Here is a 50,188-nt window from a genome sequence, read left to right on the forward strand (position 1 = left end):
GGATATGCTGTTAGCGAAAAAACGCGCTGGTGATCGCCGTACCTGGCTGGAAAGCAAAGGTAACATGGCCGATTTGGCTGAACTGTAAGCACTTGTGAGCAAGGAGAAGTCAGAATGACGACGGAAGTTACAGAAACCCGCCCACTGAGTCGCTTTACCGAAGAGGCCTACCTTAATTACTCCATGTACGTAATTATGGACAGGGCATTGCCAAATATTGGCGATGGTCTTAAGCCGGTACAGCGACGCATTGTTTACGCAATGTCAGAGCTGGGTTTGTCTGCATTAGCAAAATATAAAAAATCGGCTCGTACCGTGGGTGATGTGCTGGGTAAGTTTCACCCGCATGGTGACAGCGCCTGTTATGAAGCAATGGTATTAATGGCGCAGCCCTTTACCTATCGTCACCCTCTGGTCGATGGTCAGGGTAACTGGGGTTCGCCGGATGACCCTAAATCTTTCGCGGCCATGCGTTATACCGAAGCCCGGTTGTCTAAGTTCAGCGAAGTACTGCTGAGTGAGCTGGGTCAGGGCACGGTTGACTGGATACCGAACTTCGACGGCACCATGAAAGAACCACAGGTTCTGCCCGCGCGGTTACCCCATATTTTGTTGAATGGCGTTACCGGCATTGCAGTTGGCATGGCGACGGATATTCCTCCGCACAATGCCCGTGAAGTAGCAAATGCTTGTGCGATGTTACTGGAAAAGCCCGGCAGCCAGCTTGAAGATATAATGGAAGTGTTGAAGGGCCCGGATTATCCGACAGATGCAGAAATCATTACGCCGTCGGAAGACATCGTCAAACTGTATGAAACCGGGCGTGGCAGCATTAAAATGCGAGCTTGTTACAGCGTTGAAGACGGCGAAATTGTTATTACGGCGCTGCCACACCAGGCCTCAGGTGCAAGAGTTTTAGAGCAAATAGCGCATCAGATGCAGGCGAAAAAACTTCCTCTGGTGTCTGACTTGCGGGATGAGTCTGACCACGAGAACCCGACCCGGTTGGTTGTGGTTCCTCGTTCAAACCGGGTCGATACCGAACAGTTAATGAACCACTTGTTTGCTACCACCGATTTAGAAAAGCAGTATCGGGTTAATCTGAATATTCTCGGTTTAGACGGCCGGCCAAAAGTGAAGCCTTTGGTGGGCATTTTGAAGGAGTGGCTGGAATTCCGTCAGACCACTGTTACCCGCCGTTTGCAGCATCGTTTAGATAAAGTGCTGGCGCGTTTGCATATTCTGGAAGGTTTGTTGATTGCGTATCTCAATATTGATGAAGTTATTGAGATTATTCGTACAGAAGACAAGCCGAAAGAAGAGCTGATGAGCCGTTTTGCGCTCACCGATAAGCAAGCTGAAGCGATTCTTGAATTGAAGTTACGCCACTTAGCCAAATTGGAAGAAATGAAGCTGACTGGCGAACAAGATGAATTGAATAAAGAACGAGAAAAGCTTGAAACCTTGCTGGGTTCTGATCGTCGGTTGAAAACTTTGATTAAGAAAGAGTTGCTGGCGGATGCTGAGAATTATGGCGATGAACGTCGTTCACCTATTGTTGAACGCTCTGAAGCAAAAGCGCTAAGCGAACGGGACTTAACCCCTGCTGAAGCTGTCACTGTCGTGCTTTCGAAGAAGGGTTGGGTACGTACAGCCAAAGGCCATGATATAGAAGGCGATAAGCTCAGTTATAAATCCGGAGACAGCTATCTTGCTTCGGCTGAGGGTAAGAGTAATCAGCCGGTGGTGTTCCTGGATACTTCAGGGAAAAGCTTTTCTTGTGAAGCTCACTTGTTGCCATCAGCGAGAAGTCAGGGTGAACCTCTGACCGGACGTTTTAGCCTGGTTGCTGGTGAGAATGTCGAGCATGTTTTGATGGCAAAAGATGAAAGTCATTTGTTGCTGGCCTCCGATGCAGGCTACGGGTTTGTTTGTCAATTTAGTGATTTAGTCAGTCGTAATAAAAATGGAAAAGCCATTATTACATTACCGACCGGGGCTAAAATCCTGCCGCCGAATAATGTGAATAACTTGCAACACGACAAAGTCATTGTTATTTCCAACGAGGGCCGGATGTTGGTCTTCCCGGTTGCAGACTTACCGCAGTTGAGCAAAGGAAAAGGGAATAAGTTAATCAGTATTCCGGCCTTAAGAGCGCAGTCCCGCGAAGAGTATGTGGTTGCTCTGGCCACCGCCGCGCCGGATGCTGCCATTACTCTCATCGCGGGTAAACGCAAGCTGACTCTGAAGCCGGCTGATTTAGAACATTATTACGGAGAACGTGGCCGCCGGGGCAATAAACTGCCGCGCGGATTGCAACGTGTCGACGAAATAGTGGTTGAGGAAAACAAGGATTAATTAGGGAGTTTGGATGTTAGCCTTGTTGCGATGGTTGTTTCTTGGCGGTTTTGTTGTGGTGTTCGGTGTTGTCGGCTGCTTGTTTTGCATTGTCCGGCCTTTTCACCGCAACAATACCTATCGTTTTGCCCATATCTTTGGTTGGGCAATACGGGTTTTGGGTATGCGAATTGAGGTGAGTCGGCATCCGGATATTGAAAAGAGCGGGCCTTATGTCTTTATTTGTAATCACCAAAATAGCTGGGAAATTTTTACCATAGCAGCAATGCTGCCAAAAAATACGGTGACCGTCGGCAAGAAGAGCCTTAGGTGGATCCCCTTCTTCGGTTGGCTCTACTGGTTGGCAGGCAATATCCTTATAGACAGAAAAAATGCCGGTAAAGCTCATGGCACAATCGGGCAGACGGCGGATGCGATAAAGCAACGCGATATTTCGGTGTGGATGTTTCCTGAAGGCACACGCAGTTATGGACGTGGTTTGTTGCCATTTAAAAACGGTGCTTTTCATACTGCGTACCGGGCTCAAGTGGACGTAGTACCGGTTTGTGTATCTGAATTGCACGGTAAGATAAAAATGAACCGCTGGAATAACGGAGTGTTAAAAGTGGCGTTTCTTGAACCGGTGAGAATTGCCAATTATCAGCGAGAGAATCTACGTGAACTGAGTGCTCACTGTCATCAAAAAATGGATGATAAAATTAAGCAGTTAAACGCGAGCATTGAGCAAGAACAGGCTAAAAAGGAAAAGACATGAGTCGAGATCTTAATGATCTACTTACCCAAAGTGAAGAAACTGTACAGGCTTTGATTGCTGATGGTGCAGAAACAGAACTCTTGTATGAAATTGAACATCACTTAGCCAGCCAGGACTTTACCAAACTCGAAAAAGCCGCTGTTGAACTGGTTAAGCAGGGATATCATGTAGATGATGCCGACGAGTTTGAAGACGAACGTGGCAAGCGTTGGTTTGCTTTTATGGCGGTCACAGACGCTGAACTTGATAACGACATTTTAAACCGTCAGGTGCGTGAAATAGCCGCTATTGCTGACGAATGCGAAGTGGAGTACGACGGTTGGGGCACGCTGATTGAAGATGAAGAGCTTGACGATGAAGACTTAGATGATGGAGAGGAGTAATCCTCTCCGATTCTCTAGGTTATAGACCTTTTTCTTTCATCATACTGCGATACTCACTACCTAAAGACGCTTTTTCCGCTTCGTCTAATACTTTTCCCGCACGCTGGAAAAATCCCTGCTCTTCATCTTCCAGATGATGCAGAATCTTATGTTTCAAGCTCTTAAAGTGTTGAAGCCACGCAGGAGATGACATCTCAGTTTGCTCAAGTGTTTCAATTAGCTCGTCAATTTCATGGTGCTCAGCAATACCATGACGAGACATCTCTATCGTGTCGTCGTCTTTTATAAGAGGATTGTAGAAGTATCGTTCTTCCGCAGCGGCATGCTGTTCAAGTTGCACTTTTAACTGTTGATAGTGCTTTTCTCTTTCTGGTGCGTCACCTTCTGTTTCCAATAAAATATCGAGAAGTTGACGCTGTTTGTCATGGTCTACTCGCAGTTCTTCAAAAATAGTCATGCGCTCTCCTTAATTTTAGCGACTCTTTGCTGATACGAGAGCCTGATAGAAATAGATTAGTTAAAAAAAAGCGCCTGAGTCAAATACTCAAGCGCTTTATGAATCAGCTTTGGTTAACTGTATTAAATGACTTCACAGAGCTTTAATTTTCTCTTGCTGCTCCTGTAACTGCTTCAGCGTTGTTTCAGCCTCTGAGAGCTTTTCACGTTCTTTAGCAATGACTGCCTCAGGTGCTTTACTGACAAAGTTATCATTGCTTAGCTTGCCATTCAGGCGCTGCCACTCTTTATTTGCTTTCTCGATAGATTTTTGCAGACGTTGCAGTTCAGCTTCTTTGTCAATTAAACCGGCCATTGGAATGTGCAGCTTCAATGTATCAACCAGTGCCGTCATACTGGCCGGGGCGTCATCGTCGCTTTCAATAAACTCGATAGATTCCAGTTTTGCCAGGCTACTCAGGAAGCTTTCATTATTTTGAATACGACCTTTTGCCATTGCATCGGCATTTGAGAGCAACAGTGGCAGCGGCTTGTTCGGCGACAGGTCCATTTCACCGCGAATATTACGAATAGCCAAAATAACGCGCTTCAGCCACTCCATGTCCTGCATTGCCTGATGACTAACGTTGTCCTCAACCTGGGGGAACGGCTGCAGCATAATGGTATCACCCATATTACCAACCAGCGGCTTAACGCGTTGCCAGATGGTTTCAGTAATGTAGGGCATAACCGGGTGTAGTAAACGCAGTAACTGCTCTAAAACATTCACCAGTGTGTGGCGAGTACCGCGTTGCTGTGATTCACTACCATTTTGCAGCACCGGCTTAGTAAGCTCCAGATACCAGTCACAGAATTGGTTCCAGGTAAACTCGTACGCAATAGCCGCAGCCTGATCAAAACGGTAGGTATCCAAAGCCTGACGGAAATCTTTTACTGTGCTGTTAAAGCGGGCAATGATCCATTCGTCAGCCAGTGACAAAGTCATGTCGTCGTTTTCAAGGCCACAGTCATGCTCTTCGGTGCTCATCAGTACATAACGGCTGGCGTTCCACAGCTTGTTACAGAAGTTGCGATAACCTTCCAGGCGCTTCATGTCCCAATTGATATCGCGACCTGTTGAGGCAAGCGCAGTTAATGTAAAACGCAGTGCATCGGTTCCGTGAGCGGTGATACCTTCTGGGAATTCCTTGCGGGTGCGCTTCTCAATTTTCTCGCGCATTTTAGGCTGCATCAAATTCGCGGTACGTTTGGCGACCAGCTCGTCAGCACTAATGCCATCAATCATGTCCAGCGGGTCTAATACATTACCTTTAGACTTAGACATTTTCTGGCCTTCTTCGTCACGAATAAGGCCGGTCACATAGACTTTCTTAAACGGAACTTGCGGCTGGCCTTCTTCGTCTTTCATAAAGTGCATGGTCATCATGATCATGCGGGCAACCCAGAAGAAAATAATGTCAAAACCGGTAACCAGCACATCGGTCGGATGGAAGGTTTTTAAGTCCTCGGTATTTTTTGGCCAACCGAGAGTAGAAAAAGTCCATAATGCGGACGAAAACCAGGTATCCAGTACGTCTTCGTCCTGCTGAAGGGGTGTATCGCCTAAATTGTGTTTATCTCGCACTTCTTTTTCGGTGCGACCAACATACACATTGCCTTGTTCGTCGTACCATGCCGGAATGCGGTGTCCCCACCATAACTGACGGGAAATACACCAGTCCTGAATGTCGCGCATCCAGCTGAAATACATGTTCTCGTATTGCTTAGGCACAAACTCAATACGGCCATCTTCTACCGCTTCAGTTGCCTGTTTGGCCATAGGCTCAACGCGGACATACCATTGGTCGGTTAAATGCGGTTCAATAGGAACGCCACCCCGGTCACCATAAGGTATTTTGTTGGTGTGCTTTTCAATTTTTTCCAACAAGCCGAGTTCGTCAAATTCAGCAATAAGCTGCTTACGAGCCTCGAAACGCTCTTTACCTGCATATTGTTCAGGGAGCAAACCGTTAAACCCGTTCAGCTCTTCAAGTGCTTCACCGGTACTGGTGTAAAGCCCGGCTTTTGCCATAACATGAGCCGTGTCATCAAAAATTGAAATCATTCCGGTCTGATGACGCTTGCCAATTTCGTAGTCGTTAAAATCATGCGCCGGGGTTACCTTTACACAACCTGTACCGAATTCGCTGTCAACGTGATGGTCGGCAATTATCGGAATGCGGCGGTTAACAATAGGTAAGTCAAGGTGTTTACCGACTAAATGGGCGAAGCGCTCGTCATCGGGATGCACAGCAACACAAACATCGCCTAACATGGTTTCCGGACGGGTAGTCGCGACTACTAAATGGTCTTTACCGTCTTCGGTTTTCTCACCATCGGCGAGCGGATAGCGTAAATACCAGATAGAACCTTGTTGTTCTTTATTCTCTACCTCTAGGTCGGAAATAGCAGTTTGCAGAGCCGGATCCCAGTTTACCAGGCGCTTACCACGGTAAATCAGGTTGTCTTCGTGCAGTTTTACGAAGACCTCGCGAACCGCATCAGAAAGACCTTCGTCCATAGTGAAGCGTTCGCGATCCCAGTCTACTGAGTCGCCCAGGCGGCGCATTTGCTGGGTAATAGTGCCGCCCGACTGTTCTTTCCACTCCCAGATTTTATCGATAAAGGCTTCTCGACCGAGCTCCTGACGGGTTTGTCCCTGAGCCGCTAATTGGCGCTCAACAACCATTTGCGTGGCAATACCTGCGTGGTCGGAACCTACCTGCCATAATGTATTAAGACCATCCATGCGCTGGTAACGGGTAAGCGTATCCATAATAGTATGTTGGAAGGCATGGCCCATATGCAGACTGCCGGTAACGTTGGGCGGCGGAATCATAATTGAGTAGGAATCGCCTTTACCTGAAGGCTTGAAATAGCCTTTTTCTTCCCATTGTTGGTAGAGATCTTGTTCTATCGCTGCAGGGGAGTATGTTTTATCCATAATGACCTTACTTCTGTTCGGATGTCAGGGGCTCGGTTTGCATTTGGCAACCGCGCGCCCTGTAATGTTTGTAACGCTCACGAGCTATTTTTTTGCCATTGTCATCGGCTGGAACAATGTCATAGAGCTGTTGGCTCTGCTGGGCTTGCACCGGAATCTCTTCCGCCAGATTAAACAGCGCATAACCCGGCCGGTTTTTTACTGCATCTGCCTCAGGCCAGCAAAACTCTACCGGAGCACCGGTAGCTGGACCCTCTCCGTGTAAGTTATGCGGAATAAAAGCATCACTTGGTTGTTGCCACAAGAGTTCGTCCAGAGCTTCAGCCTGCTGCTGATTGCGGGCCCAGACCCGCAACTTTTTATGTTTTCGGTAAAGTTCCGCTATCTTATCGCAGATAAGTCGGTTTTGCTCATCTTCGGCTTCGTCCGGCATTAAGAAAAAGGTGGCTGACGACATTTTATTCGGCTGCCTCGGTGTTGCACCGGTTAATTAAGAACTGAGTTAACAGTGGCACCGGACGGCCCGTTGAGCCTTTGTCTTTACCACCTTGCCAGGCAGTGCCTGCGATATCCATGTGCGCCCAGTTGTACTTTTTAGTGTAACGCGAGAGGAAACAAGCAGCAGTAATAGTGCCGGCTTCACGACCGCCGATATTCGCCATATCCGCAAACGGGCTATCCAGCATCGACTGATATTCGTCCCAAAGCGGCATGCGCCAGGCTTTGTCACCACTTTGCTGAGCAGCGTTCAGAATTTCGTGTGCTAACGGATTATGCTGGCTGAGCACGGCGGAAGCATGACTGCCTAAAGCAATAACACAGGCGCCTGTCAGCGTGGCTAAATCAATCACGGATTCAGGTTCAAATCGCTCGATATATGTCAGGGTATCGCACAGCACCAGTCGACCTTCCGCGTCAGTATTCAGTACTTCAACTGTTTGGCCGCTCATGGTGGTTAAAATATCACCTGGTCGGTAGGCTTTGCCATCCGGCATGTTTTCGCAACCGGCGACCGCACCAATAACATTGATAGGCAGTTGCAGTTCGGCCAGAGCCTGCATGGCGCCTAAAACGCCCGCTGCACCGCCCATATCGTATTTCATTTCATCCATATTGGCGGACGGCTTAATTGAAATACCGCCAGAATCAAATGTCAGACCTTTACCTACCAGCACAATAGGAGCCTGGTCATCGGGTGCGCCTTTATAATGCATTAATGTGAGCACTGACTCATGCTCTGAACCGCGACCAACCGCTAAGTATGCATTCATACCCAGTTTTTCCATTTCGGCTTCTTCAACCGTGGTAACTGTTAAGTTGTCGTAATTATCAGCCATTAATTTGGCTTGATCGGCTAAATAACGAGGCGTGCAAATGTTAGGCGGCATATTCGCTACGTTGCGGCAAATATCCATTCCGGTTGCCACCGCTAATGCGTGCTGCACAGCTTGTTCGCCCAAAGCCAGTTCTTTGCGGCTTGGAACGTTAAAAACCAATTTGCGTAACGGGCGGCGAGGCTCTTCTTTTTTACTTTTGAGCTCATTAAAGTTATACAATGTTGCCCGCGCAGACTCCACCGCCTGGCGAACTTTCCAGTAGGTATCGCGCCCTTTAACGTGCAGTTCACTTAAAAAGCACACCGCTTCCATTGAACCTGTTTCGTTCAAAGTGTTCATAGTACGGGCGATAATTTGGCGGTACTGACGCTCATCGAGTTCGCGTTCTTTACCACAGCCGACCAGTAAAACCCGTTCGGCAAGAATATTGGGGACATGATGTAACAGCAAAACCTGGCCGGATTTACCTTCGAGGTCTCCGCGGCGTAATAGGTTGCTTAAATAACCATCACTGACTTTGTCTAATTGTTCGGCAACGCCAGACAGACGACGAGGTTCAAACACGCCAACAACGATACAAGCAGAGCGTTGTTTTTCCGGATTACCACTTTTGACGCTGAACTCCATGACAGTGCTCCTGTTTCAGGTGGCTTCAATGCCTGCTATAGTTTCGCTATAAAGACACTTTGTTGTTAAAATAACAAGTTTACTTAAAAATCACAGCTATTCCAGTAAAAACCTAAGTTATGAGTGAACGCCAGTGCGCATATTCCGATATTTGATCAGTGAAACCTTGAAGTCGCAGCTTGCTGTACTTTTTATCCTGATGACGATTTTTGTCAGTCAGAAATTTGTCCGTGTGTTATCGGATGCGTCAGAAGGGGACATACCCGGCGCTATTATTTTTCAACTGCTGTCGTTGAACCTGCCTGCATTATTATCACTGATTTTGCCTCTTAGCTTGTTTTTAGGGATTCTACTGGCTCACGGACGTATTTACGCCGACAACGAAATGACCGTTTTGCATGCCTGCGGAGTCAGTGAGTGGTACGTCACCCGGGTGACCTTGGTGCTATCGCTGATTCTGGCGTTAATTACTGCGTCTTTTACTTTATGGCTGGTGCCCTGGTCGCTTGATCAGGAACAAAAGTTAGAAGATAAGGCGCGCTCTGAGAGTGGGTTAACAGCGCTTATGCCCGGACGATTCCAGCAAGCCAGCAACCAGAAGGCGGTTATTTTTGTACAACGTGTTGGCGATGAGGGTGATTTGGAGGAAGTTTTTGTTGCGCAGCACACGCACAATCAGGGCGAATTACAGTCCGGTAGTGTAGTGATGGCCAAAACCGGCAAAGTGATTAGTGAAACAACGGGCTCGCAATGGCTGGAACTGGGTCAGGGAAAACGTTATGCCGGCGACGATGACAGCTACCAGATGATGTCGTTCGACAGTTATCAATTGCAAATTAAAGAGCAGCAGGCAAGTGAGCAGTTACGAAAACTTGAGGCTTACCCAACGGTTGAACTGTTATCGCGGAAAGAACCGGCAGCGATTGCAGAATTGCAATGGCGTATTGCTATCCCGCTGGCAATGCCATTATTGACACTTATTGCCGTGCCGCTAAGTCGGGTAAACCCGCGCCAGGGCAAGTTCGGCAGAATGGCTCCGGCTCTGCTTATTTATCTGGGATACTTTTTATTGTTGATGGCAGCTAAGTCCGCTATCAGGGACGGCGTTATTCCGCCTATTATCGGCTTGTGGTGGATACATTTCATTTTACTGATTTTTGGGCTGGCTCTGGTAGGTAAGGGGCGTCCGCTCGGATTGAGATTACTGGCAAACTTGCGCTTTGGCGCTGCGCGGGGGCACTGATGTTTAGTATTTTAGATAAGTACATTGGTCTTTCCGTTTTACGGACATCGCTTTTAAGCCTGGCCGTATTAACCGGGCTTTCCTCGTTAATCCGTTTCGTCGAGCAGCTTAAAGCGGTGGGGCGCGGCGACTACAATGTTATGGATGCGGCACTTTTTGTGTTTTACAGCCTGCCGCGTGATGTTGAAACTTTCTTTCCTATGGCGGCCTTACTCGGAGGACTGATAGGCGTGGGCATGCTGGCCAGTAACTCCGAGTTAGTGGTTATGATGGCTGCCGGCCGGTCACGTTTAAACATTATTGGTGCGGTAATGAAGTCCGCCATTATTATGATGGTTGCGGTTATGGCCATTGGGGAGTGGATAGCTCCACCGATGGAAGCTCAGGGTCGGGCTATACGCTCGCAGGCTATTTCCGGCGGTAGCTTAATATCTGCTCAACAGGGGGTGTGGGCAAAAGATGGTTCGGACTTTATCAATATTGGCGAAGTCGAGGATACCGGACGGCTTAACGACGTATTGATTTACGACTTTAACGACAATCGTGAATTGCAAAAAGTAACTTACGCCCTAACGGCTAATTTTAGCGGTGATAAATGGCGTATGCAGCAAGTGACTGTTACGCAGCTTGATGATAGCCGCATGTTACGTGATGAAAAGCCAAGTATGGTTTGGCAGTCGAGCTTAACGCCCGACAAGCTCGGAGTGGTGACCATAAAGCCTGAATCGCTTTCGATTACCGGGTTGCTGGATTACTTAACTTACCTGGAGAGTAACCAGCAATCTGCGGAGCGCTACGAACTGGCGTTATGGCGGAAGCTTTTCGCACCGATAACGGTAGCGGTTATGTTATTGGTGGCCTTGTCTTTTATTTTTGGTCCGCTTCGTTCAACGACAATGGGGGCCCGGATATTACTTGGTGTTATTACTGGTTTTGGCTTTCATGTCAGTAACGAAATTTTTGGGCCGCTGGCTCAGGTATATCAAATTCCGGCTATTCTGGGAGCTTTACTGCCCAGTATTTTGTTTGCCGGAGTGGCGGTTTACTTTATGCGGGGGCGTACGGCCTGACAATTGGCCGTACTCCATGAAAGCTAAAGTTCATTCCAGTAGAACAGCTGGTTTGCTTCTTTTGAAAGCGTGACAACTTCGGTGCCGGCAGCATAGTCCTGCCAGGCACGTTTGTTTTTAAAATCTACCAGAACCCAGAGGTTTCCAAGGCCAGCACAACAGGTAATCAGCCTGATAAAAACCTGGCGATTAGTCAGTCGTGAACCATCACGATTCTGGAGCTTCAGGCGCCATGCGCGCATGCCTAAGGTTTGACCCGAACGCTTCCAGAACCAGCCAAAAAATAGCGAAACAACGGCTATAAGATACAAACTGTACCATGGTCCCTGAGCCAGCCAGGCGGCGTGATCCATTCCTTCGGGCAGCACTAACCAGTCAAATGCAGTTAGCAGTGCGGCAAAGAGTAAAGCCACAGCTGAAGCAAGCATAATAATAGCTACTGCGACTAAAAAGTCATAAACCCAGGAAACAAAACGTCTGGGAAAGCCGGCACTGGGGAAGCTGGCGTGTAATTTTTGTGCTTCGGAACTCATGTGAAACTCATTTAACTCAATCGTGTTTTAATCATATCATGAGCTAAGCGGGCTGACAGCTACCTCAGTTTCACTCTCAGTTGTACTCTTAGCTGTATAAGGAATCAGCAGTTAGTTGGATTATAAGGTGTTTTAGTGAATTATTGCTTGATTAGAGAGAGTGGACGAGTATAATTCCGTCCCGTTGCTTTGTTACGCAACGGCTTCACCTTATAAAGCATGGCGCTGTGGTGGAATTGGTAGACACGCCTGATTCAAAATCAGGTTCCTTCTGGGAGTGACGGTTCAAGTCCGTCCAGCGCCACCAAGTTTTTCCCTTCGTAGTTAGTACTGAAAATGCCAGAAGCGCAAAAGCACTTCTGACATATAACCGACTTCAGTCAATGACCTCATGATGATTTATCGCTGAAATAATTTCAGCAAAAGTTGAGGGCAGGTGATAAACGTTCACTGACTCACCTGTTAATTCAGCTATTCTAAGCGACGATACTACGCCACAGACTTCTCCCTCGTTAATCACAAGAAGAAAGTCACGACCACTGGCTTTGAGCGTTGCTGCCGCGTCGCCGATTTTCGCTTTCTTTAAGTCTTCAAGTTTGACCTGTGGTAATGCAACCAGAGGCAACATCAACTCTTTTACTGCTAATTCCCGCCAGCCAATTTGTTTGACGGTACTTAGCTGAGTTGCTTTACGACCGTGAAGCTCACGCAGCGCAAGTAAACCTGTCATTTCATCACTTTGATTTTTTATGCAGGCATAACGACGGTTGGCACCACGAAGTTTTTGCTCGGCGTCGCTGACCAGAGTGCTCTCCCTTATTTCCAGAGGAGATACTTTTGTGAAATCATCAACAACATGCATAGCGCTATCGTGCCAGCTAATTAATGGTTGATGCTCATAGTTGTGGTGTATTGCAATTTTATCGGCTGCAGAAGACCATTGAATTTCTTTAAACTCACTCATGACAAACTCCTTTAAAAATTAGAAAAATACAGAATTTTTAAAGGTGAGCGGGTGGTCCCCGGACAAGATGCCAATTCCACTGAGTTAGTTTCGGTTTACTTTTTCTCTGAGCGAGAGGGACAAGCGCCTGAACGCTTTGAAACACTCTTGATGAAACATCTATTGTTTTGTCGAATTCGGGCTCTTCAGCCTGAACGTCAAAAACGGATGACGAGAGATCGGCAACGAGAACAGAGTCAGGGGTTGGTTGATCCGTTAGGTGCTTCTCGGCGTTTTCAGCCGATGCCGCGTAGCTGGAAGTACTAAATGCGACAAGCAATAAGCACAGCAGTAGCTGATAGCATCCTTTTTGGAGCCAGTTTATTTCAGCTTTATGTACTGCGTATTTTTGCATTTGTTTGATCTTAGTAAATGTCTCAGTTCACAAATTAGAGTATATAGGATGATTCGACAACTCATTTTTTACCTATTAAGTAATACATGGGTATGTTTTGTTCAAAATACAAGCTAAGCACTGACATTATGACTTTCAGCACGTATACTGTTGCCCATCGGTTCTCCTTAACCGTGCAACTACAATAGGATTCTATGTCAGATAATCAACAGAACAACAGTACGCCAGAATATGAAGTTGAAATTCCGGGCCGTGAGCAATTGCTTGAACTGGTAACCTCAAACAGTAAACCAGTTCAGTTTGATGAGTTCATTCGTCATTTTGGTTTAGATGATGAGCGCCAGGCAATTGGTTTGAAACGGCGTTTGCGCGCTATGGAGCGAGACGGACAGCTTATATACAGCAAAGCGAATGCTTATGGTCTGCCTGAGCGTATGGATTTGATCAAAGGTCGTATCATTGGTCATAAAGACGGTTTTGGATTTTGTCAGACTGAAGATGGCGGTAAAGACTTGTTTATTCCGCATCATCAAATGTATTCAGTTTTGCATGGTGATCGCGTACTGGTCAAAACCAGCGGTAAAGATAGCCGTGGTCGCACCGAAGGCCGTATCGTCAGAGTTACAGAGCCTCGCGACAGCAATATTGTAGGGCGCTACTTTATTGAACATGGTCTGGGCATAGTGGTACCGGACGACGGCCGTGTCAGTCAGGATATTCTTATTCCGGATGCGGATAAAAATGGCGCGCGTCATGGACAACTTGTGGTCGTTGAAATTACCCGACGCCCAAGCCGCCGTACCAGCCCTATTGGTCGGGTCAGCGAAGTGCTGGGTGAACATATGGCACCGGGTATGGAAATTCAGGTCGCGATTCGTGAGCACGATATCCCTAATGAATGGCCTGCTGAGGTTGATGGAGAACTGAAAAAATATAGTGAAGAAGTTCCGGCTGAGGCTTACGAGGGCCGTAAAGACTTACGTGATCTGCCGCTTATCACTATCGATGGTGAGGACTCCCGCGACTTTGATGATGCCGTTTGTTGTGTGCAGGAAGAGAAAGGCTGGCGCCTTTGGGTCGCAATTGCTGACGTGTCTTATTATGTTCGTCCGGAAACCGTTCTTGATAAAGCGGCAACGGAACGCGGTAATTCAGTTTATTTTCCCAGCAATGTAATTCCAATGCTACCGGAAAAGCTGTCCAATGGTTTGTGTTCGTTAAACCCTGATGTCGACCGTTTGTGCATGGTTGCTGAAATGGAATTAGGGCCTCGCGGAAAACTGAAGTCTACAGAGTTTTATCCGGCAGTAATGAAAAGCCATGCGCGGTTGACTTACAATAAAGTTAAAAAGCTACTGGATGGCGATGAAGAACTGCAACAACAGTACCAGCATGTTATGGACAATGTGCAGGAACTGGAGCGACTTTATAACGCATTAAGTGCAGCTCGTAAGCGCCGCTCAGCTATTGAGTTCGATACGCAGGAAACCCGCTTTATTTTTAATGCTCAGCGTAAAATTGAGAGTATCGAACCGGTTAAACGTCATATTGCTCACAAAATTATTGAAGAGTGCATGATTATGGCAAACGTGGCTTCTGCTCAGCTTATAGAGTCTGATAAAGAAGTTGGCGCGTTGTTCCGGGTACATGAAACTCCGGCTGATGAACGACTGAATAATTTCCGCAGTTTTCTTGGTGAACTGGGTCTGAACCTAGAAGGCGGCGATGAGCCATCTCCAAAAGACTACGCGACTTTGCTTGAGCAAGTGAAGGATCGCCAAGATCATGAACTGATTGAAACCATGTTGTTGCGCTCTATGCAGCAGGCGGTATATCAACCAGAGAATAAAGGGCATTTTGGCTTGGCATTGAAGTCTTATGCACACTTTACGTCACCTATTCGTCGTTATCCTGATCTGATTTTGCACCGCGCGATAAAAGCAATTTTGCGTAAGAAAAAAGGCGAAGAGAAAGGTTTAGTGGGTGCATGGGCATATTCAGAGAAGCAATTGGACGAACTGGGTGTACATACTTCAATGACCGAGCGACGTGCAGATGATGCCACCCGTCAGGTTGACGAGTGGTTGAAATGTGAATTTATGCTCGATCACGTCGGCATGGAATTTGAAGGGATTATTTCCTCGGTAACTAACTTTGGTCTGTTTGTGCGCTTGAGCGACTATCAAATCGATGGGCTGGTTCACATCAGTAATCTTGATAACGACTATTATCACTTCGATCAACAGAAAGGCATGTTGGTTGGCGAAAACAGCAATAGCGTTTTTCGCTTGGGTGACAATGTTAAAGTCAAAGTAAAAGACGTAAATCTGGATGATCGAAAAATTGATTTAACGTTGCTGGAAGCGACGAGTCCGGGTGGCCAGAAACGCAATATGCCAGCTAAAGGTTCAGGCAAAGCTAAGAGAAAAGGACAGTCTCGCGGAAAAGGCGGCCAACGGAAAAGTGGTAATCGCGGCAGCAATAAAGGACGTAGTAAGTCATGAGTCAAAAAGTGACCGTATTTGGCTTGCACGCGGTGCGGGCCATATTAAAAAATCATCCGGATCGTTTGGTGGAACTCTATGTTTCTAAAGAGCGTCAGGATGATTCGGTACGTGATATTGTCAATCAATGCCACGCGACGGGCGTCAGACCTCAATGGGTGCCTAAACAAGCTCTGGAAAAACGCGCGGAAGGCGGTAACCATCAGGGCGTAGTCGCGACCGTTCAGTCGCCGCCTACTTTAACCGAGCATGACTTACCTAAATTACTGGAACAAAGCCAGCAAGCCGGGTTGTTCTTAATACTCGATGGCGTGACTGATCCGCACAATTTAGGTGCATGCCTGCGCACGGCCGATGCAGCAGGTGTTACGGGCGTTATTGTACCAAAAGATAAATCGGCTCAAATTACCCCAACCGTGCGTAAGGTGGCATCCGGTGCAGCCGAGAACGTTCCTCTTATTGTGGTAACCAACTTAGCCCGGGCGCTTCGTGACTTACAGGAGTTGGGCGTGTGGGTATACGGTACTGCAGGCGAAGCGACTCAATCTGTTTATGATGTTGATTACAGAGGTCCTGTCGCTTTGGTTATGGGAGCCGAAGGTAAAGGCATGAGACGCCTTACCCGCGAAACCTGTGATGATTTAGTCTCCATTCCTTTATCTGGTAGTGTCAGTAGCTTAAATGTTTCTGTAGCCAGTGGTGTTTGCTTATTTGAGGTTGTCAGACAGCGTAATGGATCTTAAACGTCGCCTTTTGCCTATAGCTATTGCTCTGGCAATGATTGCAGTATTGTTTGTCAGCTGGACGCCTAACTGGGAATCGCCTACCTGGCTGCGTTCAGAGAAGCCCTATGCTACCTTTCACTTTGACGTAGAGGATGACGCGACTCAATCTGTGCAGAATCTAGCCTTTGATATTAGTAATCGACTCGATGTCAGGCACGAGTGGCACAGAGTTGAGGACAGTAATGCTGAATGGCAAGTCACTCTGGTGTTCGCTGAACAACAGGATGCGGTACAAATTGATGCTACAGCACGTCGCCAGGGTAAAATAGTAGACCACATTGTAGTTCGTGGCGAAAAAGCCGTAGCAAACGAATTAGCCGACCGCATTGTTGCTTTACTCAGCTCCCGCATTGAAAAAGCCCATAAAAACGCCGATTAATTTGCAATTGGCGTTCATTTTAGTTAGTATCGCGCGGCTTAAATCAGCCATATTTTCATTTTACTGAATGTGTTCCTTGCTTCTATGTTAGTGCGGCTGAGCTAAACTGAGGCTATACGAACCAAAAGGAAACTGTAATGCGTCATTACGAAATCGTATTTATGGTCCACCCGGATCAGAGCGAGCAAGTACCTGGCATGATCGAGCGCTACAGCGAAACGATCAAGCAAGGTGGTGGTGAAATCCATCGTTTAGAAGACTGGGGCCGTCGTCAATTGGCTTACCCAATCAACAAACTGCACAAAGCGCACTATGTTTTGTTGAACATTGAAGCGTCTGCAGAGGTTGTGGAAGAGCTTGAAACTGCATTCCGTTATAACGATGCAGTATTGCGCAATATGATCATGCGTAAAAAAGAATCTATTACTGAGCCTTCGCCGCTGACTAAGCCGAAGGAAGATCGTAAAGGTGACAGTGAAGCAGCGTAAGCTTGCTGACTTTCAATAACCCTTATGAATCGACTGCATTTAACCGGAACGCTTGGCAAAGTACCTAAGCTGGAAACCAGCCCGTCAGGTATTGAGCATTTACAATTAGTGATTGAGCATCGGTCTATGCAACCGGAAGCTGGTATGAATCGTCAATCTTATGTGCGTATTCAGGTCGTTTTAAGTGGTGAAGGTTTACAACACTGGTTAGAAAAATTGACGGTGGGTTGTGAAGTTTTAGCAGAAGGTTTTCTGCACCGTCACGAGGATAGCAATGGCTCACCTCGTTTGGTACTTCATGCTCAGCATCTCGAATTGATTTAAGGAGACCATCATGGCTCGTTTTTTTCGTCGCCGCAAATTCTGCCGCTTTAAAGCAGATGGCGTAAAAGAAATTGATTATAAAGATATCGCTACGCTTAAGAACTACATTACTGAAACTGGTAAAATCGTTCCTAGCCGTATTACTGGAACATCCGCTAAGTATCAGCGTCAGTTAGCGCGCGCTATCAAGCGTGCTCGTTATTTGTCACTGCTGCCTTATACTGATTCACATCAGTAAGCTAGCACCGGTTCGATTACCAAAAGTAGAGGTAGCGAGAAATGAATGTCATTTTGTTAGATAAAATTGCTAACTTGGGAAGCCTTGGCGATCAAGTCAGTGTAAAATCTGGTTATGCACGTAACTTCCTTTTCCCTCAGGGAAAAGCTGTACCTGCAACCAAAAGCAACGTTGATTTATTTGAACAACGTCGCGCTGAGTATGAAGCGAAGTTAGCTGATCAATTAGCAGCCGCTCAAGCTCGTGCTGAGAAAGTTAACGCTCTGGAAGCTGTTACTATTGCTTCTAAAGCTGGCGATGAAGGCAAACTATTTGGCTCTATCGGTACTCGCGACATCGCTGATGCAGTAACAGCTGCCGGCGTTGAAGTGAAGAAGAGCGAAGTTTTAATGCCGCATGGTACATTACGTGAAGTAGGTGAGTTTGATATTGAACTGCACTTGCATGCCGATGTATTTGCAAACATTACATTGAAAGTTGTACCGGCTGAATAAGTCAGTGCACTGTCTGAAAAAGCTGCCTTCGGGCAGCTTTTTTTTTGCAAAATTTTCATCACTAAAGTGATTCTTATGGCAATATGCTGTAACGGCGGAAAAAAATAGGGAGCGAAAAGTGAAAAAGATATTATCGTTAGTTGGATTCATACTATTGACGGTCAGTTCGGTTAGTCTGGCGCAGGAAAAAGTTGATGAGACACTTTCTACGTCGCCCGGGGCTCAAGTGTTAATTGACAACATGAGAGGGAAGGTCGAACTCATTACCCATGATAAAGACGAGATACGGGTCGTTGGTACATTAGATGAAAAAGCCGAGAGGTTTATTTTTGAACAAAGGGGAAGTCGTATCCAAATTAAAGTTGAGACCCCGCAAGAAAGAGGATTTAACTTTTCTTCGGATGATAAAGGTTCCGATCTGAAAATATACTTGCCTGACTCTATGGATATAAAAGTGAATGGCGTGTCTATGGAAGTCGTTGCTAAAGGCTTTAATGGTGGGTTGGAAATTCGGTTGGTTAGCGGGGATATAACAGTCAATCAAGTTGCCAATCGCATACTGCTGAAGACGGTTAGCGGGAATATTAACGCTGAAAAGATAAGCGGCGATGTTCGTTTTGAGACGGTCAGTGGCGATATTAAGGATATAAATAACAGTGCTGACTCCGCAACTTACCAGTCTGTTAGTGGTGATATTACCAGTCAATCGGATTCTATTTCTGATTTTACGGCACAATCGGTTTCGGGTGATATTAGCGCAAAAGTCGGCACACTGAATAAGGCTAAGATGACTACGGTTAGCGGCGATGCAATATTAACTGCCGGTCTGTCCGAGAGCGCCCGTATAGAAACAAATTCAGTCAGTGGCGATTTAACTTTTAAGTGGGTAGGTGACATCCACGCAGACTTCAATATTAAGTCTAACGCGGGCGGTGAAATTACAAACCGCTTAAGCGACGAAAAAGCAACTGAAGCCGAGTGGGGGCCATCCTCTAAGTTAGAGTTTACAGTTGGAGACGGTGGAGCGTCTGTTTCCGCGACAACGGTTAGTGGTGAAATAATGCTCGATAGAAATTAAATCGTGCTGTTAGGTGTTGCTTCGCTTTCTAAACAAGAGGGGATTTTGTATAGTAATCCCCTCTTATTATTTCCCTTTGCGAGACAACTTTCCCCATGGCAGAGAAGTCAAAAAAACGCGACGCGTCAATAGAAGCACTGCGCTCAGCACCCCATTCAATTGAAGCTGAACAATCCGTTCTTGGCGGTTTAATGCTGGATAATGATGCCTGGGACAATGTTGCCGGTAGCGTTATCGCTGAAGACTTCTATCATCGTTCGCACAGACTCATTTTTAAAGCCATGCACGAGCTTGCTCAGCGCAGTCAGCCAATGGACTTGGTGACGGTTTCCGAAAACCTGGAAACCGCCGGAGAGCTTGAGCAAATAGGTGGTTTTGCCTACCTTGGAGAGATTGCAAAAAATACCCCCAGCGCGGCGAATATATTAGCTTATGCGAACATTGTTCGCGAACGAGCGGTGCTAAGGGAAATGATTGGTGCGGCAAATGATATTGCCGAGTCTGGTTACGACACTCAGGGCCGCAGCAGCGCAGAACTGCTCGATCTGGCTGAATCAAAAGTCTTCCAAATTGCAGAGAAGCGAGTCAGTTCCAGCGAAGGGCCGCAGGGTATTAACTTAATTCTTCAGCGCACAGTTAGCCGTATTGAGCAGTTGAGTAAACTGAAAAACAATAACGGCGTGACTGGTGTTTCTACCGGCTTTACGGATCTGGATCAGATGACTGCAGGCCTTCAGCCCTCCGACTTGATCATCGTAGCGGCACGTCCGTCTATGGGTAAAACAACCTTCGCTATGAACCTGGCAGAGAACATCGCACTCAATGATGACCGCCCGGTACTGGTGTTTAGTTTAGAGATGCCCGCAGAGCAGCTGATGATGCGTATGCTGGCTTCACTTAGCCGGGTCGACCAGAATAAAGTACGTACAGGTAAGCTTGAAGATGACGACTGGGCTCGCATCGCGTCCGTTATGAACATGCTAAACGATAAGAATAATATTTACATAGATGACTCGTCTGGCCTAACGCCGACCGAAGTGCGCTCCCGTGCTCGCCGGATCCATAGAGAGCACAAAGGAATCTCCATGATTATGGTGGATTATTTGCAATTAATGACAGTTCCGGGCATGTCGGAAAACCGGACTCTGGAAATTGCAGAAATATCTCGTTCTTTGAAGTCGCTAGCGAAAGAGCTGGAAGTGCCTGTGGTAGCGTTATCTCAGCTTAACCGTTCACTAGAGCAGCGCTCTGATAAAAGGCCCGTTAACTCAGATTTACGTGAGTCTGGCTCTATTGAGCAGGATGCGGATGTCATTATGTTTATTTACCGTGACGAGGTTTATCACCCAGATTCAGCCGAGCAAGGCCTGGCTGAAATTATTATCGGGAAACAGCGTAATGGACCTATTGGTAAAATTGAATTGAAGTTCCATGGGCAATTATCGAGGTTTGACAACTATGCCCGCCATGCCAGCGACGAGCGTTACTAGTCGTCGCTACTTGATTTTATCGAAGCAGATTTCGATGTAGGCTTTGCCAGAAACGTGGTTGAACGGCATAATCAGTTTCGAGCCTTCAGATTTGTGCGAAATGGTATGGTCTTTTCCTGAAACCACAATTGGAGTGGCCATATCAAAGTCGTAACCTTTTTCACCCAGGGTCTTTTTAGCTCCGCCGGTAACCATATTAGTGATTTCGCCGACCATATCGCAGACATCTTCGTTAATTGAGTTTGGTAACTCGCCCAGCATTTTATTCATGATTTCACAGGCAAGGTTCTCCTCAAATGAAATTGAGAATGACCCTTTTATTTGTGGACCGACCATACCGATGATGCCGGATACATCGCCACGCGCATACTCATCTTTTTTCAGTTGCGCTTTACCGGGCTTCAATTCCATTTGAGCCATCATCGACAAGACATTTTGCAGTGCTTGAAGAAATGGGTTTACGAACTCGGCATTCATTTTCTATTCCTTTATCTCTTGCTGACACGTAATTGTGTCAGATGTATTTTCAACGGTCAGAATCAGGCTGCGATTGCCATGATCATCGACGACATTGATAGTGTTTACCTGGGCAGAAAAGCTATCAATTAACAGCTTATTTGAAACATCCCACCCACACAGGTTATCACGCTTTGGTATCTCCTGATAAACCCAAATTTTTTGATAGTCAGCTTCAAAACCTACCCAATTTGGCTCAACTTTATTGCCTTGCGAGTTTATCAGTTGAAATTTTTCAGTTATCCAGTCCCTGATATGTTTCTCAGAGCCTTCTTCTTCAAGTCTAAAAGTTTTGCCCAAACGCTTTTTAAGCACTTGTTGTACGTCATGCAAAGTATACTGATGAATGATTTCTATTGCTTGCGTGTTTTTATTCGCACTTATTTCGGTTAATCCAAAAAAATAGCGGTGCGCTGATACAGAAGGTATCAGCGCGAACAAAAAAACAGTAGCAGCAACCAGTTTAATCATCGTTGCCGGACTCCAACTCTTCGTTGTAGTCTTCCATCATGCTCTTATTACGGTCTTCACGCTTAAACAGTTCAATCCGGGAGGGCACAGCTTTTGCTGGCCAGTAGTTGTTACTGGTATCAACATCTGCTGTCTCCCAGTTAGGGTCAACAACAACCTGAGTTAAAGTTTTATCGCGAATTAGTAACTTACTCACTTTTTCCGGAGAGCGACGCCATACCTCGGCTGGAATACGAACATGCTCTTTACTGCCATCTTCAAAATGCAGATCAAGCAAAATTGGCATAACTAAGCCGCCTTTATTGGCGAAATCAAGTACATAGAAGTTGCTGCCATTCTTCAGCATTTCTTGTTGTTCTTCATTTAGCCCTTTTATGAGTTCTTTATATTTGTTGCGGTCAGCGTTAGTGACAGTGTAGTTATCGTTCTCATTATAAAAGTCAGCAAGATCCGGTTGCTGATGAATTTTATAATTAACATTGGCATTACGCTCAGTTGTCAAAGACTCTGGCTCAGCATCGTCTTGCTGCTTCTGCCATGCTTTTTCAATTTCAGGGTCTTGCGTGTTAATAGTTAACTGATTGACTTGCTCAAGGGCAATATCGACATGGTCGGTAGAGTAGAACCAACCTCTCCAGAACCAGTCTAAATCAACACCAGAGGCATCTTCTAATGTTCTGAATAAATCTTCTGGTGTTGGGCGTTTAAACTTCCAACGCTGCGCATACTGACGAAACGCGAAATCAAAGAGTTCACGACCAACGATTGTTTCACGCAATATATTAAGAGCGGTAGCTGGCTTTCCGTAGGCATTATTGCCGAACTGCAGAATCGACTCCGAGTTAGTCATAATTGGCATTTGGTTACTGCTGGCCATGTAACTGGTAATGTTACGCGGTTCACCGCGCCACGACGGGTAGTCTTTTTCCCATTTTTGTTCAGCCAGGAACTGCAGATAAGTATTGATACCTTCATCCATCCAGGTCCATTGACGCTCATCCGTATTGACAATCATTGGGAAATAAATATGACCAATCTCGTGAATGATGACTGAAATTAAGCCGTACTTGGTGCGTTTAGAGTAGTATTTTTCACCTGAATCTTCGTCAACGTATGGACGTGGGCCATTAAACGTAATCATCGGGTATTCCATACCACCAACTGGACCATTCACCGATATAGCGACAGGATAAGGGTAGTCAAAGCTGTAATCGTTATAGTGCTCAATAGTGTGAATAATAGAGGCCGTTGAGTAACGTTCCCATAATGGGTTGCCTTCTTCAGGGTAAAACGACATCGCCAGTACATCGGTGTCATTCTTTTTGTAACCTTGGGCGTCCCAGATAAACTTGCGCGATGAAGCCCAGGCAAAGTCACGAACTTTATCGGCTTCGAAAATCCAGGTTTTAGTATTACTGGTGCCTTCTTTCTGGTTTTCTAATGCTTCTTCTTCAGTGACAATTTTTACCGGCTTGTCTGAACTACGGGCTTTTTCAAGGCGTTGACGCTGAGCAGAAGTGAGTACTTCCTCGGGGTTTTGCAAAACACCGGTGGAGGCAACAATATGATCAGCCGGAACCGTTATCTCCACACGGTAGTCGCCAAACTCTAAAGCGAATTCGCCATTGCCGATAAACTGTTTATTCTGCCAACCTTCCGCGTCGTAATATGCAGCCATGCGAGGGAACCACTGAGCCATCTCGTAAAGGTAGTTGCCGTCGTCTTCAAAGTATTCGTAACCACCACGACCACCAAGTACTTCAGCTTCAATAATATTGAACTGCCAGTTGATATTAAAAGTGACACTTTCGCCGCTTTTAAGTGGCTCATCCAGATCAAGCCTTAGCATAGTGTCGTTAACGTAATGCGCTAGCGGTTCACCATCTTCGTTACTGATTTCAGTAAGCTCATAACCCGCCGGGAACTCTTCCTGAGTGAGCATACTTTCCATTCTGGAAAAACTCACCCGATCTAAATCTCCTGTGGCCTGGCTTTGTGGTCCTATGGAATCTTTCTTAAAACGGTTCTGGTCAAGCTGAACCCATAAATAGCGCAAAGTATCGGGGGAATTATTGGTGTAAGTTATGGTGCTTTGTGCCGTAATACTTTGATTCTCATCGTCCAGAGTAACCTCAATTTTGTAGTCCGCTTCCTGTTGCCAGTAAGCATGTCCTGGAGCACCGGAAGCGGTACGGTAAATATTCGGACTACGGAATTTATCATCATTAAGTTGACGAAATTTGTCTTCAAAAGCTTGAGCAGTTGCCGCCTGATTAACGGTTAAACAAACCGCAGCAGTAGCAATAAGATGACTGAGCTTCATAGTGTTACCTATTGTTATTATTTAATAGCGCTATTATTTAAAGGCATTTGGTGCACAAACCATGTGCTTCTATAGTTTGGCTTTGAACCTTAAAACCTTGATCTTCGGCCTGACGCTTCAATTCGTCATAAACCCCTTCGGACTGAATTTCCTGAACATCGCCGCAGGAACTGCAGATTAACATTTGAACCGGATGTTGATGGTCGAAATGCGAGCAAAGAACAAAACTATTCGACGAAGTGATTTTATGAACGAAGCCTTGTTCTTGTAAAAAGTCTAAAGCGCGGTAGATAGTCGGGGGTTTAGCATTTGGTACAACTTCCCGCAGTTGATCAAGTAAATCGTATGCACCCACGGCTCCCGAATGCTCTGCGAGAATTGCGAAAACTTCACGGCGGGTATTTGTCAGGCGGGCACCGCGTTGCTGACAGAGTTTTTCAGCTTTTTGTATAAGTCGTTGTGCTTCTTGAGCTTTCATTATTGACTACAATTTATGATCATTTTAGTCATTGTAGAGAGTTTTAGGGGTAAGGAAAAGGGTTTTACGGAAGAGGCTGCTTACGGATGTATTCTGAGTTAAAATAGTCTGCTAACTATACTGACTTTGTCAGTTAACTTTTTACCGGGTGGATGTTTTGACCGAACCATATTCTTATAAGCTTTCTGTAGCCCCGATGCTGGACTGGACCGATCGCCATTGTCGGTATTTTCATCGTCTGCTGACCAGAAAGACCCTGCTTTATACCGAGATGGTAACGACAGGTGCGATTATTTTTGGTCAGCAGGACTTTCTGTCATTCAATGCAGAGGAACATCCGGTTGCTTTGCAACTTGGAGGTTCGGAGCCTGCGGCTATGGCGGAATGCGCACGTTTGGCACAAGAGCGGGGCTACGATGAAGTTAATATTAATGTGGGGTGTCCATCTGACCGAGTGCAAAACGGTAGCTTTGGCGCGTGTTTGATGGCTCAACCGGAAAAGGTTGCCGAGTGCGTAAAAGCAATGAAAGCAGTAACCGATATTCCGGTTACCGTAAAAACCCGTTTGGGCATTGATGAGCAGGATTCTGATGACTTTCTATATGAATTAACTGATGCCATTGTTGCTGCTGGTGTTGATCAACTGACTTTGCATGCCCGTAAAGCCTGGCTGCAAGGCCTTAGCCCGAAAGAAAACCGGGATATTCCAGAATTGCAGTATGAGCGGGTTTACCGGGCCCAAAAAAGATATCCTGATGTCCCCGTGGCGATTAACGGCGGAATTGTCGAATTGCAAGAGGTTAAGCAGCATTTAAACCAGGTTCATGGAGTGATGATTGGTCGGGCAGCCTACCAAAATCCGTGGTTACTTACTGAGCTTGATTCTTTGAGTGAAACGAAGCCAGCAGAGTTAACTCGTGAGGCTGTGGTTACCGCGATGATACCTTACATAGACAACCATATTCGACAGGGCGGGCGCGCCTGGCATGTCGCCCGCCATATGCTGGGACTGTTTCAGGGAATGACCGGAGGTAAGCGGTGGCGCCAGTATCTTAGTGTGAAAGGCCCCAGAGCTACTAGCGCCGAACAACTGCTTTATGGTGCTCTGGCTTTTCGCGATGATCACAGTCAGCACGTATCATCATTAACGTCATAAATTGACTAAAAGTTGGTGAAAAACACTAACCTGGAAAATTTTCTTTCTTTCAATTGAGAACGAAAAGTTATTATATAACAACTGGTTAGCGGTATTTAAAAAGATGGCACAACCTTTGAATTACATAGTGTGACTTAACTAACGCACTGTCATTTATTCAAAGGAGAAAATCATGAAAGCGTTAATCGTAAGTGTTGCCAGTGGTGTTATGTTGTTCAGTGCATCGGTCTCAGCTGCCGATGAGAATAGAGATTCTATCACTGCTGAGCTACAAGCTCAGATTGCTGAAATGTCTGAAGAAGCGATGCAAAGCATCAAACAGTCGGTTTCGGAGTCAATTGAAGAGTGGGTTATCGAGTTTATGCCCGACTTACAACTCGCTGAAACTGAGACTGACGCTTCCGAACAAAAAAATAAGCAGATTCAGTAAGGAGCCCCCGTGATTTTATTAGATCAATGGTGGCTCATTTGGTTGGCGGCGCCGGTAATAGGAACCTTAATTGTCGGCGCTGTCATAAGTTTCAGCGCATCACTGATGCGACATAGCTAGACTTTTGCTACTCTGCGTATATCTTCATATAAAAAATAAAAAGAGGAATACGTATGATGAAGTCTCTGATAGCCGCTTCTGTGCTGGCAGTTATTACCGGTTGTGCAACAGCAGGCCAAGCTGCAACCAGCGGTTCTGAACAAGCGGAATATACCGCTAGTGATAAAGCTGAAAAACTGGCGAAGCAGTATTTGCTGATAGACACACATATTGATGTACCTTATCGAATTCACGATAAGTGGGAAGATGTAACAGAGGCCACTGCAAAAGGGGATTTTGATTACCCTCGGGCAGTAGAAGGTGGCCTCGATGCCCCGTTTATGTCTATTTATATTCCGGCCTCGTATGAAGAGAGTGGCGGTAGTGTTCAGTTGGCTCATGAGCTTATCGATGGTATGGAAGCCCTTGTCGGACGTGCACCAGATAAGTTCGCAATGGCTTATAGCACTGATGATATCCGCGAAAATAAAGAGCAGGGCTTAATGTCAATTGCGTTGGGAATGGAAAACGGCACTCCTATCGAAGGCGATCTTGATAACCTGCATATGTTCTATGAGCGCGGTATTCGCTACATTACTTTAGCTCACTCATTATCTAATCACATTTCAGACTCTTCTTATGACATTCGCCGTCAATGGGATGGCTTAAGCCCATTTGGTAAAGAACTGGTCAAAGAAATGAATAATGTCGGCGTTATGGTCGATGTGTCGCACATTTCCGATGACGCGTTTTACCAGGCGGTTGAAATTAGTGAAGCTCCGGTCATTGCGTCGCATTCGTCGCTGCGTTCTTACACCCCGGGTTTTGAACGTAATATGAGCGATGACATGCTAAAAGCTCTGGCTAAAAATGAAGGCGTTATCCAAATTAACTTTGGTTCTTCGTTTTTGGCAGAGCAGGCCAATCGTTACCGTGACATGATGAAAAAACGGATTAGCGCGGTAAAAGAACAATACGGCGAAGACAGCGACGAAGCGAAACGTCGCATTAAGGACATTGAAGCCAATAATCCGTATCCATTTGCGACTTTAGATACCGTTTTAGACCATATCGATCATGTACGTGACTTGATTGGGGTTGAACACATAGGTGTAGGCTCTGACTACGACGGTGTTGGTGACTCCCTGCCGGTTGGACTAAAAGACGTATCTAGCTATCCAAATCTTGTTCAGGGATTGATGGACAGAGGGTACTCAGATAAAGAAATTGAAATGATTCTGGGTGGTAATTTAATGCGTGTTTGGGAGCAGGTCGAAGACTACGCCAAAACACATTAAGGCCTTGACACCAGGCCGTGAATCGGTATAATTCGCGGCCACGTCTTTTGAGTTTATCGGCTTTGGCCGTGTGAAAGGCGTTCGACAACAGTCCCGATTGGGGACTGAATGGTTGACGTAGAACATCGCACCCCCGGTATGTGCCAGGGAGGTTGCGATTTTCTGTGCTCTTTTTTAAATGCTCTTTTATTGAGGCTTTGATTTATTTATGGCTAATCAAAGAATTCGGATTCGTTTGAAAGCGTTCGATCACCGTCTGATCGACCAGTCGACTGCAGAGATTGTTGAAACTGCAAAACGCACTGGTGCTCAGGTACGTGGTCCTATCCCACTGCCAACACGGAAAGAACGCTTCACCGTGCTGATTTCTCCACACGTGAATAAAGACGCGCGTGACCAGTACGAAATCCGCACCCACAAGCGTCTGATTGATATCATGGACCCTACTGACAAAACGGTTGACGCGCTTATGCGTTTAGATTTGGCAGCTGGCGTTGATGTACAGATCAGCTTGGGTTAAGTGGGCAGTAATAGGATTACACACGAGAGGTTTTAACAATGGCTATAGGTCTAGTCGGTCGTAAAGTAGGAATGACGCGTGTCTTCCAGGAAGACGGCGCTTCTGTTCCTGTTACTGTGATCGAAGTGCTGGCGAACCGTGTGACTCAGGTTAAATCTGATGACACTGACGGTTACCGTGCCCTTCAAGTAACCACAGGCGAGAAGAAAGCGAGCCGTGTAACCAAGCCTTTAGCAGGTCACTTTGCTAAAGCTGGTACAGAGGCTGGTCGTGGTCTTTGGGAATTCCGCCTGCAAAATGGCGAAGGCGAAGATTACGCAGTAGGTTCTGAACTGACTGTTGATATTTTTGCAGAAGTTAACAAAGTAGACGTTACTGGTACTTCAAAAGGTAAAGGCTTTGCCGGTACTGTGAAGCGCTGGAACTTCAGCATGCAGGACGCTACTCATGGTAACTCATTATCTCACCGTGCACCGGGTTCAATCGGTCAAAACCAGTCGCCTGGTAAAGTATTCAAAGGCAAGAAAATGGCTGGTCAGATGGGTAATGAGCAAGTCACTACGCAATCACTTGAATTAGTTCGGGTTGATGCAGAGCGCAGCTTGTTGTTGATCAAAGGTGCGGTCCCGGGTGCAACCGGAAGTGATGTGATCGTTAAACCAGCGGTCAAGGCATAACGTCTGAGGAGAATAGTGATGGAATTAACATTGAAAGACGCAAAAGGCGCTCTTGAGGTTTCCGAAGCTACCTTTGGACGTGAGTTTAATGAAGCCCTTGTCCATCAAGTAGTTGTAGCTTACGCTGCAGGTGCTCGTCAGGGCACAAAAGCTCAGAAAACTCGTTCTGAAGTAGCCGGTGGTGGTAAGAAGCCTTGGCGCCAAAAAGGTACTGGTCGTGCCCGTGCAGGTACAATCCGTAGTCCTATCTGGCGTTCTGGTGGTGCGACTTTTGCAGCTAAACCGCAAAATCACAGCCAGAAAGTAAACAAAAAAATGTACCGCGGTGCGATTAAAAGCATTTTGTCGGAACTGATTCGTCAGGAACGTTTGATTGTTGTTGAGAAGTTTGGTGTTGATGAGCCAAAAACAAAGCAACTGGCAGCGAAACTGAAAGAAATGGATCTAAACGACGTTTTGATCGTGACAAAAGAAGTTGATGAGAACCTGTTCTTAGCTTCTCGCAACTTGCATAAAGTCGACGTGCGTGATGTTCAGGGTATTGACCCTGTCAGTCTGATTGCTTTCGAGAAAGTGCTGATGACTGCTGACGCCGTCAAGCAGCTTGAGGAGGTGTTATCATGATGCGCGAAGAACGTTTGCTTAAAGTGATTTTAGCACCTCACGTTTCGGAAAAATCGACTAACACTGCTGAAAATAACAACACGGTTGTTTTTAAAGTAGCTGTTGATGCGACTAAAACCGAAATCAAAGCGGCTGTCGAAAAATTGTTTGAAGTTGAAGTCAAAAACGTACGTACAGTAAACGTGAAGGGTAAAACCAAACGTACTGGTTCTCGTTTCGGGAAACGCAGTGACTGGAAGAAAGCGTATGTTGCCTTGAATGAAGGTGCTGACATTGACTTCTCAGGCGGCGCTGAGTAACAGGAGGAATAAACATGGCTGTAGTTAAAAGTAAGCCTACGTCTCCGGGTCAACGCCACGTCGTTAAAGTCGTCGGTCAGGACCTGTACAAAGGCAAGCCTTACGCACCGTTGCTGGAAAAAAACAGCAAGTCTGGTGGTCGTAACAATAACGGTCGTATCACGGTTCGTCACATTGGCGGTGGTCATAAACACCACTACCGTGTAATCGACTTTAAACGTAATAAAGATGGTATCCCTGCAAAGGTTGAGCGTATTGAATACGATCCTAACCGTTCAGCGAATATCGCTTTAGTTTTGTATGCTGACGGTGAACGCCGTTACATTCTGGCTCCGAAAAACCTATCAGTAGGCGATCGTATCCAGTCTGGTGTTGACGCACCAATCAAGCCTGGTAACAGTCTGCCAATGCGCAACATCCCTGTGGGTAGTGTTGTTCACGCGGTAGAATTACAGCCAGGTAAAGGCGCACAAATGGCTCGTTCAGCGGGTGCTTATTGCCAGATTCTTGCGCGTGACGGTGCGTATGTTACTGTCCGCTTACGTTCAGGTGAGATGCGTCGCGTTCAGTCTGAAGGTCGTGCAACTATCGGTGAAGTAGGCAACGCAGAACACATGCTGCGTCAATTGGGTAAAGCCGGTGCAAACCGCTGGCGTGGTATTCGTCCGACCGTTCGTGGTGTGGCGATGAACCCAGTTGATCACCCTCACGGTGGTGGTGAAGGCCGTACCTCTGGTGGACGTCATCCTGTGACTCCATGGGGCACGCCGACCAAGGGCTACAAAACCCGTAAAAACAAGCGTACTGATAAGTTCATCGTACGCCGTCGCAACAAATAAGAGTTGAGGATAAAACATGCCACGTTCTCTTAAAAAAGGTCCATTTATTGACCTTCACCTGCTAAATAAGGTGGAGAAAGCGTTGGAAGCCGGGGATAAAAAGCCAATTAAAACTTGGTCCCGTCGTTCAATGATCATCCCAGATATGATCGGCCTGACAATCGCTGTTCACAACGGTCGTCAGCACGTTCCTGTCTACGTGACAGATGAAATGATCGGTCATAAATTAGGCGAATTCGCGCCAACCCGTACTTATCGCGGCCATGCTGCTGATAAGAAAGCGAAGAAACGGTAAGAGGTAGAGAGTGATGGAAGCAATTGCTAAACACCAATTTGCCCGCGTTTCAGCGCAGAAGGGCCGTTTGGTCGCAGACCAAATCCGTGGACTTCCAGTAGAAAAAGCACTGGATATCCTGGCATACAGCCCCAAAGCAGCTGCTGGCTTAATCAAGAAAGTTCTTGAGTCAGCAATCGCGAACGCGGAACATAACGAAGGTGCGGATATTGATGAACTTAAAGTAAGCCGAGTCTTTTTAGACGAAGGTCCTACTATGAAGCGCATCAAGCCACGGGCGAAAGGCCGTGCCGATCGTATCTTTAAGCGCACCAGCCACATTACTGTGGTCGTGTCAGATAGCTAGGAGATAAATTATGGGTCAGAAAGTACATCCTAATGGTATTCGCCTAGGTATCTCCAGACCATGGAATGCAACCTGGTATGCGAATACAAATGAGTTCGCTGATAACCTGCACAGTGATTTTCAGGTACGTAAGTTCCTGAACAAAGAACTGCGCAATGCATCAGTCTCTCGTATCGTTATCGATCGTCCAGCTAAGAGCGTTCGTGTGACTATTCACACTGCACGTCCTGGCGTGGTTATCGGTAAGAAAGGCGAAGACGTAGAAAAACTGCGTAAGCAAGTTTCTAAATTGACAGGTGCTCCTGCGCAAATCAATATCTCAGAAGTTCGTAAGCCTGAGTTGGATTCGCAGTTAGTAGCTGACAATATTTCTGGTCAGTTGGAACGTCGTGTCATGTTCCGTCGTGCTATGAAGCGTGCTGTACAAAACGCCATTCGCTTAGGTGCCAAAGGTATCAAAGTTGAAGTGAGTGGTCGTTTAGGCGGCGCAGAAATTGCGCGTACTGAGTGGTATCGTGAAGGCCGTGTACCGCTGCACACATTACGTGCAGACATCGACTACTCGACCTCAGAAGCGAACACCACTTACGGTATCATCGGTGTTAAGGTCTGGATTTTCCGTGGTGAGGTTCTTGGTGGACTTCCAACTGAAGAAAAGCCAGCTCCTAAGCGCGGCAAGAACCGTAAGTAAGGAGAGACGATATGTTACAACCTAAGCGTACAAAATTCCGTAAGGTTCACACAGGCCGCAACCGTGGTCTGGCGCAGTCTGGTAACAAAGTCAGCTTCGGTACTTTTGGTTTAAAAGCTACTGATCGTGGTCGTATGACCGCGCGTCAAATCGAAGCAGGCCGTCGTGCAATGACTCGTCACGTTAAGCGTCAAGGTAAAATCTGGATCCGTGTATTTCCTGACAAGCCTATTACCAAAAAGCCTTTAGAAGTTCGTATGGGTAAAGGTAAAGGTAACGTCGAATACTGGGTTGCTCAGATTCAACCAGGTCGCGTTCTGTATGAAATGGACGGTGTTCCTGAAGAGTTGGCACGTGAAGCGTTCCGCCTGGCGGCACGTAAACTGCCTTTCAAAACCACTTTTGTGACTCGGACGGTAATGTGATGAAAGCAAGTGAACTGAAAGATAAAACCGTTGAGCAGCTGCAAGAAGAGTTGTTAGGCTTGCGTCGTGAGCAGTTTAATCTGCGCATGCAGGCAGCAACTGGTCAGCTGAATCAGACTCACATGATGAAACAAGTGCGTCGTGATATCGCACGTGTTAAAACCATCTTAAATGAGAAGGCAGGTGCGTAATGACTGACGAAAAACGTGTTCGTACTCTGCAAGGCAAAGTTGTCAGCGATAAGATGGATAAAACCATCACTGTAGCTGTTGAACGTCGTGTAAAGCACCCGGTATACGGGAAGTACATCACGCGTACAACTAAAGTACATGCGCATGACGAAGAAAACCAGGTTAAAGCTGGCGATACCGTGATTGTTCGCGAATGTCGTCCGCTGTCTAAGAATAAATCTTGGACTCTGGAAGAAATCGTTGAGCGCGCTACTGTTGTCTAAACGCAGATAGCGATAAGAAATTAAAAGGCCTCCCTTGCGGAGGCTTTTTTTTTGATCTAAACCTTAATAGGCTTAGTACAAATATCTGAAATTAAATAAATTTCTTTTTAACATAAGAAATAATAAATACGCACGTTAATGCGTAGTTCTCAGAGGGAGACAATTCATGTCAAAAAGTTTATTTTTTGCAGCTACTGTGCTTGCGGCAAGTCCGGTCATTGCTGCTCCTCAAGATAGTAATTCGGTTGAACAGGAAATACAGGCGTTAAAAGAACGCTTAGCTCAATTGGAAAAACGGCTTGAAGAGAAAGAAGAGCGTGAAAAAGAAGAAATCGTTGTTGTAAAAGAACGAGAAGTAGAAAAAGGAAATGAAACTGCCAGCAAAGAAAGCAGTTCGAACCGCAGAGTTGTCTATGACTCTGGAGTCCATGCACGTTTAGACGAGCTGGAGAAGAAAACTGAAGAGAATGAAAACTGGCCAATCAAGATTCATGGCGCGGTTCGTTTTCAATATGAATACAACAATTATGACTCAGATAACGAGAATCGCGGCGGCGATTTGGACTTCGATATTTTCCGTCTGAACTTTGATGGAGAAATGGGGGGAGTCATTCTTTCTGCTGAATATCGTTGGTTTAATTATCAGGACGTGGTCAAGCATGCCTGGTTTGGTTATGACTTCACCGATAAACTGCAGGGGCAGGTTGGTGTTGTAAAAATTCCATTTGGCAACATGCCGTACAACTCCCACAGCTACTTCTTTAATAGTACTTTTTATGTTGGTCTTGAAGATGAACATGATAACGGCATTCGGTTTAAATACCGTGGCGATGAGTGGGATTTTGATTTAGCTTACCTGAAATCAGACGAGCAGGGCGGTATTGATGGCTCAACTTCTGATCGTACAGCACGCTATAACTATGACACCGTGGGTATTCGGTTACCAGGTCAGGGAGCTTACGATGAACCTGGTTTACCTGTAGGTGAGAGCAATAGTTATGCTTTCAGAACCGCTCGTAAGTTCAGCTTCAGCGACGACGAGAACTTAGAGCTTGGTGTGTCTTTGCAAGGCGGGAATTTGTATTCAGGAACGGCCGCTGAAGGCTTTACAGATGCACAGGCGTATGAGAATCAGAATGTTGGTAATCGCATGGCCTGGGCCGCTCACGGTGTTTACAATAACGGACCATGGAACGTACAGTTACAGTATTCAGACTATGACTACGATATAAAACTGGAAAACCGTGGTGTTTACATGGCTGCTTACGCTTATTACGACGCAATTCCTACTGAAGCGAAACTGTATACAGCCAATGTTGCTTATACTTTACCAGTAGATATTGGGCCTCTGACAAGCTTAACTTTCTATAATGACCACAGCTTAATGACCGATAAAATGGGTTATCAAGATGATACCTGGATGAACGTTTTAGGAGTTGCTGTTGCAGCCGGTGGCGGTTTTTATACTTATGTTGATTATGTAAGAGCAAAAAACCAACCGTTTATTGGTGGTAATACTGCAACTGATGGTGGTGAGGTCAATGACCGCTTTAACATTAACTTTGGTTACTATTTCTAAAGCGGCTTAAGTTTTCACTGCGAAGGACATGGAACCTTATGGTTCCATGTCTTTTTTATTAGGCAGGATATGCTCGTAAGAATCCCCTTCCTGACGAAAGTCTTTCGTTCGATTAAACATCCTCAGTTCTGTATGTAATGCGGCTTTAGCCATAATGTGAGCACTAATAGGTGCCGTCAAAAACAGAAATATCGCAATCAATAGCTCGTTCAGGTTAATTGACCCCTGTACCGAAGTAATAAGAATGGAAGCTATGACTATGCCGCCAATGCCTATTGTGGTGTTTTTCGTGGGGGCGTGTAAACGGGTGAAAAAGTCCGGGAGTATGGCTAACCCCAAAGAGCCAATAAAGGCGAAAATAGCGCCTAATAAGATAAAGAAAGCCGCTAGCCATTGTGACCATGCCGGTAATTGGTTTAGTGCATCCATAAGGTTTTCCTCTTTATTCTATTAAGTCGCCACGCAGTAAAAACTTACCTGCTGCGATGGTGCCGACAAAACCGAACATGGCAATGAGTAACGCCGCTTCAAAATAGGTTTGCGTGTTTTGGTACATACCCAGCAAAAGCAGTAAAGCCAGCGAATTAATGTAAATTGTATCCAGCGCTAATATTCTGTCCGGTAGATCGGGCCCTTTAATAAGGCGCCAAAAATTCATTAATACCGATAAACTGAATAATAAGAAGGCAATGTGCAATACCGTCGTTAACATTGGAATATCTCCTTCAGGCGACGCTCGTAACGGTTTCGAATTGTTTTTATGACTTCTTCCGGGCTTTCTTCTGAGAATGCGTGAATAAGAATGCCTTTTCGTCCACGAGTAATTTCACAGGATACCGTTCCCGGTGTCAGTGTTATGGTACTTGCGAGAAGAGTAACCGGAAGTTCTTCTTTCATATCCAGTGGGAAAACAAACAGCGCGGGTTTAATCGAGCGGGGCTTCCCAAGAATCATACCGGCAACCTTAAAGTTAGCCACGACAATGTCATTCAGCAGAATGAAAAAATAAACGACAGCAAGGTCGGGCCGCTTAACCTTCGCAAAATTAGGCCAGGCGTCACGGAATAAAAATGGAATAAACCAGGAAAATAAAGCGCCCAGTATGACTACCCCGGGCGAAACCGAGTTAAATAATAGAACCCATAGCGTCAATAAGAAAAAAGATAACAAAGGTGTCGGAAATAGCTTTTTCATAGTAATTATTCCACTCCTTCTGTCAGCACACGCGATGGGTACTGGTCAATGTCGTAAAGCTGTTCAGCGACATCATCGGTATAATTGCGGATTGGGCTGGCAAATAGCGTCATAACAACGGATAGCGACAGAAGCATAACAACGGCGGCTCTTTTTCCTAAAGGAGCCGATTGCTCATTCGCTTTACCTGACAGTGTGTGCCAGAGCATTTTACTTCCCGCCCGGGTCACTGAAATCAGCATAATAAGGGTTGCGCCTAACATGGCACCCCACAGCCAGAAAGTTGCACCGGTCGGGCTTGCCGATTCCATAATCATAAGTTTTCCGACAAAACCTGACAAAGGTGGTAAACCAATTATTGCTATTGCAGCAATTAAAAACATGACTGAATAAGCAGAGTGATTGGCCATTTTCTTGCCCGATACGATGCGCGATGCGGTTTTACCACGTTCGAACGCAATAAGGTCGGCCAGTAAAAATAATGCGCCAGTGATAAAGGTTGAGTGGATTAAATAAAACAGCATGGCTCCGGTTGTCGCTATTCCATTCAAGCTGTAGGTTGCGATAAGTGTGCCAATTGAAATGACGACTAAATAAGCCACAAGCAAGCGCAAGTCGCGAGCCCCGATAATTCCGATAGCGCCGGCTAGCATGGTAATGAGACCCATAACCCAAAGCCAGTCATGTGCAATGAGTGCGAGTTCATTAGCTTCAGGGCCGAAAATGAGTGTGTAGACCCGAACTATGGCGTAAACCCCAACTTTTGTCATTATTGCGAATAGAGCGGCAACAACTCCGGTTGTTGTGGAATAGGCCTGAGGCAACCAGAAGTGCAGCGGCAGGATAGCGGCTTTAATGCCGAATACTATCAATAGCATCATACCACCGGCTTTAGCTAAGGCGGCCTCATCTCCGCTTAATTGCTGGACTTGGGTAGCAAGGTCAGCCATATTCAAAGTGCCTGTAACACCATATAGAGTACCGACACTAATTAGGAAAAGTGCTGAACCTAAAAGGTTGAGCAATACGTAGTGTAAGGTTGTGCGTAAACGGAATTTTCCTCCGCCGTGCATTAATAGTGCGTACGAGGAAATCAGTAGGACTTCGAAGAAGACGAATAAGTTGAAAATATCGCCGGTGGCAAAAGCCCCCATAATGCCCATTATCTGAAACTGAAATAATGCCTGAAAGTGAGAGCCAAGATTATCTTCGGCATAACAACCGTAGATGAGCACCGGTAACGCCAGTATTGCCGTTATCAGCATCATCAGAGCACTAAGTTTGTCCACCATCAGGACAATTCCGAATGGCGCGGACCAGTTGCCTAAGGCATAAACAATCATCTGATCCTGGTTAACCTGAACAAGTAGGGCAATACTCAGTATCAAGGTTAATATACTAGACAGCAGGCCTATAGCCCTGCGTTTTGGCTGCGGTCTGTCTCCCCAGGGAAGAAGCTGTAGCAGCGCTGCCAGTAACGGCATCAAAATAGGAAGTATCGCCAAATGTTGTTGCCACATTAGCGGTTGCCCTCCGTGCTGTTATCCTGCTGGTTCACTTCATCTGTTCCTATCTCGCCACGGGCACGCACAGCCAGAATAATTGAATACGCTGTCATGGCGAAACCGATAACGATAGCAGTTAGAACCAATGCCTGAGGTAAAGGGTCGGCATAGGTTTCCTGAGTACCATAAATTGGTGCCCCGTCTATTGTCAGACGACCAGTTGAAAATAGAAATAAGTTAACGGCATAAGACAGCATCGTAATGCCGACGACCACAGGAAATGAACGGCCGCGCAGAATAAGAAAAACACTGCATGCGGTCAAAATACCAACGGTAACAGAATATAAAGTTTCCATTAATGCCCCTCATGCGTTGGGCGATGACGTGTCGTCATCTTCCCGAAATTACTTAAAATCATCATAGTAGCGCCCACAACCGTTAGGAAAACGCCAAGATCGAAGAGTAAAGCCGTGGCAAATTCAAATTTACCAACCACGGGCCAGTCTAAATAGGTAAACCAGGAAGTAAGAAAAGGTTTACCAAACAACCAGCTACCAAGGCCGGTAAGTGCGGCAATCAAAACGCCAAACGACATTAGAGATTGATAATTAACGCTAAAGCGTTCTTTCATCCAGTCGACACCATTGGCAATGTATTGCAGGATCATCGCCGAGGCGACAATCAGACCCGCAATGAAACCACCACCCGGTAAGTTATGGCCTCTCAGGAAGATATAGGCAGCAACTACCATTGCCATTGGTAAAATAATGTTGGCGACAGTTGTTAACATCAATGGGTGTCTAATTCTATGCCAGGGACGTCCGTCAATATCACTGGAAGGCATAAATGGTTTTAGCTTATTAAGCAGCTTATGAATACCTGCAGCAGCTATTGCCAGAACGGTAATTTCCCCTAAGGTATCGAAACCACGAAAGTCCACCAGAATGACATTCACTACGTTGGTTCCACCACCACCGGATTTTGCATTCGCGAGGAAAAAGTCCGAGATGCTTTCAAACGGTGAAGTCAGTATTGCGAAATTTAAGGTAGCGACAATACCACCAATAAAACTGGCAATGATTATGTCACGAAAAACTCGGTGGCCAGAAGAGGCCCGACTGGTTTTTTGTGGCATAAAGAACAAAGCCAGTATCATCAAGATAATACTGACCACTTCGACAACCAACTGAGTCATGGCCAAATCCGGTGCCGAGAAATGCGCGAAAGCTAATGACACGACTAATCCAACCACCGATAGCATCATTAACATCACAAAGCGATTGCGGTGCAGTGTAGCAGTGGCAAATGCTGCGGATATCAGGACGATAGCACCAACCATGCTAACCATATCAACAGGCAATTGAGGTTTGCCACCAGTCACCACACTGAGGTCACTTAACGAAGGCAACAACACCACAATAACGCTGATAAGAACAAAAGCAATGTAGCGTTGCAAGGAACCAGTGTCTAAGCGCTCGTAAAAATCAGCTGCGGCATCAGAGGTTTTTTGTACAAGGCGTTCAAAATTGTGTTTAGCGTCCTGTCCGTCAAATTGGCGATTAAATGTAAACAGTTGGTCGCGGGAAAGGTATATCAGAATGCCGCCAACCACTGCGACTACGCTCATTAACAGAGGCATGTTAAAGCCGTGCCAAAGCGATAGCTTTACTTCAACAGGAGAGCCGGTAACAGCCGCCGCAGCCTGGTCAAGTATACCTGAGACCATAGTCATTGGCGCGATGCCGATAGCGATACAAAGCAACCCAAGCACAGCAACAGGTGCGGACATCATGCGTGGTGGGTCATGTGGTTTTTTGGGTAGCTCTTTGTAGTCGCCGTTAAAGAAAACATCGTGAATAAAGCGAATTGAGTAAGCCACTGACAGCATGGCACCGACAGTAGCCAATATAGGAATAAACCATGACAGCCCGCCGAATAAATGTTGCTGTAAAGCCTGATCCAGGAAGAGCTCTTTAGACATGAACCCATTGAATGGCGGTATTCCTGCCATTGAGGCCGCGACAATCATGGCGAGAGTCGCTGTTATTGGCATCAGGCTCATAAGTCCTTGCAGCTTGCGCATATCACGAGTGCCTGATTCATGGTCAATAATACCTGCGGTCATGAACAGTGCGGCTTTAAAGAAAGCGTGGTTAATAACATGAAATAATGCGGCTATTACGGCACCTTGGGTGCCTATCCCCAGTAGCATGCAAATAAGACCCAGATGGCTTACCGTAGAGAAGGCGAGTAAACCTTTCAGGTCGTGCTTTAACAAAGCAAAGTAAGCGCCGACTAACATGGTAATTAAGCCGGTCAATGTAACCAGAGTAAACCAAAGCTCCGTTTCTGCTAGTACCGGATGAAAACGAGCTAATAGGAAGATGCCAGCTTTTACCATGGTCGCGGAGTGTAAGTAAGCACTTACAGGAGTTGGCGCCGCCATGGCATGTGGTAGCCAAAATTGAAATGGAAACTGGGCTGACTTAGTAAAGGCCCCTAATAAAACGAGTATTAAAGCCGGAACATAGTAAGCATGTGCTTTTATCTGGTCTGCTGCGGCGAATACGGTATCCAGTTGGTAGCCACCGGCTATGTGTCCAATGATCAGTAACCCGGCTAATAGGGCCAGACCTCCGGCGCCGGTGGTTGCCAGTGCCATGCGGGCACCGCGGCGTGCATCACTGCTATGGAACCAGTAACCGATAAGTAAAAAAGAAGAAATGCTGGTCAGTTCCCAGAACACCCACATTAGTAAGATATTATCTGCCATAACGATGCCTAACATCGATGACATAAATAAAAGCAGGCAAGCATAAAAACGAGCTTCATCGTCATTACTGCTTAAATAGTAGTGGGCATAGCCAATAATCAGGACACCTATGCCTAAAATGAGCCCCACGAAAAGCAGTGATAAGCCGTCCAGACGCACGGCGAAATCGAGCCCTATACCCGGCAGCCACTCCACCATTTGTTTAGGTACTTCACCGGCAAGCGTAGCGGGTGCGTACTGAAACAAAACAATTAAGCAGAAAATAGGAACAAGTAATGTAATCCCAGTCTTTATCGGTCGCGACGCTTGCTTAAATAATAGCGGTAAGAGCGCACCAAAGAATGGGGCAAAAATAATGAATAGCAGATTCATACCATAGAAGTCCCAAGTCAGCCTGTGCTCTTATAATAAGGTATACTTACCTGAGCAACGCAAAGTATTGAATTTACCATTGGTTCTGCCGCAATCCAACTAAACTAAACCCTTAAGATAGTGAATTCACCTTACGCCTACGAAATTTTCTGAGATTACCCTACCACTTCCAAAATTTATCTGTTACACTTCGCGACCCTTTTTATAAGGGAAAAACCAAAGGCAGCACGACCCGAGAGGGTCTGTTTTTTTAACTAAGCGGGGCACTGAAATGATCCAAATGCAAACTACCCTGGACGTTGCCGATAACTCCGGCGCGCGCAGCGTACAATGTATTAAGGTTCTAGGTGGTTCGCACCGTCGCTACGCAAACATCGGCGATATCATCAAAGTTACTGTCAAGGAAGCAATTCCGCGCGGTAAGGTGAAGAAAGGCGATGTAGTGAATGCGGTGGTCGTTCGCACCAGAAAAGGCGTCCGTCGACAAGACGGGTCGGTCATCCGTTTTGACCGCAACGCGGCTGTGTTGTTGAATAACAACCAACAGCCCATTGGCACACGTATTTTCGGGCCGGTAACTCGTGAACTGCGTTCAGAGCAGTTTATGAAGATTATCTCGCTGGCACCAGAAGTACTATAAGGAGTCAATTATGGCGGCAAAAATTAAACGTGATGACGAAGTAGTCGTCCTGGCAGGTAAGGACAAGGGCAAGCAAGGCAAAGTCCTGAAAGTTCTTACCGATAAAGATCGCGTGATCGTGGAAGGCGTCAACGTAGTCAAGAAACACCAAAAGCCAAATCCGGCTCTAGGTGAATCTGGTGGCATCGTTGAACAAGAAGCAGCAATCCACATTTCGAACGTAGCGATCCTTAACCCAGAGACAGGTAAAGCAGATCGTGTTGGATTTCGTATTGAAGATGGCAAGAAAGTTCGCTTCTTCAAATCGAACAACGCAATCATTTAATTCAAACTTGGAGTTTTACGATGGCGAAACTGCATGATTTTTACAGAGAATCGGTAGTTCCTGAGCTTATGAAAGAGTTCAGCTACAACAGCGTCATGCAAGTCCCTCGGATTGATAAAATCACCCTTAACATGGGTGTTGGTGAAGCTCTGGCTGACAAAAAAGTACTTGATAACGCAGTGGCTGACCTAGAGGCTATCTCTGGTCAAAAGCCAATTCGTACTGTGGCACGCAAGTCTGTCGCCGGTTTCAAAGTCCGTGAAGGCTTCCCGATTGGCTGTAAAGTAACTCTGCGCGGCGAGCGCATGTGGGACTTTTTGCAACGCTTAATTTCGATTGCAATCCCACGTATCCGTGACTTCCGTGGCCTGAACCCTAAATCGTTCGATGGTCGTGGTAATTACAGCATGGGTGTTCGTGAGCAGATCATCTTTCCGGAGGTCGACTATGACAAAGTCGACAAGGTACGTGGTCTGGATATCACCATTACCACAAATGCTGGCACAGATGACGAAGCTCGTGCTTTGCTAGCTGCCTTTAACTTCCCGTTCAGAAAGTAAGGTGTAGAGTTATGGCAAAACAGTCAATGAAAGCGCGTGACGTGAAGCGAGCTAAAATCGCTTCAAAATACGCAGAAAAACGCAACGCACTGAAAACGGTCATTAATGACCCTAAAGCATCAGACGAAGAGCGTTGGGAAGCCGTACTTAAGTTGCAACAGCTCCCACGTGATGCCAGTCCGACGCGTCAACGTAACCGTTGTCGTATAACTGGTCGTCCTCATGGTTTCCTTCGTAAATTCGGCATGAGCCGAATCAAGGTCCGTGAGATGGCGATGCGCGGTGAAATTCCTGGCTTGAAAAAAGCTAGCTGGTAAGCCACGAATCACGGGAGAAAGCAAATATGAGCATGCAAGATCCAATTGCGGATATGTTCACACGCATTCGCAACGCTCAAGGTGCTAACAAAGTAACGGTTAAAATGCCGTCTTCTAAGCAGAAAGTGGCGATTGCTCAAGTTCTGAAAGAAGAAGGTTTTATTACTGGTTACAGTGCCGAGAGTACTGTTAAACCTGAGCTTGAAGTCGAATTGAAGTATTTCGAAGGCAAGCCAGTAATTGAAACAATCGAGCGCGTTAGTCGCCCTGGTCTGCGTATCTACAAGAAACGCAACGAGTTGCCTAACGTAATGGGTGGCCTTGGCATCGCAGTAGTTTCGACGTCTAAAGGCCTGATGACTGATCGTGCCGCTCGCCAAGCTGGTCTTGGTGGCGAAATTATCGGTTACGTAGCGTAATTAGGAGGTAGGAAATGTCACGTGTTGCTAAAGCACCCATTGAAATTCCTGCTGGCGTTGAAGTTACGCTAAATGGCCAGGAAATCACGATTAAAGGTGCCCAAGGCTCACTGAGTCGTGTTGTAAACGATGCAGTTGAACTGGTAAAAGATGAGAGTGAGTTACGTACTAACGCCCGTGAAGGCGTTGCTAACTCAACAGCTCAAGCTGGTACGGCTCGCGCATTGTTGCAAAACATGGTGGTCGGAGTCACTAAAGGATTCGAACGTAAGTTACAGCTGATAGGTGTTGGTTACCGTGCGCAAGCACAAGGTAAAAAACTGAACTTGACGCTAGGCTTTTCGCATCCTGTGGAGTTCGAGATTCCTGAAGGAATCACAATCGATACTCCGACTCAGACTGAAGTCGTCGTTAAAGGTGCAGATAAGCAGTTAGTTGGTCAAGTTGCCGCTAACATTCGTGCATACCGTAAACCTGAGCCTTATAAAGGCAAAGGTGTTCGTTATGCTGACGAGCAAGTGCGCCGTAAAGAAGCCAAGAAAAAGTAGGGTAATACGATGGACAATAAAGCAGCTCGCTTACGTCGTGCTACTCGCGCACGTAAACAAATTAAAGAGTTGGGTGCAAATCGCCTGGTCGTTCACCGTACACCACGGCATATTTACGCGCAGTTGATCGCACCTAACGGTTCTGAAGTGCTGGCAGCCGCATCGACTGCAGAGAAAAGTGTCCGCGAAGGGCTTAAATCTACAGGTAATGTAGACGCAGCCAAAGTCGTGGGCAAAACTATCGCTGAACGAGCGATTGAAAAAGGCGTTAAAAACGTGTCTTTCGATCGTAGTGGTTTTAAATACCACGGTCGCGTAGCCGCATTAGCGGACGCAGCTCGTGAAGCCGGACTTCAGTTCTAGGAGACGAACATGGCAAATGTAGAAGCTCAAACCGGTGAACTGATAGAGAAGTTGATCACAGTAAATCGTGTAGCAAAAGTAGTTAAAGGTGGTCGTATCTTTAGCTTCACTGCACTGACTGTGGTTGGCGACGGTAAAGGTAAAGTCGGTTTTGGTTATGGTAAAGCGCGTGAAGTACCCGCTGCTATTCAAAAAGCAATGGAAAAAGCACGTCGCAATATGGTTACCGTTCAACTGAAAGGCGACACTTTACAGCATCCTGTTAAAGGACGTCATTCAGGTTCACAGGTATACATGCAACCTGCTTCAGAAGGTACGGGTATCATCGCTGGTGGTGCAATGCGTGCGGTTCTGGAAGTTTCAGGTGTTCATAACGTGCTGTCAAAGGCATATGGTTCAACCAACCCAATCAACGTTGTTCGCGCGACTATCAAAGCGTTGAACGGCATGAAATCGCCGGAGCAAGTTGCGGCGAAGCGTGGATTGCGCGTTGACGAAATACTGGGGTAGTGAACAATGGCGAAAAAGACAATCAAAGTAACACAGACGCGTAGCTCTATCGGTCGTTTGCCGAAGCATAAAGCTACACTACGTGGCTTGGGTCTCCGCCGCATTGGTCACACAGTAGAGTTGGAAGACACTGCTGCAGTCCGCGGTATGGTGAACCGAGTTAATTACATGATTAAGGTGGAGGGATAAGCGATGGAACTTAATACACTTGCTCCCGCACCTGGTGCAAAAAGCAGCAAAAAGCGCGTTGGGCGTGGTATTGGTTCAGGTCTTGGAAAGACTGGCGGCCGTGGTCACAAAGGGCAGAAGTCTCGCTCTGGTGGCTCAGTCAAGCCAGGTTTCGAAGGCGGACAAATGCCAATTCAACGTCGTCTGCCAAAATTTGGTTTTACTTCTCGCAAGGCTATGGTCACTGCGGAAGTAAACTTGGCAGAAATCGCGAAGGTTGACGGTGATACCGTTGAATTGGCGACTTTGAAAGCAGCAGGTCTCGTTCGTAAGAACGTACTACACGCTAAAGTCATCAAATCTGGTGAGTTAAGTCGTGCTGTGACTGTAAAAGGTCTTAAAGTCACCAAAGGCGCTCGCGAAGCTATTGAAGCTGCTGGCGGCAAAATCGAAGGATAGAGCAAATGGCTAAACCAGGATTGGAATCAAATCGAGCGCAAGGTGGCTTGTCGGAACTTAAGCGTCGCCTGCTGTTTGTGTTAGGAGCGATTATCGTTTTCCGAGCGGGCTCCTTTGTGCCTATTCCTGGTATTGATGCCGCTGTATTAGCTCAGCTATTCGAACAGCAGAAAGATACCATCGTTGCCATGTTTAACATGTTCAGCGGTGGTGCCTTAGAGCGCGCGTCAGTATTTGCATTAGGTATTATGCCGTATATTTCGGCTTCGATTATTATGCAGTTGGCTAGCGTGGTACATCCACGTTTGGCTGAGCTTAAGAAAGAAGGTGAGTCTGGTCGTCGTAAGATTAACCAGTATACGCGGTGGGGTACTTTAATACTGGCAACGTTCCAGTCGATTGGTATAGCTACAGGCTTGCCAAACTTAATGCCCGGACTAGTAATAGACCCTGGCTTCGGCTTCTATTTCACTGCTGTAGTGAGCTTAGTCACGGGAACTATGTTCCTTATGTGGTTAGGCGAACAGATTACTGAGCGTGGTATTGGCAACGGTATCTCTATCCTGATCTTTGTGGGTATTGTTGCAGGTTTACCTTCCGCTATCGGCCAGACGGCTGAACAAGCGCGTCAAGGTGACTTGCACCTGTTATTGTTGTTACTAATTGGGGTTGTGGTTTTAGCAGTAACTTATTTCGTTGTTTTTGTGGAACGTGGTCAACGTCGTATCGTCGTTAACTATGCGAAGCGTCAACAAGGTCGTAAGGTATTTGCTGCGCAAAGCACACACTTGCCATTGAAAGTTAATATGGCTGGTGTTATTCCTCCAATTTTTGCGTCAAGTATCATTTTATTCCCGGGTACCATCGCCACTTGGTTTGGCTCTGGTGACGGTATGGTTGCAGACTTTTTGCAACAAGTATCGATGACATTGTCTCCCGGTCAGCCGTTATATGTGTTATTGTACGCGGCTGCGATAATCTTCTTCTGTTTCTTCTATACTGCGTTGGTATTTAACCCTCGCGAAACAGCTGACAACTTGAAGAAGTCAGGTGCGTTTATTCCGGGGATTCGCCCAGGTGAACAAACCTCAAGATACATCGATAAAGTAATGACGCGTTTAACATTAGCAGGCGCACTGTACATTACCTTTGTCTGTTTGGTTCCGGAGTTCATGATGATTGCATGGAATGTGCAATTCTACTTCGGCGGTACATCTTTATTGATTATCGTAGTTGTTATCATGGACTTTATGGCACAGGTTCAGACTCATATGATGTCGCATCAATATGACTCTGTCCTGAAAAAAGCCAATCTAAAAGGCTACGGCCGGTAAGATTGGGTAGAACGGAGAGTAGCAATGAAAGTTCGTGCTTCCGTGAAGAAAATCTGTCGTAACTGCAAAATCATCAAGCGTAACGGTGTAGTTCGCGTTATTTGCACTGATGCTAAGCATAAGCAACGACAAGGTTGATTCGAAGGAAAGGCTTGCGGCTTAATCGCCGCGGCCTTTGAAGTATTTGCAATTCGGCAATCGGTTGAGTATCCTAACGGGCTTTTCAACTGAAGCCTACAAACTGAAGGAGACGTGTTAGTGGCCCGTATCGCTGGCATTAACGTTCCTGACAATAAGCATGCAGTCATAGCTTTGACTGCAATCTACGGTGTTGGCCGTACTCGTTCACAGCAGATTCTTGCTGCTACGGGTATCGCTGAAGACACCAAGATTGGTTCATTGTCAGAAGACAAACTGGACGCGCTTCGTGACGCTGTATCAAAGTTCGCCGTAGAAGGTGATCTGCGTCGTGAAGTATCTATGAACATTAAACGTTTGATGGACCTCGGGTGTTTCCGTGGACTTCGTCATCGTCGTAGCTTACCTCTACGTGGGCAGCGCACTAAAACAAATGCGCGCACTCGTAAAGGTCCGCGCAAACCAATTAAGAAATAGGGGGATTGAGTAATGGCTAAAACACCAACTCGCTCTCGAAAGCGCGTTAAAAAGCAGGTCGCCGATGGCATGGCTCATGTGCATGCATCTTTCAACAACACCATTATTACCATTACTGATCGCCAGGGTAACGCACTAGCGTGGGCTACCGCAGGTGGATCAGGGTTCCGTGGTTCACGGAAATCAACGCCGTTTGCAGCACAGGTTGCAGCAGAACGTGCAGGTGAAATGGCGAAGGAATACGGACTGAAAAACCTGGAAGTATTTGTGAATGGTCCAGGCCCAGGTCGTGAATCATCGATTCGTGCCCTGAACGCCGTTGGTTACAAAATCACAAATATTACCGATGTGACACCGATTCCTCACAACGGTTGTCGTCCGCCTAAGAAACGTCGCGTTTAAGGCGTGAATCGATAGTTGGAGAAAGATCATGGCTAGATATTTGGGTCCAAAGCTCAAGCTGAGCCGTCGCGAAGGAACAGATTTGTTCCTGAAAAGCGGCGTTCGCGCAATCGATTCTAAATGTAAGATCGAAACTGCACCAGGACAACATGGCGCTCGTCGCGGTCGTTTGTCAGATTACGGTGTTCAGTTGCGTGAGAAACAGAAAGTTCGTCGTATGTACGGCGTACTGGAAAAGCAATTTCGTAACTACTACAAAGAAGCTGCACGACTGAAAGGCAATACCGGTGAAAACCTGTTGCAGTTGCTGGAACAGCGCTTGGATAACGTAGTGTATCGCATGGGTTTTGCGTCAACACGCGCAGAAGCTCGTCAGCTGGTCAGTCACAAAGCAGTTGTTGTGAATGGTCAGGTAGTGAACATTCCATCGTTCAAGGTTCGTCCTGAAGATGTCGTTTCTGTTCGTGAAAAAGCGAAGAAACAGGCACGTATCGGAGCAGCACTGGAGCTTGCAGAACAACGCGAGAAGCCAGTCTGGATAGAAGTAGACAACAACAAATTGGAAGGTGCATTTAAACGTCTTCCAGAACGTAGCGACTTGTCTGCTGAAATTAACGAACAGTTGATCGTAGAGCTTTACTCTAAGTAAAGCTTAAGCATAGAGAGAGGACACAATGCAGGGTTCTGTTACCGAATTCCTAAAGCCGAGGTTAGTCGACATCGAGCAAATCAGCCCGACTCATGCCAAGGTGACACTGGAGCCTCTGGAACGCGGCTTTGGTTATACACTAGGTAATGCGTTACGTCGCATTTTACTGTCGTCAATGCCAGGCTGTGCAGTGACTGAGGTTGAAATCGATGGCGTGCTGCACGAATACAGCAGCAAAGAGGGCGTTCAGGAAGATGTCATTGAAGTTTTATTAAACCTGAAAGGGCTGGCAGTCAGCGTTGAAGGTAAAGATGAAGCAACTCTGACTTTGAATAAATCCGGAGCAGGTCCTGTAACAGCAGGCGATTTCACCCACGATGGTGATGTTGAAATCGTTAATCCTGAGCACGTTATCTGTCATCTGACAGGCGACTATGAACTTGTTATGCGAGTGAAAGTCGAACGTGGTCGTGGTTACGTGCCTGCGGCATCTCGTCAGTCCGCTGATGATGATGAACGTCCAATCGGTCGTCTTTTAGTCGACGCGTCGTTCAGTCCGGTAGAACGCATTGCATATTCTGTAGATGCGGCTCGTGTTGAACAGCGCACCGACTTAGACAAGCTGGTTATCGAAATGGAAACCAATGGTACATTGGATCCAGAAGAAGCTATCCGCCGTGCAGCAACAATTTTAGCTGAACAGTTGGATGCCTTCGTAGAACTTCGTGATATCAGTGAACCGGAAGAAAAAGAAGAGAAGCCGGAGTTCGATCCGATCCTTCTACGTCCGGTAGACGACTTGGAATTGACTGTTCGATCTGCGAACTGCTTGAAAGCAGAAGCGATTCAGTACATTGGTGACTTAGTACAACGCACTGAGGTCGAGTTATTAAAAACTCCGAACTTGGGTAAGAAGTCGTTGACTGAAATCAAAGACGTGTTGGCTTCACGTGGTTTGTCTCTTGGCATGCGCCTTGAGAACTGGCCACCAGCCAGCTTAATTGACAACGACTAAGGTCACCTTAGTAATAGATTTACTGAGAAGGGTATAGGTATGCGCCATCGTAAGAGTGGTCGTCAACTAAATCGAAACAGCAGCCATCGTCAGGCAATGTTCCGCAACATGGCAAGTTCTTTGGTGCGTCATGAGATCATCAAGACGACTTTGCCTAAGGCAAAAGAGTTACGCCGCGTTGTTGAGCCATTGATCACAATGGCAAAACAAGACAGCGTAGCAAACCGTCGTCTTGCGTTCGCACGCACACGTGACAAAGAGGTTGTCGGCAAGCTGTTTAATGAATTAGGCCCGCGTTATGAAGAACGCCCAGGTGGTTACACTCGCATTATGAAGTGTGGCTTCCGTACAGGTGATAACGCTCCAATGGCTTACATTGAATTAGTTGGTCGCCCAGAAGTTGAAGAAGTTGAAGAAGTAGCTGAAGAAGTTACGGAGTAAACCGCTTCGGAAAGTTAAAAAGCCGGCTGTATTTCAGCCGGCTTTTTTGTTTCTAAAGTCTAGTAACAAAACTAATTAGAAAGGTCATCGTTAAAAATTTTTGCGAGAGCTTCCTTCTCCAGGTAGCCTTCCTTCACCAGCCATTCAAGTTCCTTGCGACTTACCCCTGATTGTTTAGCTTCGAGAGTTAATACTCGCCAATCTTCTTTGCTAATTTCGTATGTACTGCTTTCATTATCAGAACCGACAAAAAAATCTTTCATAACGGCGATTAATGATGTTGCGGTTTCCGGTAGAGCCTTTATAGATTCAGTTAAGGAGCAAAAAATTGAGCTCGGGGCTTCCTGAGCGGCAGTTCTCAATACCGACTCAGTAAAATCAGGGTGAGACGCGACAGCCTTGCGTATAATAGTTTCAGCCTGATCAGGTTGACGCTGCAATGCGATAGTAATTATATCATCGATATAAGCGGGTTCAGTTTGAATGGCAGCCTCAACAATGCTAGTCGATAGGTCTGGGTAACGAGCTATGGCAATGTCGACGACAGTATAAGTAACCGCCGGTTCTGCTTGCATTGCTGCTACTACTATAGCTTTGACTCTGCTTTCTCTTATATCAAAAGCGGCGTTAACGATATAAGCGGCATGTTCTGGATAGTTATTAATTAAGATACGCACGGTGCGCATAATAGAGAAGTTTTTATTAAGGTGATTTTCGATAATGCTTTGGTAAGTATCTTTTAAAGTGGAAGACGAATTTTGGAGGCTGCTATCAAAAGTAGCAGCATGACTCGTTCGTATGGCGCTTGAACTAAGAGTTGCAGCAAGCAAACAGGTAAAAGTTATTAATTTCCAGCGCATAAGATTTAAGCCCTTTATATGAGTCCAACTTATTAGAGTGATTCAATATAACAACAGTTCAAGGTAATCACAAAAAAACAACAAAATAGAATTAAAAACGAGCAAAACGAAGAGCTTTACTTTAAGTTGATTGTTTTTTGTTCGGTTAAGCTTTTTGATCGAAAAAAGATCTTGCAAGGCTCAGAGAGATCACTATAATTCGCCGCCGTTGTCACGAGTTATCCGCAAGGTTATCTGCGAAGAATTCAGACAACGGCGTTTTGTTTCAACCGAGCTGAAAAAGCTGGAAAAAATGGGTTGACGAAACGAAAGGGACG

General features: G+C 46.2%; 65 protein-coding genes and 1 tRNA gene (1 of these 66 running past the window's edge). 48 read left to right on the forward strand and 18 right to left on the reverse strand.

The features are described from left to right. The 4 genes in view from parE to rraB are tightly spaced (at most 26 nt apart) and all read left to right on the forward strand, a layout consistent with a single transcriptional unit that may run on beyond the window. A protein-coding gene (parE, locus tag ACN0RF_RS07295) for a DNA topoisomerase IV subunit B (RefSeq protein WP_417438544.1) crosses the window boundary here: on the forward strand, nt 1-88 show its 3' end. It extends 1,805 nt beyond the left edge of the window; the window shows 88 of its 1,893 coding nt (coding positions 1,806-1,893); its start codon lies off the left edge, out of view; the stop codon is at nt 86-88. Between the two features lie 26 nt (nt 89-114). Then, nucleotides 115-2,358, forward strand: coding sequence for a DNA topoisomerase IV subunit A (gene parC / locus ACN0RF_RS07300; protein WP_417438545.1), 2,244 nt, complete (start codon nt 115-117; stop codon nt 2,356-2,358). A gap of 13 nt (nt 2,359-2,371) precedes the next feature. Beyond that, nucleotides 2,372-3,112 (forward strand): 1-acylglycerol-3-phosphate O-acyltransferase, encoded by a 741-nt coding sequence (locus ACN0RF_RS07305; RefSeq protein WP_417438546.1) that lies wholly within the window; start codon nt 2,372-2,374, stop codon nt 3,110-3,112. Further along, on the forward strand, nt 3,109-3,495 hold the full coding sequence (gene rraB / locus ACN0RF_RS07310; RefSeq protein ID WP_011235179.1) for a ribonuclease E inhibitor RraB: 387 nt from the start codon (nt 3,109-3,111) through the stop codon (nt 3,493-3,495). The genes ACN0RF_RS07305 and rraB overlap by 4 nt, the downstream gene beginning before the upstream one ends. A gap of 19 nt (nt 3,496-3,514) precedes the next feature. Here rraB and ACN0RF_RS07315 read toward each other — a convergent pair whose 3' ends face one another. The 4 genes from ACN0RF_RS07315 to pepA form a co-directional block, all read right to left on the reverse strand. Then, nucleotides 3,515-3,952 (reverse strand): hemerythrin domain-containing protein, encoded by a 438-nt coding sequence (locus ACN0RF_RS07315; protein ID WP_417438547.1) that lies wholly within the window; start codon nt 3,950-3,952, stop codon nt 3,515-3,517. A 132-nt stretch (nt 3,953-4,084) separates the two neighbouring features. Further along, nucleotides 4,085-6,934 carry a valine--tRNA ligase gene (locus ACN0RF_RS07320; protein WP_417438548.1) on the reverse strand — a complete coding sequence of 950 codons (2,850 nt, stop codon included), beginning with the start codon at nt 6,932-6,934 and terminating at the stop codon, nt 4,085-4,087. Nucleotides 6,935-6,941: 7 nt separating this feature from the next. After that, nucleotides 6,942-7,391 carry a DNA polymerase III subunit chi gene (locus tag ACN0RF_RS07325; protein WP_417438549.1) on the reverse strand — a complete coding sequence of 150 codons (450 nt, stop codon included), beginning with the start codon at nt 7,389-7,391 and terminating at the stop codon, nt 6,942-6,944. 1 nt (nt 7,392) lies between these two features. Next, nucleotides 7,393-8,898: a leucyl aminopeptidase gene (gene pepA / locus ACN0RF_RS07330; protein ID WP_034822507.1), complete on the reverse strand. Its 1,506-nt coding sequence runs from the start codon at nt 8,896-8,898 to the stop codon at nt 7,393-7,395. Between the two features lie 133 nt (nt 8,899-9,031). Between pepA and lptF the strand changes: the two genes are divergently transcribed. Beyond that, nucleotides 9,032-10,141 carry an LPS export ABC transporter permease LptF gene (gene lptF, locus ACN0RF_RS07335; protein ID WP_417438550.1) on the forward strand — a complete coding sequence of 370 codons (1,110 nt, stop codon included), beginning with the start codon at nt 9,032-9,034 and terminating at the stop codon, nt 10,139-10,141. After that, nucleotides 10,141-11,211 carry an LPS export ABC transporter permease LptG gene (gene lptG, locus ACN0RF_RS07340; RefSeq protein ID WP_034822511.1) on the forward strand — a complete coding sequence of 357 codons (1,071 nt, stop codon included), beginning with the start codon at nt 10,141-10,143 and terminating at the stop codon, nt 11,209-11,211. The genes lptF and lptG overlap by 1 nt, the downstream gene beginning before the upstream one ends. Before the next feature lie 23 nt (nt 11,212-11,234). On the opposite strand, the gene ACN0RF_RS07345 is transcribed toward lptG, so the two are convergent. Then, nucleotides 11,235-11,744: an RDD family protein gene (locus ACN0RF_RS07345; RefSeq protein WP_034822512.1), complete on the reverse strand. Its 510-nt coding sequence runs from the start codon at nt 11,742-11,744 to the stop codon at nt 11,235-11,237. A gap of 221 nt (nt 11,745-11,965) precedes the next feature. On the opposite strand from ACN0RF_RS07345, the gene ACN0RF_RS07350 reads away from it, so the two are divergent. Further along, nucleotides 11,966-12,051 (forward strand) — tRNA-Leu (locus ACN0RF_RS07350). A 69-nt stretch (nt 12,052-12,120) separates the two neighbouring features. Here ACN0RF_RS07350 and ACN0RF_RS07355 read toward each other — a convergent pair. Together ACN0RF_RS07355 and ACN0RF_RS07360 are read right to left on the reverse strand one after the other, a co-directional pair. Beyond that, entirely contained in the window at nt 12,121-12,708 is a 588-nt protein-coding gene (locus ACN0RF_RS07355) for a hypothetical protein (protein WP_034822514.1), read from the reverse strand. A gap of 37 nt (nt 12,709-12,745) precedes the next feature. Continuing rightward, a complete protein-coding gene (locus ACN0RF_RS07360; RefSeq protein WP_417438551.1) occupies nt 12,746-13,102 on the reverse strand; it encodes a hypothetical protein in 357 nt (118 codons plus the stop codon). 194 nt (nt 13,103-13,296) lie between these two features. Between ACN0RF_RS07360 and rnr the strand changes: the two genes are divergently transcribed. The 9 genes from rnr to dnaB all read left to right on the forward strand — a co-directional run bounded on the left by rnr (nt 13,297) and on the right by dnaB (nt 20,882). Further along, nucleotides 13,297-15,606: a ribonuclease R gene (gene rnr, locus ACN0RF_RS07365; RefSeq protein ID WP_417438552.1), complete on the forward strand. Its 2,310-nt coding sequence runs from the start codon at nt 13,297-13,299 to the stop codon at nt 15,604-15,606. Beyond that, on the forward strand, nt 15,603-16,349 hold the full coding sequence (rlmB, locus tag ACN0RF_RS07370; RefSeq protein ID WP_034822520.1) for a 23S rRNA (guanosine(2251)-2'-O)-methyltransferase RlmB: 747 nt from the start codon (nt 15,603-15,605) through the stop codon (nt 16,347-16,349). The genes rnr and rlmB overlap by 4 nt, the downstream gene beginning before the upstream one ends. Further along, entirely contained in the window at nt 16,339-16,770 is a 432-nt protein-coding gene (locus ACN0RF_RS07375; protein ID WP_417438553.1) for a signaling protein, read from the forward strand. Before rlmB ends, ACN0RF_RS07375 begins: the two co-directional genes overlap by 11 nt. A gap of 137 nt (nt 16,771-16,907) precedes the next feature. Then, complete coding sequence (gene rpsF, locus ACN0RF_RS07380; RefSeq protein WP_034822522.1) at nt 16,908-17,258, forward strand: 30S ribosomal protein S6; 351 nt, start codon at nt 16,908-16,910, stop codon at nt 17,256-17,258. A gap of 24 nt (nt 17,259-17,282) precedes the next feature. Then, a complete protein-coding gene (gene priB / locus ACN0RF_RS07385) occupies nt 17,283-17,582 on the forward strand; it encodes a primosomal replication protein N (protein ID WP_011235167.1) in 300 nt (99 codons plus the stop codon). 10 nt (nt 17,583-17,592) lie between these two features. Beyond that, on the forward strand, nt 17,593-17,820 hold the full coding sequence (gene rpsR, locus ACN0RF_RS07390) for a 30S ribosomal protein S18 (protein WP_011235166.1): 228 nt from the start codon (nt 17,593-17,595) through the stop codon (nt 17,818-17,820). Between the two features lie 41 nt (nt 17,821-17,861). Further along, nucleotides 17,862-18,314 (forward strand): 50S ribosomal protein L9, encoded by a 453-nt coding sequence (rplI, locus tag ACN0RF_RS07395; RefSeq protein WP_034822523.1) that lies wholly within the window; start codon nt 17,862-17,864, stop codon nt 18,312-18,314. 118 nt (nt 18,315-18,432) lie between these two features. Continuing rightward, the gene (locus tag ACN0RF_RS07400) at nt 18,433-19,392 is read left to right on the forward strand and encodes a DUF4097 family beta strand repeat-containing protein (protein WP_417438554.1); all 960 of its coding nucleotides are present in this window, start codon (nt 18,433-18,435) and stop codon (nt 19,390-19,392) included. Between the two features lie 95 nt (nt 19,393-19,487). Continuing rightward, nucleotides 19,488-20,882, forward strand: a complete 1,395-nt coding sequence (gene dnaB / locus ACN0RF_RS07405) for a replicative DNA helicase (protein WP_034822525.1) — start codon at nt 19,488-19,490, stop codon at nt 20,880-20,882. Nucleotides 20,883-20,888: 6 nt separating this feature from the next. Here the strand turns inward: dnaB and ACN0RF_RS07410 are convergent, their stop codons facing one another. Genes ACN0RF_RS07410 through zur form a run of 4 tightly spaced genes read right to left on the reverse strand, consistent with a single transcriptional unit; the run spans nt 20,889 to nt 24,670 of the window. After that, a complete protein-coding gene (locus ACN0RF_RS07410; RefSeq protein ID WP_034822526.1) occupies nt 20,889-21,359 on the reverse strand; it encodes a chemotaxis protein CheX in 471 nt (156 codons plus the stop codon). Nucleotides 21,360-21,362: 3 nt separating this feature from the next. Further along, entirely contained in the window at nt 21,363-21,869 is a 507-nt protein-coding gene (locus ACN0RF_RS07415) for a DUF6702 family protein (protein ID WP_417438555.1), read from the reverse strand. Next, nucleotides 21,862-24,192 (reverse strand): M1 family metallopeptidase, encoded by a 2,331-nt coding sequence (locus ACN0RF_RS07420; RefSeq protein WP_417438556.1) that lies wholly within the window; start codon nt 24,190-24,192, stop codon nt 21,862-21,864. The genes ACN0RF_RS07415 and ACN0RF_RS07420 overlap by 8 nt, the downstream gene beginning before the upstream one ends. Nucleotides 24,193-24,229: 37 nt before the next feature. Further along, nucleotides 24,230-24,670, reverse strand: a complete 441-nt coding sequence (zur, locus tag ACN0RF_RS07425) for a zinc uptake transcriptional repressor Zur (RefSeq protein WP_034822531.1) — start codon at nt 24,668-24,670, stop codon at nt 24,230-24,232. Between the two features lie 157 nt (nt 24,671-24,827). Between zur and dusA the strand changes: the two genes are divergently transcribed. The 15 genes from dusA to ACN0RF_RS07500 all read left to right on the forward strand — a co-directional run bounded on the left by dusA (nt 24,828) and on the right by ACN0RF_RS07500 (nt 34,402). Then, nucleotides 24,828-25,826, forward strand: a complete 999-nt coding sequence (dusA, locus tag ACN0RF_RS07430) for a tRNA dihydrouridine(20/20a) synthase DusA (RefSeq protein WP_034822532.1) — start codon at nt 24,828-24,830, stop codon at nt 25,824-25,826. Nucleotides 25,827-25,998: 172 nt separating this feature from the next. Continuing rightward, entirely contained in the window at nt 25,999-26,256 is a 258-nt protein-coding gene (locus tag ACN0RF_RS07435; RefSeq protein WP_034822533.1) for a hypothetical protein, read from the forward strand. Between the two features lie 176 nt (nt 26,257-26,432). Next, nucleotides 26,433-27,653, forward strand: coding sequence for a dipeptidase (locus ACN0RF_RS07440; RefSeq protein WP_417438565.1), 1,221 nt, complete (start codon nt 26,433-26,435; stop codon nt 27,651-27,653). A gap of 208 nt (nt 27,654-27,861) precedes the next feature. Then, complete coding sequence (rpsJ, locus tag ACN0RF_RS07445; RefSeq protein ID WP_008488677.1) at nt 27,862-28,173, forward strand: 30S ribosomal protein S10; 312 nt, start codon at nt 27,862-27,864, stop codon at nt 28,171-28,173. A 38-nt stretch (nt 28,174-28,211) separates the two neighbouring features. Continuing rightward, nucleotides 28,212-28,850, forward strand: coding sequence for a 50S ribosomal protein L3 (gene rplC, locus ACN0RF_RS07450; protein WP_011235153.1), 639 nt, complete (start codon nt 28,212-28,214; stop codon nt 28,848-28,850). 18 nt (nt 28,851-28,868) lie between these two features. Continuing rightward, the gene (gene rplD, locus ACN0RF_RS07455; protein ID WP_011235152.1) at nt 28,869-29,474 is read left to right on the forward strand and encodes a 50S ribosomal protein L4; all 606 of its coding nucleotides are present in this window, start codon (nt 28,869-28,871) and stop codon (nt 29,472-29,474) included. Continuing rightward, nucleotides 29,471-29,773: a 50S ribosomal protein L23 gene (gene rplW / locus ACN0RF_RS07460; protein ID WP_011235151.1), complete on the forward strand. Its 303-nt coding sequence runs from the start codon at nt 29,471-29,473 to the stop codon at nt 29,771-29,773. The genes rplD and rplW overlap by 4 nt, the downstream gene beginning before the upstream one ends. 14 nt (nt 29,774-29,787) lie before the next feature. Then, nucleotides 29,788-30,612, forward strand: a complete 825-nt coding sequence (rplB, locus tag ACN0RF_RS07465) for a 50S ribosomal protein L2 (RefSeq protein WP_011235150.1) — start codon at nt 29,788-29,790, stop codon at nt 30,610-30,612. 16 nt (nt 30,613-30,628) lie between these two features. Then, the gene (gene rpsS, locus ACN0RF_RS07470; protein WP_034822534.1) at nt 30,629-30,907 is read left to right on the forward strand and encodes a 30S ribosomal protein S19; all 279 of its coding nucleotides are present in this window, start codon (nt 30,629-30,631) and stop codon (nt 30,905-30,907) included. Between the two features lie 13 nt (nt 30,908-30,920). Continuing rightward, entirely contained in the window at nt 30,921-31,253 is a 333-nt protein-coding gene (rplV, locus tag ACN0RF_RS07475; RefSeq protein ID WP_011235148.1) for a 50S ribosomal protein L22, read from the forward strand. Nucleotides 31,254-31,263: 10 nt separating this feature from the next. Continuing rightward, a complete protein-coding gene (rpsC, locus tag ACN0RF_RS07480) occupies nt 31,264-31,944 on the forward strand; it encodes a 30S ribosomal protein S3 (protein WP_034822535.1) in 681 nt (226 codons plus the stop codon). A gap of 11 nt (nt 31,945-31,955) precedes the next feature. Beyond that, the gene (rplP, locus tag ACN0RF_RS07485) at nt 31,956-32,369 is read left to right on the forward strand and encodes a 50S ribosomal protein L16 (RefSeq protein ID WP_011235146.1); all 414 of its coding nucleotides are present in this window, start codon (nt 31,956-31,958) and stop codon (nt 32,367-32,369) included. Next, on the forward strand, nt 32,369-32,560 hold the full coding sequence (gene rpmC, locus ACN0RF_RS07490) for a 50S ribosomal protein L29 (protein WP_011235145.1): 192 nt from the start codon (nt 32,369-32,371) through the stop codon (nt 32,558-32,560). The genes rplP and rpmC overlap by 1 nt, the downstream gene beginning before the upstream one ends. Continuing rightward, the gene (gene rpsQ, locus ACN0RF_RS07495; protein WP_253618618.1) at nt 32,560-32,823 is read left to right on the forward strand and encodes a 30S ribosomal protein S17; all 264 of its coding nucleotides are present in this window, start codon (nt 32,560-32,562) and stop codon (nt 32,821-32,823) included. Before rpmC ends, rpsQ begins: the two co-directional genes overlap by 1 nt. A gap of 166 nt (nt 32,824-32,989) precedes the next feature. Further along, nucleotides 32,990-34,402 (forward strand): carbohydrate porin, encoded by a 1,413-nt coding sequence (locus ACN0RF_RS07500; protein WP_417438557.1) that lies wholly within the window; start codon nt 32,990-32,992, stop codon nt 34,400-34,402. A 36-nt stretch (nt 34,403-34,438) separates the two neighbouring features. Here the strand turns inward: ACN0RF_RS07500 and ACN0RF_RS07505 are convergent, their stop codons facing one another. From ACN0RF_RS07505 to ACN0RF_RS07530, 6 genes are read right to left on the reverse strand one after another with little or no spacing between them, the layout of a single operon-like run. Continuing rightward, nucleotides 34,439-34,831 (reverse strand): Na+/H+ antiporter subunit G, encoded by a 393-nt coding sequence (locus ACN0RF_RS07505; RefSeq protein WP_417438558.1) that lies wholly within the window; start codon nt 34,829-34,831, stop codon nt 34,439-34,441. 13 nt (nt 34,832-34,844) lie between these two features. Beyond that, nucleotides 34,845-35,114, reverse strand: coding sequence for a K+/H+ antiporter subunit F (locus tag ACN0RF_RS07510; protein ID WP_011235141.1), 270 nt, complete (start codon nt 35,112-35,114; stop codon nt 34,845-34,847). Further along, nucleotides 35,108-35,596: a Na+/H+ antiporter subunit E gene (locus ACN0RF_RS07515; protein WP_034822538.1), complete on the reverse strand. Its 489-nt coding sequence runs from the start codon at nt 35,594-35,596 to the stop codon at nt 35,108-35,110. Before ACN0RF_RS07515 ends, ACN0RF_RS07510 begins: the two co-directional genes overlap by 7 nt. 5 nt (nt 35,597-35,601) lie before the next feature. Continuing rightward, the gene (locus ACN0RF_RS07520; protein ID WP_417438559.1) at nt 35,602-37,116 is read right to left on the reverse strand and encodes a monovalent cation/H+ antiporter subunit D; all 1,515 of its coding nucleotides are present in this window, start codon (nt 37,114-37,116) and stop codon (nt 35,602-35,604) included. After that, nucleotides 37,116-37,457 carry a Na+/H+ antiporter subunit C gene (locus tag ACN0RF_RS07525; RefSeq protein ID WP_011235138.1) on the reverse strand — a complete coding sequence of 114 codons (342 nt, stop codon included), beginning with the start codon at nt 37,455-37,457 and terminating at the stop codon, nt 37,116-37,118. Before ACN0RF_RS07525 ends, ACN0RF_RS07520 begins: the two co-directional genes overlap by 1 nt. After that, nucleotides 37,457-40,246, reverse strand: coding sequence for a monovalent cation/H+ antiporter subunit A (locus tag ACN0RF_RS07530; RefSeq protein WP_034822542.1), 2,790 nt, complete (start codon nt 40,244-40,246; stop codon nt 37,457-37,459). Before ACN0RF_RS07530 ends, ACN0RF_RS07525 begins: the two co-directional genes overlap by 1 nt. Nucleotides 40,247-40,517: 271 nt before the next feature. On the opposite strand from ACN0RF_RS07530, the gene rplN reads away from it, so the two are divergent. The 17 genes from rplN to rplQ all read left to right on the forward strand — a co-directional run bounded on the left by rplN (nt 40,518) and on the right by rplQ (nt 49,011). Next, nucleotides 40,518-40,886: a 50S ribosomal protein L14 gene (gene rplN / locus ACN0RF_RS07535; RefSeq protein WP_006956444.1), complete on the forward strand. Its 369-nt coding sequence runs from the start codon at nt 40,518-40,520 to the stop codon at nt 40,884-40,886. A 10-nt stretch (nt 40,887-40,896) separates the two neighbouring features. Continuing rightward, complete coding sequence (gene rplX / locus ACN0RF_RS07540) at nt 40,897-41,211, forward strand: 50S ribosomal protein L24 (RefSeq protein ID WP_034822544.1); 315 nt, start codon at nt 40,897-40,899, stop codon at nt 41,209-41,211. A 20-nt stretch (nt 41,212-41,231) separates the two neighbouring features. Continuing rightward, complete coding sequence (gene rplE / locus ACN0RF_RS07545; protein WP_011235135.1) at nt 41,232-41,771, forward strand: 50S ribosomal protein L5; 540 nt, start codon at nt 41,232-41,234, stop codon at nt 41,769-41,771. An 11-nt stretch (nt 41,772-41,782) separates the two neighbouring features. After that, nucleotides 41,783-42,088, forward strand: a complete 306-nt coding sequence (rpsN, locus tag ACN0RF_RS07550; protein WP_011235134.1) for a 30S ribosomal protein S14 — start codon at nt 41,783-41,785, stop codon at nt 42,086-42,088. A gap of 26 nt (nt 42,089-42,114) precedes the next feature. Beyond that, the gene (gene rpsH, locus ACN0RF_RS07555) at nt 42,115-42,507 is read left to right on the forward strand and encodes a 30S ribosomal protein S8 (protein ID WP_011235133.1); all 393 of its coding nucleotides are present in this window, start codon (nt 42,115-42,117) and stop codon (nt 42,505-42,507) included. A gap of 14 nt (nt 42,508-42,521) precedes the next feature. After that, the gene (gene rplF, locus ACN0RF_RS07560; protein ID WP_034822546.1) at nt 42,522-43,055 is read left to right on the forward strand and encodes a 50S ribosomal protein L6; all 534 of its coding nucleotides are present in this window, start codon (nt 42,522-42,524) and stop codon (nt 43,053-43,055) included. A gap of 9 nt (nt 43,056-43,064) precedes the next feature. Next, on the forward strand, nt 43,065-43,418 hold the full coding sequence (gene rplR, locus ACN0RF_RS07565) for a 50S ribosomal protein L18 (protein ID WP_011235131.1): 354 nt from the start codon (nt 43,065-43,067) through the stop codon (nt 43,416-43,418). Between the two features lie 9 nt (nt 43,419-43,427). Continuing rightward, a complete protein-coding gene (rpsE, locus tag ACN0RF_RS07570; RefSeq protein WP_011235130.1) occupies nt 43,428-43,928 on the forward strand; it encodes a 30S ribosomal protein S5 in 501 nt (166 codons plus the stop codon). Between the two features lie 6 nt (nt 43,929-43,934). Then, complete coding sequence (gene rpmD, locus ACN0RF_RS07575) at nt 43,935-44,117, forward strand: 50S ribosomal protein L30 (RefSeq protein WP_011235129.1); 183 nt, start codon at nt 43,935-43,937, stop codon at nt 44,115-44,117. 3 nt (nt 44,118-44,120) lie between these two features. Further along, nucleotides 44,121-44,555 carry a 50S ribosomal protein L15 gene (rplO, locus tag ACN0RF_RS07580; RefSeq protein ID WP_011235128.1) on the forward strand — a complete coding sequence of 145 codons (435 nt, stop codon included), beginning with the start codon at nt 44,121-44,123 and terminating at the stop codon, nt 44,553-44,555. Between the two features lie 5 nt (nt 44,556-44,560). Continuing rightward, entirely contained in the window at nt 44,561-45,889 is a 1,329-nt protein-coding gene (secY, locus tag ACN0RF_RS07585; RefSeq protein WP_034822548.1) for a preprotein translocase subunit SecY, read from the forward strand. Between the two features lie 24 nt (nt 45,890-45,913). Then, nucleotides 45,914-46,027, forward strand: a complete 114-nt coding sequence (gene rpmJ, locus ACN0RF_RS07590; RefSeq protein ID WP_006956433.1) for a 50S ribosomal protein L36 — start codon at nt 45,914-45,916, stop codon at nt 46,025-46,027. A gap of 120 nt (nt 46,028-46,147) precedes the next feature. Continuing rightward, nucleotides 46,148-46,504 carry a 30S ribosomal protein S13 gene (gene rpsM, locus ACN0RF_RS07595; RefSeq protein WP_011235126.1) on the forward strand — a complete coding sequence of 119 codons (357 nt, stop codon included), beginning with the start codon at nt 46,148-46,150 and terminating at the stop codon, nt 46,502-46,504. A 12-nt stretch (nt 46,505-46,516) separates the two neighbouring features. Next, nucleotides 46,517-46,906 carry a 30S ribosomal protein S11 gene (gene rpsK / locus ACN0RF_RS07600; protein WP_011235125.1) on the forward strand — a complete coding sequence of 130 codons (390 nt, stop codon included), beginning with the start codon at nt 46,517-46,519 and terminating at the stop codon, nt 46,904-46,906. A gap of 28 nt (nt 46,907-46,934) precedes the next feature. Then, nucleotides 46,935-47,555 carry a 30S ribosomal protein S4 gene (gene rpsD, locus ACN0RF_RS07605; protein WP_011235124.1) on the forward strand — a complete coding sequence of 207 codons (621 nt, stop codon included), beginning with the start codon at nt 46,935-46,937 and terminating at the stop codon, nt 47,553-47,555. A 25-nt stretch (nt 47,556-47,580) separates the two neighbouring features. Then, nucleotides 47,581-48,570, forward strand: coding sequence for a DNA-directed RNA polymerase subunit alpha (locus ACN0RF_RS07610; protein WP_011235123.1), 990 nt, complete (start codon nt 47,581-47,583; stop codon nt 48,568-48,570). 39 nt (nt 48,571-48,609) lie between these two features. Then, nucleotides 48,610-49,011, forward strand: a complete 402-nt coding sequence (gene rplQ, locus ACN0RF_RS07615) for a 50S ribosomal protein L17 (RefSeq protein ID WP_034822551.1) — start codon at nt 48,610-48,612, stop codon at nt 49,009-49,011. Between the two features lie 71 nt (nt 49,012-49,082). On the opposite strand, the gene ACN0RF_RS07620 is transcribed toward rplQ, so the two are convergent. Further along, a complete protein-coding gene (locus ACN0RF_RS07620) occupies nt 49,083-49,871 on the reverse strand; it encodes a hypothetical protein (RefSeq protein ID WP_417438560.1) in 789 nt (262 codons plus the stop codon). Between the last annotated feature and the right edge of the window lie 317 nt (nt 49,872-50,188).

This window comes from Idiomarina sp. (assembly GCF_048260185.1).
Taxonomy (GTDB): Bacteria; Pseudomonadota; Gammaproteobacteria; order Enterobacterales; family Alteromonadaceae; genus Idiomarina.

Excerpts from the sequence above, each read along its gene's own strand:
- rplW (WP_011235151.1), top strand. The coding sequence starts at position 29,471 with ATGATGCGCGAAGAACGTTTGCTTAAAGTGATTTTAGCACCTCACGTT.
- ACN0RF_RS07355 (WP_034822514.1), bottom strand. The coding sequence starts at position 12,708 with ATGAGTGAGTTTAAAGAAATTCAATGGTCTTCTGCAGCCGATAAAATT.
- ACN0RF_RS07500 (WP_417438557.1), top strand. The coding sequence starts at position 32,990 with ATGTCAAAAAGTTTATTTTTTGCAGCTACTGTGCTTGCGGCAAGTCCG.
- rpsF (WP_034822522.1), top strand. The coding sequence starts at position 16,908 with ATGCGTCATTACGAAATCGTATTTATGGTCCACCCGGATCAGAGCGAG.
- ACN0RF_RS07320 (WP_417438548.1), bottom strand. The coding sequence starts at position 6,934 with ATGGATAAAACATACTCCCCTGCAGCGATAGAACAAGATCTCTACCAA.
- ACN0RF_RS07315 (WP_417438547.1), bottom strand. The coding sequence starts at position 3,952 with ATGACTATTTTTGAAGAACTGCGAGTAGACCATGACAAACAGCGTCAA.
- rplQ (WP_034822551.1), top strand. The coding sequence starts at position 48,610 with ATGCGCCATCGTAAGAGTGGTCGTCAACTAAATCGAAACAGCAGCCAT.
- rpmD (WP_011235129.1), top strand. The coding sequence starts at position 43,935 with ATGGCGAAAAAGACAATCAAAGTAACACAGACGCGTAGCTCTATCGGT.
- ACN0RF_RS07515 (WP_034822538.1), bottom strand. The coding sequence starts at position 35,596 with ATGAAAAAGCTATTTCCGACACCTTTGTTATCTTTTTTCTTATTGACG.
- rplI (WP_034822523.1), top strand. The coding sequence starts at position 17,862 with ATGAATGTCATTTTGTTAGATAAAATTGCTAACTTGGGAAGCCTTGGC.
- rpsK (WP_011235125.1), top strand. The coding sequence starts at position 46,517 with ATGGCTAAAACACCAACTCGCTCTCGAAAGCGCGTTAAAAAGCAGGTC.
- rlmB (WP_034822520.1), top strand. The coding sequence starts at position 15,603 with ATGAGTCAAAAAGTGACCGTATTTGGCTTGCACGCGGTGCGGGCCATA.
- rpmC (WP_011235145.1), top strand. The coding sequence starts at position 32,369 with ATGAAAGCAAGTGAACTGAAAGATAAAACCGTTGAGCAGCTGCAAGAA.
- rpsS (WP_034822534.1), top strand. The coding sequence starts at position 30,629 with ATGCCACGTTCTCTTAAAAAAGGTCCATTTATTGACCTTCACCTGCTA.
- rpsQ (WP_253618618.1), top strand. The coding sequence starts at position 32,560 with ATGACTGACGAAAAACGTGTTCGTACTCTGCAAGGCAAAGTTGTCAGC.
- rpsC (WP_034822535.1), top strand. The coding sequence starts at position 31,264 with ATGGGTCAGAAAGTACATCCTAATGGTATTCGCCTAGGTATCTCCAGA.
- ACN0RF_RS07305 (WP_417438546.1), top strand. The coding sequence starts at position 2,372 with ATGTTAGCCTTGTTGCGATGGTTGTTTCTTGGCGGTTTTGTTGTGGTG.
- lptG (WP_034822511.1), top strand. The coding sequence starts at position 10,141 with ATGTTTAGTATTTTAGATAAGTACATTGGTCTTTCCGTTTTACGGACA.
- secY (WP_034822548.1), top strand. The coding sequence starts at position 44,561 with ATGGCTAAACCAGGATTGGAATCAAATCGAGCGCAAGGTGGCTTGTCG.
- ACN0RF_RS07375 (WP_417438553.1), top strand. The coding sequence starts at position 16,339 with ATGGATCTTAAACGTCGCCTTTTGCCTATAGCTATTGCTCTGGCAATG.
- ACN0RF_RS07415 (WP_417438555.1), bottom strand. The coding sequence starts at position 21,869 with ATGATTAAACTGGTTGCTGCTACTGTTTTTTTGTTCGCGCTGATACCT.
- ACN0RF_RS07525 (WP_011235138.1), bottom strand. The coding sequence starts at position 37,457 with ATGGAAACTTTATATTCTGTTACCGTTGGTATTTTGACCGCATGCAGT.
- rpsN (WP_011235134.1), top strand. The coding sequence starts at position 41,783 with ATGGCAAAACAGTCAATGAAAGCGCGTGACGTGAAGCGAGCTAAAATC.
- rplP (WP_011235146.1), top strand. The coding sequence starts at position 31,956 with ATGTTACAACCTAAGCGTACAAAATTCCGTAAGGTTCACACAGGCCGC.
- rplC (WP_011235153.1), top strand. The coding sequence starts at position 28,212 with ATGGCTATAGGTCTAGTCGGTCGTAAAGTAGGAATGACGCGTGTCTTC.
- rraB (WP_011235179.1), top strand. The coding sequence starts at position 3,109 with ATGAGTCGAGATCTTAATGATCTACTTACCCAAAGTGAAGAAACTGTA.
- rplF (WP_034822546.1), top strand. The coding sequence starts at position 42,522 with ATGTCACGTGTTGCTAAAGCACCCATTGAAATTCCTGCTGGCGTTGAA.
- ACN0RF_RS07420 (WP_417438556.1), bottom strand. The coding sequence starts at position 24,192 with ATGAAGCTCAGTCATCTTATTGCTACTGCTGCGGTTTGTTTAACCGTT.
- ACN0RF_RS07510 (WP_011235141.1), bottom strand. The coding sequence starts at position 35,114 with ATGTTAACGACGGTATTGCACATTGCCTTCTTATTATTCAGTTTATCG.
- parC (WP_417438545.1), top strand. The coding sequence starts at position 115 with ATGACGACGGAAGTTACAGAAACCCGCCCACTGAGTCGCTTTACCGAA.
- rplE (WP_011235135.1), top strand. The coding sequence starts at position 41,232 with ATGGCGAAACTGCATGATTTTTACAGAGAATCGGTAGTTCCTGAGCTT.
- rnr (WP_417438552.1), top strand. The coding sequence starts at position 13,297 with ATGTCAGATAATCAACAGAACAACAGTACGCCAGAATATGAAGTTGAA.
- rpsD (WP_011235124.1), top strand. The coding sequence starts at position 46,935 with ATGGCTAGATATTTGGGTCCAAAGCTCAAGCTGAGCCGTCGCGAAGGA.
- rplB (WP_011235150.1), top strand. The coding sequence starts at position 29,788 with ATGGCTGTAGTTAAAAGTAAGCCTACGTCTCCGGGTCAACGCCACGTC.
- rpmJ (WP_006956433.1), top strand. The coding sequence starts at position 45,914 with ATGAAAGTTCGTGCTTCCGTGAAGAAAATCTGTCGTAACTGCAAAATC.
- pepA (WP_034822507.1), bottom strand. The coding sequence starts at position 8,898 with ATGGAGTTCAGCGTCAAAAGTGGTAATCCGGAAAAACAACGCTCTGCT.
- ACN0RF_RS07345 (WP_034822512.1), bottom strand. The coding sequence starts at position 11,744 with ATGAGTTCCGAAGCACAAAAATTACACGCCAGCTTCCCCAGTGCCGGC.
- rpsH (WP_011235133.1), top strand. The coding sequence starts at position 42,115 with ATGAGCATGCAAGATCCAATTGCGGATATGTTCACACGCATTCGCAAC.
- ACN0RF_RS07530 (WP_034822542.1), bottom strand. The coding sequence starts at position 40,246 with ATGAATCTGCTATTCATTATTTTTGCCCCATTCTTTGGTGCGCTCTTA.
- dnaB (WP_034822525.1), top strand. The coding sequence starts at position 19,488 with ATGGCAGAGAAGTCAAAAAAACGCGACGCGTCAATAGAAGCACTGCGC.
- rplV (WP_011235148.1), top strand. The coding sequence starts at position 30,921 with ATGGAAGCAATTGCTAAACACCAATTTGCCCGCGTTTCAGCGCAGAAG.
- rplD (WP_011235152.1), top strand. The coding sequence starts at position 28,869 with ATGGAATTAACATTGAAAGACGCAAAAGGCGCTCTTGAGGTTTCCGAA.
- ACN0RF_RS07505 (WP_417438558.1), bottom strand. The coding sequence starts at position 34,831 with ATGGATGCACTAAACCAATTACCGGCATGGTCACAATGGCTAGCGGCT.
- ACN0RF_RS07440 (WP_417438565.1), top strand. The coding sequence starts at position 26,433 with ATGAAGTCTCTGATAGCCGCTTCTGTGCTGGCAGTTATTACCGGTTGT.
- rpsR (WP_011235166.1), top strand. The coding sequence starts at position 17,593 with ATGGCTCGTTTTTTTCGTCGCCGCAAATTCTGCCGCTTTAAAGCAGAT.
- rplX (WP_034822544.1), top strand. The coding sequence starts at position 40,897 with ATGGCGGCAAAAATTAAACGTGATGACGAAGTAGTCGTCCTGGCAGGT.
- rplR (WP_011235131.1), top strand. The coding sequence starts at position 43,065 with ATGGACAATAAAGCAGCTCGCTTACGTCGTGCTACTCGCGCACGTAAA.
- ACN0RF_RS07410 (WP_034822526.1), bottom strand. The coding sequence starts at position 21,359 with ATGAATGCCGAGTTCGTAAACCCATTTCTTCAAGCACTGCAAAATGTC.
- ACN0RF_RS07610 (WP_011235123.1), top strand. The coding sequence starts at position 47,581 with ATGCAGGGTTCTGTTACCGAATTCCTAAAGCCGAGGTTAGTCGACATC.
- ACN0RF_RS07435 (WP_034822533.1), top strand. The coding sequence starts at position 25,999 with ATGAAAGCGTTAATCGTAAGTGTTGCCAGTGGTGTTATGTTGTTCAGT.
- ACN0RF_RS07360 (WP_417438551.1), bottom strand. The coding sequence starts at position 13,102 with ATGCAAAAATACGCAGTACATAAAGCTGAAATAAACTGGCTCCAAAAA.
- rpsE (WP_011235130.1), top strand. The coding sequence starts at position 43,428 with ATGGCAAATGTAGAAGCTCAAACCGGTGAACTGATAGAGAAGTTGATC.
- zur (WP_034822531.1), bottom strand. The coding sequence starts at position 24,670 with ATGAAAGCTCAAGAAGCACAACGACTTATACAAAAAGCTGAAAAACTC.
- rplO (WP_011235128.1), top strand. The coding sequence starts at position 44,121 with ATGGAACTTAATACACTTGCTCCCGCACCTGGTGCAAAAAGCAGCAAA.
- ACN0RF_RS07520 (WP_417438559.1), bottom strand. The coding sequence starts at position 37,116 with ATGTGGCAACAACATTTGGCGATACTTCCTATTTTGATGCCGTTACTG.
- ACN0RF_RS07325 (WP_417438549.1), bottom strand. The coding sequence starts at position 7,391 with ATGTCGTCAGCCACCTTTTTCTTAATGCCGGACGAAGCCGAAGATGAG.
- priB (WP_011235167.1), top strand. The coding sequence starts at position 17,283 with ATGAATCGACTGCATTTAACCGGAACGCTTGGCAAAGTACCTAAGCTG.
- rpsJ (WP_008488677.1), top strand. The coding sequence starts at position 27,862 with ATGGCTAATCAAAGAATTCGGATTCGTTTGAAAGCGTTCGATCACCGT.
- rplN (WP_006956444.1), top strand. The coding sequence starts at position 40,518 with ATGATCCAAATGCAAACTACCCTGGACGTTGCCGATAACTCCGGCGCG.
- ACN0RF_RS07620 (WP_417438560.1), bottom strand. The coding sequence starts at position 49,871 with ATGCGCTGGAAATTAATAACTTTTACCTGTTTGCTTGCTGCAACTCTT.